This window comes from Paenibacillus sp. FSL R7-0297 (assembly GCF_038009025.1).
GTDB lineage: Bacteria > Bacillota > Bacilli > Paenibacillales > Paenibacillaceae > Paenibacillus_AQ.
The window spans coordinates 7,030,331-7,088,001 of sequence record NZ_JBBPAQ010000001.1 but is presented as its reverse complement, the minus strand read 5'-3'; the positions used below and the strand labels follow the sequence as shown (position 1 = coordinate 7,088,001).

Here is a 57,671-nt window from a genome sequence, read left to right as displayed (position 1 = left end):
CGTGCAACTATACAATGAAGGCTGCCTCTTCGGTTAAGAAGAAGCAGCCTTTTTAAGTGCTAAGATTTACAGTTTTTTATTGATATGCACCAGTCGAAAGGTCTCGCAGATGACCCGCATACCAGGGTCGAATGGCTTACCTTCATCCTCAAGCTCTCTGGTGAAGAATACTTCATGGTTATAGCGCCACGATTCGAGGCTGCGGTCATCCTCCCCTTCAGAATACGCGAACTCAGCCGTTACATCCGCAAACGGAACAATCTCAACCTTCGTAGTCTCGATGATTCCGCGCGGCTGCCCCGTACTGTCCAGCAGCACGGATAGCCCGCCCGCAAAGGGCAGAGGCGTACCGTGTGCATCATTTAACTCATAATTTTGTGCCGTTCCAGTCTTGATTCCAGCCAGGACCAGCTCCAGCAGTTCATCGGCCAGCCGGGGGTTGTCGCCAAAAGCCCAGGCGCTGTCGAAATTCTCCGCTGCCTCAGGATGGTCTTGCAGATAAGACTCCCAGTATTGTGCTATTGCCGGGGTTAATGTCACCTTGTTCACCTCTGTTATGGGATTAGTAATCAGTCTAAAGAATAATCGTAAATGATCTAAGAGTTATCCGCTTCGCTTAACCAGCTGCTGTACAAGTCATCCAGCTTCTGCTGTGCGGCATCCCGCGCCGTCATAAGCTCAGCCAGCTTCCCGGAATCGCTGGCAAACCGCGGGTTCAGCATCTCGCCGTCGATAACACTGAGCTGAGCCTCCGCAGCAGCAATGTCCTGCTCCCAGGAGACGGCCGGACGGGGCTTGCGGGAAGGAGCGGCGGATGCGGCACCACCGGCTGGATGGGGCTTAATGACGGCAGCAGCCGCACTCCCTGCTGCAGCTGCAGCTTGCCGTTCGGCAGCCGCGGCTTTCTCAGCCTGCTTCTCCTTGTAATATTCATAATTCCCGGAGAAGGATGAGAAACGCCCGCCATCAATATTCCATAGCTTTCCGAAGCAGCGGTTAATGAAATAACGGTCATGCGATACAGCCAGCACGGTCCCGGGGAACTCCTCCAGCGCCTCTTCCAGCGCTTCGCGGGAATCGATATCGAGATGGTTGGTCGGCTCATCAAGAATGAGCAGATTCGGACGGCGGTGCATCAGCACCGCGAAGCGCAGCCGTGTCCATTCTCCGCCGGAGAGATTGGTGATGTTCTTGAACACATCACTGCCGTAGAAGAGAAACCGGGCCAGCTGCCCGCGGGCCTCGCCTTCTTCAAGCCCTGCTTCCTCGCGGAAATAACGGAGTACGGACTGGCCGTTCTCCTCCGGTACAGCTTCCTGGGCCAGGTAGCCGACAACGGCTCTGGAAGCCAGCGTACAGCTGCCGCTGTCCGGGGCTTCCTGCCCGAGAAAAATCCGCAGCAGCGTACTTTTGCCTGCGCCGTTGCCGCCGATCAGTGCCGTAGTCTCTCCATATCTGAGAATGTCACTGGCTGCCGAGAAGAGCTTACGCTCTCCAAAGGCTTTGCTAATCTGGTCAAGGATTACGACCTGATTGCCGGTCCGGTCATCCTGCTCCAGCTGCAGATCCATGGACTTGCGCTCCAGAACCGGACGTTTGATTCTGACCATCCGGTCCAGCGCCTTCTGCATGGAAGCTGCGCGGCGGGGGAACGAAACGTTCTGCGGATTCAGCTTTCCCCATTCAATCAGCCGCTTGATGCTCTCCTGCATTTGCTTAATCTTCTTCTGCTGCTCCTGATAGTCAGCGAACTGCTGCAGGAGTCTGGCCTCCTTCTCGACCTGATAGCCGCTGTAATTCGTATGGAAGGTGAAGGCTTCCCCGTCTTCGATCTCAATAACCTTCTTAACGACGGCATCGAGGAAATAGCGGTCATGGGAAATGGCCAGCACAGTGCCGTCATAGCTCTGCAGGAACTGCTCCAGCCATTCGATAGCATCCATATCGAGGTGGTTGGTCGGCTCATCGAGCAGCAGAATATCGGGACGGCGCAGCAGCAGCTCAGCGAGGCCGACCTTGGTTTTCTCCCCGCCGGAGAGGGAAGAGAACCGGCGGTCATACTGGCCGGTTCCAATGCCAAGGCCAGTGGCAACACGGCTGATGGAGGATTCAATTTCATATCCGCCAGCGGCTTCGAATTTCTCCTGCAGGTTGCCGTATTCCTTAAGCAGCCGGTTCCAGGCCTGTTCATCGTCACTTGCACCGGAAGCGGACATTGTCTGCTCCAGCTCCCGCAGGCGGCGCTGCCACTGCAAGGGCTCCGCGAAGCTGCGCTGCAGAACCGCATATACGGTTTCATCGTCACTCACCTCCTGAATCTGCGCGAGCAGTCCGATGACGCTGCTCCGGCGGATGGAGATCTGTCCCTGATCGGGTCGTTCTTCCCCGCTCAGCAGATGGAAGAGGGTGGTCTTGCCGCAGCCGTTGCGGCCGATCAGGCCGATTTTTTCGCCTTGGCGGATATCGAAGGTGATGTTCTCCAGGACGAGCTGGGCACCGTGGTATTTTTGGACATTTTGGCATGAGATGATCATAGTTATTCTCCTTTTATAGGAACGCCCTGACTACAAAACAACATAAAAAGGCCGCAGGGAAATTTCCCCGCGGCCTGAGTATTCTCCGGTTTATGAGATCCGTTGAAGTGTAGGCGAGAAAGGCATTTCACAATGTTGTAGTGTTATTAAGTTCTTGTAAATGGACAGACCTCTCCCGTCCAGGGCATTTACATGAACGATGCCAGCCATAATATTAATCAGCCGGCTACTAACACTGTTGGTCCGATTGTGATCCATTCTCCTACACCTCCTTCTTCTAAATTTATAGTCATTTTAACCAATAAGCCGGGAATAAGCAAGAGGGAAATCCCCTTGCTCTGGTATAAATCCATAAATCTGCAAGTAGTATGGACTATGGCAGAGGAGGATTTGCTGCCAATCTATTACAGGAAAAGGGGATGACTATGGCGATTTTTAACGGATTGCTGGGCAATGCTTCCCAGGTCCCGCTGGAAGATGTGAAGCGGGAATATGCGCAGATTCTGGCTCCGCAGGAAACGATCGAACGCGCCTATAAGCTGATCCGGGATATGTTTATTTTTACAGACAAACGCCTGATCCTCGTAGATAAGCAGGGGATGACCGGCAAGAAAACGGAATATCACTCAATTCCCTACAAAAGCATCACCCATTACTCGGTGGAAACGGCCGGGCATTTCGATCTCGATGCGGAGCTGTGCCTCTATGTGTCCGGTGCGGCGGTGCCGCTGAAGAAAACCTTCAACAAGTCCGTCAATATCTATGAGGTGCAGGCGGTGCTGTCGCAATATATTCTGAAGTGAGCGTGGTCCCGGAGAAGGTTATTAGCCAGGGGGAACGTGATCGTCAGCTAGAACGTGTACTGCAGCACCAGCCCGCCATAGGCAAAAGCAGCGAGAATAACCAGCGCGGGGTGGAGTTTTAAGTGCTTCAGCGCCCAGAAGGCTATTGCGGCAATGATTAGGGTCTGCCAGATGCCGATGGAATCTGCCGGGCCTTTGGCCATTTTGAAGGTAAGCACAACCATCATAATTGCGATAACCGGCTGGACAAGCAGCGTCATGCCTTTGACGACAGGCGACTGCTTGTATTTCTGCATCACGTTCAGCAGGATGATCAGCGCGGCAGCGGAAGGGACAATCGTTGCCAGCAGTGCGGCGGCCAGTCCGGGCCAGCCGTAGACATCGTAGCCGACATAAACGGCGATTTTGGTGGCAATCGGTCCGGGCAGCGCATTGCCGAGTGCCAGCATATTGGAGAATTCCTCATCGGTCAGCCAGCCGTAATGCGGCACGATCTCTTCGTACATTAGCGGAATGGAGGAGGGGCCGCCGCCATAGCCTAGCAGATTAGCCATGAAAAACCCGTAGATCAGCTTGAGCCATTCCATTAGGCGGTCCCCCCTTTGTTCTGTTTCGCGAGTATCCGGTAATGGACCGTTCCATAACCGAGGTATAGCACGATGACTATGGCCGGATGCAGATGCAGCACTTCAAGCAGCACCAGGGCGAGCAGCAGGAAGCCAGCCCCGATCATTACACCAAGGCCCTTAAAAGCCTTACGGGCAAATTCATAAGCCATCATTCCCAGCATAACGGCAATCACAGGGGAAACCGCAGCGATCATTCCGGCTACAACCTTGGAACCGCTTAAGTAATTTACGGCGGATAACAACGCGATCATCGCAATTCCGCTGGGGAAAATATGTGCCAGCACGGAGAGGATGGCTCCCCGAATGCCTTTTAGCTTATAGCCGAGGTAAGCGGCCATTTTGGTAGCGATCGGACCCGGCAGCGCATTGGCAATAGCAAGCGTCTCACCGAACTCCTCATCGCTTAGCCAGCCATAGCGGGTTACGGCATCATGCCGGATCAGCGGGATGACGGACGGTCCGCCTCCATAGCCGAGGATGCCTGTTCTGGACATAGCCATAGCAATCTGGATGTATTCGTTACCGGTGGTTTTCATTAGAGGATAGGCCCCATTTCGTAAGTGGATTCCGCAGCGCGGAATGGTGCTTGGCCGCTTGATCAGCTTATTCTATACAATTCATATGCCCGGTTCTATATTACAGGCTCTTATAGACGTAAAGTTTGTGCATAGCTCACAAAAATAACAGTGTAAAACTACGGTTTCCCGGAACCGATTGACAAAGGTTTCGGGCGTACTGTTAAATGACACTAACTTGAACGACATCGGAATGGGAGATGGTCAGCTTGACGACAGGACCTGTAATCGGCACGAAAACGATGGTGGTCAGTCCCCATTATCTGGCATCCGCCGCCGGAGCACGGATGCTGGACAAAGGCGGCAACGCCTATGATGCGGCGGTTGCAGTCAGCGCCGCGCTGGCTGTAGTCTATCCGCATATGACCGGGCTCGGCGGCGACGCCTTCTGGCTGGCCTACAGCGCCGGTGAAGGGCGCATCCGGGCCTACAACGGCAGCGGACGATCCGGCTACGCCGTCCGCAGGGACTGTTACGCGGGGGAGAGGGCCATCCCGCAGCGGGGTGTGCGCAGCGCCATTACGGTACCGGGAATGGCGGACAGCTGGGAGGCCGTCCAGCGTGAGTATGGACGGCTGACTCTGGCTGAGGTGCTGGAGCCGGCAATCGGCTACTGCGCCGATGGATTTCCGCTGTCGCCGGACCAGCACGGGGGCAGCGTTCTGGCCGGAGCCGCGCTGTCTCCTGAGGCAGCGGCGATCTATCTTCCCGGCGGCCGGATTCCGGCGGCGGGCGGGAGGTTTGTGCAGCGGCAGCTGGCCGGGACGCTGCGGGCCTTGGCCGCCGGAGGCCGGGATGCTTTTTATAAGGGAAAGATCGCGGAGGAGATAAGTGAGTATATGCAGGCGTCGGGCGGATATCTCACCCGGGATGATTTCGCCGATCACCGGGGGAACTGGGAAGAGCCGCTGTCCACGGACTACCACGGGCACAAGGTCTATCAGGTTCCGCCCAACTCGCAGGGCTTCACAGCACTTATGGCACTCAATATACTGGAACGTTATAACTTTGCCGACATCGGGCATGGCTCGTATGAGTATTATCATCTGCTGGCGGAGGCGCTGAAGCTGAGCTTCCGCGACCGTGACCGGGTGCTGACCGACCCGGCCTTCAGCAGAATTCCGCTGGATCAGCTGCTGGATAAGCAGTATGCAGCGCAGCTGGCGGCATCCATCTCCCCGCGGCAGGCGTTGGCTATCGGCAGTGAGCCGGTCGGTCGGGATACGGCCTATGCTGCGGTCGTGGACGGGGAAGGCAACGCGGTTTCGTTCATCCAGAGCCTGTATTTCGAATTCGGCTCCGGGGTTGTGGCCGGAGATACGGGGATTCTGCTGCAGAACAGAGGCTCATTCTTCTCGCTTGATCCAGGTCATATTAATACGCTGGAGCCGCATAAGCGCACGTTCCATACACTGATGCCGGCAATGGCCTGCCGGGACGGCAAGCCCGCCTATCTCTATGGCACGCAGGGCGGCGAAGGTCAGCCGCAGACGCAGACGCTGCTGCTGACCCGGATGCTTCATTACGGCATGAACCCGCAGACGGCAGTGAATGCACCCCGCTTCGTCTGGGGCAGAACCTGGGGAGAGCCTACCCAGGAGCTGAAGATAGAGAACCGGGTAGCCGGACATGTACAGGCCGAATTGGCGGAGGCGGGTCATCTGGTCCGCGAGGTCGGGAGCTACGATGGGATCATGGGCCATGCCCACGCCATCTCAATTGACGGCAACGGCTACCGCAGCGGCGGTACGGACCCGCGTTGTGACGGAGCGGCCATCGGGTGGTAAGCATATGGGAAGCTGGCCAACACCGCTTCAAGGAAACAGAGGAAGCCCGGTCCGTCCGGGAAGAAAGGTGGGAACAGCATGGCTCTACATAATCATTACGGTGCGTTCAGAGATCCAGAGCTTGCGGTTCCCGGCAGCGGACACGGGACTCTGCATGGCTTAAGCTTCACCGTTAAAGATGTATTCGCGGTAGCCGGACACCGTTCATCCGCCGGCAACCCGGACTGGCTGCGCAGCCATGAGCCTGCGGCTGCCCACGCACCGGCAGTGAGCAGGCTGCTGCAAGCCGGAGCTGCGCTGCGCGGGGCAGCTCATACGGATGAGCTGATGTACAGCCTGGGCGGCGAGAACTATCACTACGGCACACCGGTGAATCCGCACGGGGAGGACCGGATTCCCGGCGGATCTTCCAGCGGCTCTGCGGTGGCGGTAGCTTCCGGCAGTGTGGACTTCGCCTTGGGCACGGACACCGGAGGATCAATCCGTGTCCCTTCGGCATATTGCGGGGTATACGGCTTTCGCCCTACCCATGGAGCAGTGGATATGGAAGGCGTGATTCCGCTGGCACCGGGTTTTGATACGGTGGGATGGATGGCGGGTAGCGCGGAGCTGCTGGTGAAAGCTGGTGAGGTGCTCTTGGGACAGCCCGTGAGGGTGACGGATCAGCCTGGTGAGATCCAAAAGGACAAGCAAACGGGTGCTCAAACCGGCAAGCAAACCAATGTGCACAGGCTGTCCCGGATGTTCATCCCGCCGGAATGCTGGTCATTAGCCGGTCAGGAGTACGGCCGCTATCTGAAGCTGGGGCTGAATAGGCTTCAGACAGGTTCCACATTGCAGACTGCCGAAATGGAGATTGCCCCGGAAGGCTTGAAGACATGGATGGATGTTTTCCGTGAACTGCAGGGTGCCGAGATCTGGGCAACGCATGGAGCGTGGATTGAGCAGGAGCGGCCGGTCTTCGGACCGGATATTGCCGCCCGGTTCACTTGGGCGGCGGGGCTGGCCGGAGCGGACCACAGCGGGGTCCGCTCCTTGCAGAGGGAGTTCACGGAGCGGCTGCGGGGGCTGCTCGGGAATGACGGCTGCCTCGTCATTCCGACCGTGCCCGGCCCGGCGCCGCTGCGTGGCGGAGATCCCGCGCAGTTGGAGCTGAACCGGAGCGGTGCCATGATGCTCAGCTGCATTGCCGGACTGGCCGGGCTGCCGCAGGTAACGCTGCCGGTGGCGGGACCCGGTGATCTGCCGCTTGGACTGTCCATTATTGGTGGGTATGGGCAGGACCTCCAACTCCTAGCATGGGTGCAGGAAGTATGGAAGCAGTGATACGCTGAGTACTGGGAAGAGAGTAAGAGAGTAAGAGAGTAAGAGAGTAAGAGAGTAAGAGAGTAAGAGAGTAAGAGAGTAAATGAGGAATAAGAAAAATGTGCTGACCATGTGTACGATACTTAAGCAAACGGGCAGCTGCAGAGTGAATCGGACTCAGAAGACCCTATTTTGCCCGAAAACCTGTTATTCTGCCGGTTGCGGACTCAGGAGCCGTTATCTTGTTCATTGAAGCCTGAAATGAGGGGAAATGAGCTTATTAACGGAATCTGAGTCCGCATAACCTGTTGAAAGGCTATAATTCGCCTCAATAAGGGCCCTCCAGTCCGGAACGCTTTACGGCTATCGGTTCATCCCTCTCCGGGGGGGCCAAACCGGTGCTTATTGCCGCCGGATCTGAAGGACGCCAGCTACTGCGCAGAGCAGCTGATTATCCCTCTTAACATCGCACTGCGCACAGCAGCTGATCATCCCTCTTAACATCGCACTTGCACACAGCAAGCCCTAGCTCTCCCGACGAGGAGAATCGGGGTTTTTTCTATTTTTTGCGTCAGATTAGAACCTGTGCTTGAGGATTTATTGAATTGACAATAAGGAAAGATTTAATTATCCTCCAGCAACCAATCGTTAAAATTCTGTGACATACGTAATATTACCTGACATTCTCAGTTTATATTTTCACTTTTCTCTTTCCATGAAGGGTCATTTTATCTATAATGTTACATAAAGTAACATAAAGAAGAACTAAAGAAGATGAACCTATAGAAGGAGGGATGGCATGCATCTTACGGTTGAAGAAGCGTTGTCCATTTATCCTTTATCTGAAGCAAAACTCATTGCAGGCTCCAAAGGGAAACACAGGATTGTCAAATCCATCAACGTGATGGATGCCCCGGATATCTCAGATTGGATCAAAGAAGGGGAAATGCTGCTGACTACCGCCTATCTGATCAAAGACAGTCTCGAGGATGCCTCGGCATTGCTGCAGACGCTGAACCGCCGCGGATCAGCGGGTCTTGGCATCAAGCTGGGCCGCTTCTGGGATGCGGTGCCGGAGAAGCTGATTGCCGAAGCGGAAACGCTGAATTTCCCGCTGATTGAGCTGCCGTTCCAGTTCACCTTCTCTGATCAGATGAACGGCTTGTTCCGCGCCGAACTCTCGCGCAGCACAAGTGTGCTGCAGGGCATTATGGAGAAGCAGCGCAAGCTCATGCGCTTCGCCCTGCGTTCCGGGCGCAGCCGTCCGCTGCTCGAATCGGTCTCTGAGGTTATCGGCTATCCGCTGGCGGTGATCAGCGTCCGGGGCGCTACGGTCTTCAATAACTCCGGTTATTCCGACAGCCAGCTGCTGGAGGGCTGGCCTTGGCAGAACCGGAATCAGCGCTTCCGCATGGGCGAATGCTCGGGATACCGGATTCCTCTGATGCAAGGCGAGAAATGCTCGGGTTATCTTCTGTACTGCAGGATTGATCCATTGCTGCTGCCGGTCGAGGAAAGCTTGTTTATCCAGGGTGCTGAACTTATTTCATATCATATCCATACCGGGTTTGAGGATTATTTCGAACATCCCGAGCACCGGGAATTCAGCGGGCTGCTGCGGCGTTGTCTGAACGGCGGGCTGTCGTGTGCCGAGCTGTCCCAGGCGGCGCTTAAGCTGGATGTATTGCTGCTGCAAGCCCCGTTCCAGTTTCTGCTTACCGATGTGGCTGCTGCCGGAGAAGCAAGGCAGGCGGAGCTGCTGCGGCTGAAGGAGGAGTATCTGGAGCATCCGGTGCTGCATGGGCTGCAGGCGGTTCATTTGATAATGGAAGAGGGATTGCTCTCCCTCTATCCGGCAGGACCGCTAGCTCCGGAGCAGTTCCGGGAGCTGATTAATGAATGTTTTCACAATCTGAAGTTTGATAAAGGTTATTATCCGCGGGCTGCCGTCAGCGGGGTGAAGGTGAAGCCGGAAGGGCTGAAGGAAGCTTTTGCCGAGATTAAGGAATGTATGGGGATGGTCCAGCAATGGGGGGCACATGGAAATGTGGTGCATTACCGGCAGCTTGAGCTCCATCTGTTGCTGAACCAGATCCCGGCGGAGACGATGGAGAGATACTGCAGCGGCAGTCTGCGCGGTCTGCTCAGCCGTGAACCGGAATACGTCAAGGAAATGCTCCATACGCTGGAGGTCTATCTGGATAATGACGGCCATGTGAATGAAACTGCGAAGAAGCTGTTTATTCACCGCAATACCGCCACTTACCGCATTGAGAAGCTTAGTGAGCTGCTCGATGTCGATTTCAAAAAAATCAATGATCTCATGAGGCTGAAGCTGGTATTCCTGTTCCGCAGAATGCTGGAACGTGAATAGCTGTAGTATGCCTCTGCAAATTAACGGAAGGAGTGGAGTGCACATGAGAGTAGCCGGAATCTATCTGGCGGCAAGCCGGAGCAAGGAAGCAGCAACCGGAAGTGGTTCTCTGAAGCAGCCGGGTGGAATAATGGCGGGAGCAGCCACGCTAAGTGAGCTGGAGCGGTGCGGTCTTGATCCGCTGATTGTGGTGGTCCGGGCAGATGATCCTCTGAAATGGATGCCTCCCGCCAGTTCCCGGAGCAGCAGGCGCACGGAGACCTGCCTGACGGCTCATTTAGGGCTGTCCTTCTCTCTCCGGTGCGGATTGAATGCCATATCATCTCTACAGCCTGATGCCGTTGTCATCGCTCTGGCGGATCAGCCGTTTATTCCTGCGGCGCTGGTGAACCGGCTGACGGATGCCTTTGAGCGGAATCCCGGTCTCGACTATGTGGCAAGCATAACTGAAGGCATGGTGAATCCCCCTGTGTTGTTCGCGAAATCTGTGTTTCCGGAGCTTCAGGCACTGGACAGTGATAGGGGGTTATCGGCTGTTTTTCATTCTCCAGGCTATAAGGGAATGATGCTGCAGAGTGATTCCGGCCGGGATTTCATGGATGCGGAGCTGCCGGTCAGCTTTGGGGAGATTCGCAGGGAATGGAGTGCGCCAAGGGACATCTGACAGAGAAATTGCTATTTTCCAAAATTATGTTAGGGAATATCACATATTTTAAGCATAATTCAAGGTACTCTAGTGCACAAAACACAAAAACGATAGCAATTCTTATAAAATGACACAAAGCTATGTTATATAAATTTACGTAACTGCCGTGTCTCAGTATAGTAGAGATACATTAATGGCTAGAGCCATTAGAAGAGATATCCTGGAGGAGGAGAATTATGAAAAGAAGGGGTCAGGGATTTAAATTCAGCCTGGTAACCATGTTCCTGTTAGCGGTGGTTCTGACGGGGTGCGGCAACAACAATACGGCATCGAACACGAACGCGGCGGCCACTGAGGCGCCTGCGGCAACGAATGCAGCAGCCACTGAGGCAGCAGCAACAACAGAGCCGGCAGCAGAGAAGCCGACGGTTGCTTTTGTCTACATCGGGCCTCCGGGTGACGGCGGGTATACGTATCAGCATGATCAAGGCCGTCTGTACATGGAGAAGGAACTGGGCATTAAAGCGGATTTCGTGGAAAATGTACCGGAAAGCGCCGATGCGGAACGCATCATTACAGAACTCGCCCAGAATCATGACATTGTCTTCACCACAAGCTTCGGATATATGGATTTCACCTTGAACGTAGCCGGTAAATTCCCTAATGTGAAGTTCCTTCATGCCTCCGGTTACAAAACAGCCGATAACATGGGGACTTATTTCGGCAAAAACTATCAGGCAAGTTATCTGTCCGGTATCGCGGCAGGCAAAATGACGACGAAGAATCATCTTGGTTATGTTGGAGCCTTCCCGATCAGCGAAGTTATTTATAACCTAAATGCTTTTACCCTGGGAGCACAAAGTGTAAACCCTGATGTCAAAGTGGATGTAGTATGGACCAACACCTGGTATGACCCTGCTACTGAACGTCAGGCGGCAATCAGCCTGCTGGATAAAGGTGCAGATGTTCTGCTGGCTTACCAGGATTCACCGGCTACGCTGCAGGCTGCTGCAGAACGCGGAGCTTTTGCCGGAGGAAATGACTCTGACATGAGCAAATATGCGCCGGACAACTATTTGACCAACCCTGTATGGAACTGGGGCCCTTATTACGTAAAAGCCGTTCAATCCGTTATGGATGGAACCTGGAAGAGCGAGCAATACTCCGGCGATATGGCTGATGGTATGGTTGAGCTTGCGCCGTTCGGCAACAAGGTTCCGGATGATGTGAAGCAACTGGTGGAAGAAGCCAAAGCCAAAATCATCAGCGGAGAGCTGGATGTATTCACCGGCCCGATCTCGGACAACCAAGGAAATGTAGTGGTTCAAGACGGCCAAAAGCTGACGCTTGAAGAAGTGCTTTCCATGAACTGGCTGGTTAAGGGTGTTGAAGGTACCATCCCGCAATAATGGCAGCTTTGAACTGAATACAGCACGGCCTTATGGGTGGGGCGGGTTCCGTATGTCGGAATCTTCCCCACCCGTACTACAACTATAAAGGAAAGGAGCTTCCCACAATGCAGGACCATTCAGTTGAAATGCGCGGGATAGTGAAAAAGTTCGGTTCTGTAACGGCCAGCGATCAAGTCGATTTTTCGGCAAATGCGGGTGAGATTCACGCGCTGCTTGGTGAGAACGGAGCAGGGAAAAGCACAGTCATGAGTATGCTGTCAGGTGTGTACAGGGCGGATGCGGGGGAGATCCTCATTCACGGCAAACCAGCCAAAATCCGTTCTCCGAAAGATGCGGCACTCCTCGGGGTAGGCATGGTATTTCAGAACTTCAGACTGGTGCAAAGTCTCACGGCAGCGGAGAACATCGTGCTTGGCGAAAAGTCGTCTTTCTGGCGTGGCAGCAAGTGGATCAAGCATAAACATGAAGAGATTGAGGCGCTCGGAGAACGGTTTGGACTTAAATTTCCGGTTGACCGGCCGATCTGGCAGTTGTCTGTCGGTGAACAGCAGCGTGTTGAAATTGTCAAAACCCTATACCGCGGTGCAGACATTATTATTCTCGATGAGCCGACCTCGGTGCTGACACCGGGAGAGGCGGAGCAGCTGTTTGAAACCCTCAAGGTGATGAAGCAGACGGGGAAGACGGTAATCATGACGACTCATAAAATGAAGGAAGTCATGGCTTCCTCAGACCGGATCTCGGTGATGCGCAAAGGGAAAATGATTGCCACTCTGGAGACGGCAAAGACGGATGAGCTGGAGCTGGCCCGGCTGATGGTGGGCAGAGAAGTGACGATCACCCGTCAGGAGCGCGAGGCTACTGCAGGTGAACCCCTGCTGGTTGTTAAGGAGCTGGATGTTGCTGCCGATCATGGACGCAAGGCACTCGATGCCTTGTCGCTCACCGTACGTGAAGGCGAGATCGTAGGGGTGGCCGGTGTCGCCGGCAACGGGCAGAAGGAGCTGGCCGAGGTGCTGACCGGGCTTAGAACGTGGAAGACCGGCGAGATTATTTTTGACGGCAGTCCTGTAAAAACAGCCTCGGTAAGAGGCGCCATCGACTCGGGAATCTCGCATGTGCCGGAGAACCGGATGAAGAGCGGTCTGGCCGGACGTCTCGGTTCGGTCGATAATCTGCTGTTCAAGTCTTACCGCAGTGAGGAGCATTCCAGATTCGGCTTCCTGAAGGCTGCGAAGAACCGTTCCTGGTCACAGGAGCTGGTCCGCCGCTTCAATGTGAAGACACCGGAGCTGGATACCCCGGTGCAGCAGATGTCGGGCGGCAATCAGCAGAAGCTGCTGTTCGCCCGCGAGGTCAGCCACCAGCCGAAGCTGATGGTTGCCGTTCATCCGACCCAGGGGCTGGATGTCGGCGCGACGGCTGGTGTCCACGAGCTGCTGATGGAGCTGCGGAGCTCCGGCAGCGGTGTACTGCTGATCTCTGAGGATCTCGATGAGCTGCTGCAATTGTCTGACCGCATTCTGGTCATATACAACGGTTCAATCATAGGGGAAAGCGATCATGAGCATGCGGACCGGGAACAAATCGGACTGATGATGGCCGGAATCCGGAACATGGAGGGGAGCGCCGTATGAGTCCGAATACTGGAAGCAATTCTACAGTGCTGGAGCCCTCACCGGGGAAAAGCGGGAAATGGTACTCCCTCAGACTTGAATACGATTCAAGCCGTACCCGTTCACCGTGGTGGACGCCTGTTCTGTCTGTTATTCTGGCGCTGCTGCTCTGTGCGGTGTTCATTGCCGCCAATGGCATGAGCCCGATTGTTGTATACGAAAAAATGTTCCGCGGAGCCTTCGGGACCTCCTACGGCTTCACAGAAACCATGGTAAAAGCCATTCCGCTATTGCTATGCGGACTTGGTATCGCGGTGGCTTACCGGATTTCCGTCTGGAACATCGGTGCGGAGGGCCAGCTGACTGTAGGGGCTATGGCGGCTACAGCGGTGACGATTTATTTCCCTGATCTGTCTTCGTTCTGGTCGATCACACTGATGCTGGTCTTCGGTACGGCGGCCGGGGCATTGTGGGGTCTGATGACCGCAGTTCCGCGGACGCATTTCGGTGTCAATGAGCTGATTACCTCGCTGATGCTGAACTACGTGGCTCTGCTGGCTCTGGACTATGTGGTCTTCGGACCGTGGAAGGACCCGAAGGGCTTCAACTTCCCGGGTTCACCTATGTTCACCGCTGCTCAGTCACTGCCTGTCCTGGGAAGCACACGGCTGCATATCGGGCTGATCTTCGGGCTGGTGGCCGTCCTTATCTATTATCTGATGATCAAATTCACCCGCTGGGGCTATGAGCTGCGCCTGATCGGTGCCAATCCTACAGCTGCCCGCTACGCGGGGATTCATATCAAGAAGCATATCATTATCGTCATGCTGATTAGCGGCGGCCTTGCCGGTATTGCCGGCATGGCTGAGGTCTCGGGGGTTACACATAAGCTGATGCAGGGGATATCACCCGGTTATGGCTATACGGCAATCATCGTGGCTTGGCTTGCCAAGCTGAACCCGCTGGGTCTTATTGTCACCTCCATTCTGTTCGGCGGACTGATCGTCGGCGGCTATAGTGTACAGACCATCGGACTGCCTTCGTCCATATCGGAAATGCTGCAGGGTGCGATCCTGTTCTTCCTGATTGCCGGCGACATGATTCACCGTTTCCGCATCCGCCGGAGCGCATAACAGCATTCGCTTAGAGAAGGGAGTTTACTCATGGATTTCACTACACAGTTATTAATAGCCGCCATATCCGCCGGAACACCGCTGCTGCTGGCTACACTGGGAGGCATTCTGACCGAACGGGCCGGCATCATTCAGCTCGGTGCGGAAGGGCTGATGCTGATGGGGGCGGTGACGACCTGTATCGTCTACATCCGCAGCGGGAACCTGATCCTTGCCCTGCTCGCGGCTGTAGCCATTACTGCGCTTCTGGGTATGGTGCATTCCTTCCTTACAGTTACCCTCCGGGCGAACCAGACCATGTCAGGGCTTGCCATGACGCTGTTCGGCAGCGGACTCAGCGCCTATCTAGGTAAGTCCATCAGCGGCATTCCGCTTCCAGGCACCTCACCCAAGCTGGATTTGGGGGCGCTGAAGTCGGTTCCGGTGATCGGGGATATTTTTGGCCGGATGGATTATCTGACCTGGTTCAGCCTGCTGCTCGTACTCGTGCTGCATTTGCTGATTCATCATACCTCCTGGGGCCTGCATCTGCGGGCAGTCGGAGACAATCCGGCTACTGCGGACGTCATGGGCATCCGTGTACAGCTGATCCGCTATAGCTACGTTACAGCCGGAGCTGCACTGATTGGTCTTGCCGGGGCAGATATGGTGCTGGCCTATGCACCGACCTGGAATGAAGGCCTTACGGCCGGCCGGGGCTGGATCGCCGTCGGTCTGGTGATTTTTGCCAGATGGAATCCGCTGCGTGCGCTCTTCTGCGCATACTTCTTCGGGGCACTCGATTCCCTGGGCTTCCGCATACAGCTGCTGGGCAGTGTGGTGCCGTCGTATTTCCTCAAAATGATTCCTTATGTCGTTACGATTCTCGTCCTGATGTATCTCGGATACCGCAACCGCAACAAGCCTTCCGGCACGCCGGAATCGCTGGGAACCCCTTATGTTCGTGAACAGCGGTTCTGAGTTGCTGAATGCTGCATAGAAGGTACAATATAAGATAGTAAGTATATGCGAACAGGAAGGAATATCACACGGATTTCAGAGTAATACCGGTATGGTCCATTTCATGCAGTTCGGACATCTTAAATCACTAAGAGATCGGCACTTCAGGTGCTGATGGCTAAGTAGATGGCTTGAATGCGGAAATGGGCTTTTTTTACCCTAAATAATGTTTGAATTTAAACTATGCAAATTAGATGGATGGAGGATGAGCCATTGAATACACCTGCGGATATTGTGACACTGGAACAGATCAACAGCATGGAACAACCGGAATTTGTAGAGAGCCTTGGTGGTATATTCGAACATTCGCCCTGGGTTGCGGAAGGCGCCTACAGTGAGCGTCCGTTTGAATCGGTGCAGCAGTTGCATGACACTATGGTGGAAACGGCACGGAAGGCGGATCGTAGCCAGGTACTTGCGCTGCTCCGAGCCCACCCTGATCTGGCAACAAGGCTGCAGGTCACTCCGCTATCGGCGGCAGAGCAGCAGGGGGCCGGGCTGGACCGGCTGACACCGGAGGAATTCAAGCAGCTTACGAAGCTGAATGCCGCCTATACTGATAAATTCCAGTTCCCGTTCATTCTGGCTGTGCGCGGCAAAAATAAAGATGACATCATTAAGGCCATCCGTGAGCGGGTGGACCGAAGCTTGCAGGAAGAATGGGATCAGGCGCTGCAGGAAATCGGCAAGATTACCCGTTTCCGGCTGGAGGATCTGCTGGCGGAGGAATAGGGTACAATGCAAGTGGCCTCATCCGATCCGCACATTACAGCATACTTGCTTCTAACAAATCAGCAGGAGGTATCGTTCATGACCGGAACCAGCGGCTTAATCCTTAGTATGGTGCGAAGAATGAACAAAAAAATAGGCAAAAAGTGCGGCAATCTGTGCGGGGGAAATAACCCAGAAATGCTTCTGCCGGAACCGGAAGTCCGCTGCATCAATAGATGCAGCAGGACTGGAGGGTACCTGTCATGAGCGGGCGGTTAACGACTCATGTGCTGGACCTGTCGCAAGGGAAGCCTGCAGCGGGCATGTCGCTACAGCTTTGGAGTTTCGGTGAGGGAATGCCCTCACTGTTATGCGAGGCTGTCACGAACAGTGACGGCAGGCTGGACGCTCCCCTGCTGGCAGGGGAAGCATTGCTGGCCGGAAGCTACGAGCTGCTCTTCATGGCTGGTGATTACTTCAGGGGTGCTCAGGCGGGTGCTGGCAGTGAACCGGCAAGCGGGACCGGCAGCATGTTTCTTGAGCATATCCCGATCCGCTTCAGCATTACGGACCCGGCAGAGCATTATCATGTGCCGCTGCTGGTTGCACCGGGAGGATACAGCACATACCGAGGCAGTTAAACGTACCTATACAAATACAAATACGAATACCATTACGAATACCACTAGACCGGAGGTGACCGTTACATGGAGGAATCCTATGAGCTTATTATCAGGAATGGGGATGTTGTACTCCCTGGAGAAGTCCGTAAGCTGGATATCGGTGTGAAGGACGGCAGAATCGCTGCCCTGGGCGAAGCGCTGCACGGCTCACCTGCCACTACAATAATTGATGCAGCAGGACAATATGTGCTCCCCGGCATGATTGATATGCATGTTCATTTCAATGAGCCGGCGTTCGGCCATTGGGAAGGCTTCCGCAGCGGATCGGCTTCCCTTGCTGCTGGAGGCTGTACCTGTTATGCGGATATGCCGCTGAATGGTAATCCGCCGACTGTAAATATAGAAGCACTCCGCTTGAAGACAGAAGCTGCAGCCGGGAATTCGGCGGTGGATTATGTGCTGTGGGGCGGACTCGTGCCCGGCAATCTGGAGGACCTGGAGGAGCTGGCGGCGGCAGGTGTTACCGGCTTCAAGGCGTTTATCTCGAATCCCGGCGGTGAAGGCGAAGGCCGGTTCCGCGAGGTGGATGACGACACCCTGTATCAGGGGATGGTCCGCATCGCCGCAATCGGCGGCATTCTCGCCCTGCATGCGGAGAGTGAAGAGATGACCTCGGCGCTCGGAGCAGCTGCACTCCGCGAGGGGCGGAGCACTGCGCGTGATTTCGCCGCTTCCCGCCCGCCCGAAGCAGAGCTTGAGGCTGTTGCACGGGCACTGCTATATAGTGAACGGACCGGCTGCCGGCTGCATTTCGTGCATATCAGCACCTCCGCAGCCTTGGAGCTGATTCACGAGGCGAAGAAGCGGGGGCTGGATGTTACAGCGGAGACCTGCCCTCATTATCTGATTCTGAACGAGGACAGCATGGAGGAGCTGGGGCCGCTGGCGAAATGTGCTCCGCCGCTGCGCAGCAGCGGGGAGCGGGAACGTCTGTGGGATGCGGTGGCTGCGGGCCTGGTGGATCTGATTGCTTCGGATCATTCCCCATGTCCGGCGGAATTGAAGCTGGCGCCCGGCTTGTCTTTTTTTGAAGCCTGGGGAGGAATATCAGGGGCGCAGAGCAGTCTGGAGCTGATGTTCCATGAGGGGGTGCGGGTGCGCGGCCTGCGGGTCACTCAGATTTCAGCGCTGTTGTCGGAGCTGCCTGCCCGGCGTTTCGGACTGGAGCAGCGCAAAGGCTCCATCGCTCCGGGGCTGGATGCCGATCTGGTGCTGCTTGATCCGAATGCGAATTATACCCTTCAGGCGGAGGATTTATATTACCGCCACAAGCATAGCCCTTATGCCGGTATGACCTTATCCTGCAAGGTAACGGCAACCCTCTCCCGCGGCAATGTGGTTTATACAGCCGGAGAAGGCATTGTTGCAGCGGATGGCGGTGAATGGCTGCGGATCTCCAGCCGCCGGCCGGCCCGATGAAGCTGCCGGTCCGGCATGTCCCGGCCGGAGAGATGCTGAAGCTGCTGGATGAACTCGCAGCCTTCAGTGCTCCCGGCCCGGGGGTTACCCGGCTGCTGTACACGCCGGAGTGGTACCGGGTTCAGCATTTTTTGCAAGAGAGAATGTCTGGACTCGGTCTTGAGGTCAGAACGGATGAGGTCGGAAATGTATACGGCAAGCTGGCCGGATCAGAGGTGGAAGATAAAGTCATCTTAACCGGCTCACATATCGATACGGTGGTGAGCGGCGGACGTTATGACGGTGCTTACGGAGTAGCTGCTGCTGTAACTGCACTGCATTATCTGCAGAGGACCTTCGGCCAGCCGCTGCGGTCGCTGGAGGTTGTGTCCTTTTGTGAAGAGGAGGGCAGCCGCTTTCCGTTAACGTTCTGGGGTTCGGGCAATGTTACAGGGCTGTATGACGGAAGTGAACGTGAGAGCTGTGCTGATGCCGAAGGGGTAACGCTCGCGGCAGCGATGGCTGCCTGCGGTCTGGGCGGCAGCCTTGAAGCCTCGGGAACCGGCTCGTATAATACTTCTGAGAGCGGAGACGCTGTCTTCGGACACAGTCCGGTCCGCAGTGATATTGCCGCCTACGTGGAGCTGCATATTGAACAGGGTATTATTCTGGAACGGTCATCCCGGGAGATCGGTGTGGTGCAGGCGATAGCCGGTCAGCAGAGATACAAGGTCAAGGTGTGCGGAACGGCCAATCATGCCGGAACAACGCCGATGGGGCTGAGGCAGGATGCGCTGGCAGGCAGCGCAGAAATGCTGCTGGCGCTGGAGCGTGCCGCTCTGGCGGAAGGAGATCCGCTGGTGGCTACATCGGGCAGGCTGGAAGTCTATCCGGGGACGCCGAATGTCATTCCGGGCGAAGTGCAGTTCACACTGGATATCCGGCATAGCGAAGCCTTGAGGCTGGAGCGCTTTTGCTCAGGAATTCTTGATGAATTCGCAGACATTGCCGGTAGGCGAGGCCTGATTCTGGAAGTGCTGCCTCAGTTGGCCACCACTCCTGCACCAATGGATGCCGGGTTGTGCACGCTGCTGGAACAAATCTGCCTGGAGCAGGGGCGATCGTACCGGAGCATGGTCAGCGGGGCAGGGCATGATGCCCAGCTGTTCGCGCCGCGCTGCCCGTCGGCAATGATATTCGTGCCCAGCCGGGGAGGGGTTAGCCATTCTCCTGATGAATATACGTCACCGGAAGAGCTGGCTGCGGGACTCGAAGTACTGACGGCAATCTTATATAAATTGGCTTATACAGAGAACTGAAGCTCAGGGGTTCATGAGAGGGTGCAATTCCGGAGATTCAGGAGATCCAGAGAGACAAGAGGGGGAGAGAGTGATGAAGCGCTACGAAGATTTATCGCCGTCCTTGCGGTGTATTATGACTCCGGGACCGGTAGAGGTTGATCCGCGTGTGCTGCGGGCCATGTCGTATCCGGTATTGGGTCAATTCGATCCCGAGTTTACAGATATTATGAACGAGACGATGGAGATGCTGCGGGAGCTGTTTGCCACAGGCAATAAGTGGGCCTATCCGGTGGACGGCACATCACGCTCCGGGATTGAAGCGGTAATGGTCAGTCTGATCGCTCCGGGAGACCGGGTGCTGATTCCGGTCTTCGGGCGGTTTGGCCATCTGCTGCATGAGATTGCCGAGCGCTGCGGTGCGGAGGTATTCATCATTGAGCAGACCTGGGGCAGCGTGTTTCCGCCGGAGGATGTGATCGCGGCCATACGCAGCTTTAAGCCGGATGTGGTGGCGATTGTCCACGGTGAGACCTCTACGGGACGTGTGCAGCCGCTGGCCGAGATCGGGCGGGCTTGCCGTGAGCAGGATGCCCTGCTGATTGTGGACGCGGTGGCGACCATTGGCGGGGTGCCTGTGGAGACGGATGCCTGGATGCTCGATGCCGTGGTCGGCGGAACGCAGAAGTGTCTGTCTGTCCCTTCGGGCATGTCCCCGGTCACCTATAACGAGCGTGCCGAAGCTAAACTGCTGAAGCGCAAACAGGTAGAGCGGGGCCTTAGAACCGGTGTCGATGAGGCAAGCGAGCTGCCGGTTGTCCGCAGTAACTACTTTGACCTCGGCATGCTGCAGGATTACTGGAGCCCCCAGCGGCTGAATCACCATACGGAGATGACCTCCATGCTGTACGCATTGCGTGAGGGACTGCGGCTGGTGCTGGAAGAAGGGCTGGAGGCCCGGCATGTCCGTCATAAGCATCATGAGCGAGCCCTGGTAGCCGGCCTGACCGCAATGGGGTTGGAGCTGTACGGTGATCCGGAGAGCAAGCTGACGGTAGTCACCTGTGTGCTGATTCCGGAGGGAGTGGACGGGGAGTCGGTGCGTTCCATGTTGCTGAACCATTTCGGGATAGAGATTGCCAGCTCGTTCGGTCCGTTAAAAGGAATGATCTGGCGCATCGGCACCATGGGCTTCAGCTGCCGGGAGAATAATGTGCTGCGTCTGCTTGGAGCAATGGAGGCGGCGCTTGTACGCCACGGATTCGCCGTTTCAGCCGGCCAGGGTGTCCAGGCGGCACTTGACGTATACGAGTCAAAAGTAAGATAATCATAAAAATGCGCTAAGTGGTGAAAGGTAAGCAGCACAAGTTACGCTCCGGAGCAGCCGGACGGCTTGTGTTTTGGGCTAAATACGCTGTATAAGCATCGTTAAGCTCCGCTTAGATAAGCAGTCATGTCTATTCTCCTGGCGATAGTTCAAACAACGGCTTGCGACCCGTGAGGGGCGTCAGGGCCGTTTTTGCTAAATAGAATATAGGAAACCAATAACAGGAAGGGAGTGTGTATTATGACTTATACAAGAAAACCACTTGCGGACTGCGTGCCTGGACTTGTGGCTACTGCCCGCGGCGACCAGCCGGCGACACTGGTGATTACTGGCGGCAAACTGGTCAATGTATGCTCCGGAGAGATTCTGGAGGGGATGTCTGTAGCAGTACAGGGCGGACGTATTGCCTACGTTGGCAAGGATGTCTCGCATACGATCGGTGAGGGGACACAGATCATTGATGCTGCAGGCAAATACATTGCCCCGGGTCTGCTTGACGGGCACTGTCACATCGAGAGTACACAGCTGACGGCGACTGAGTTTGCCCGTGCAGTGCTGCCTATGGGCACGACCGGCGGATTCTTTGATGCTCATGAGATCGCCAATGTATTCGGGCTGAAGGGCATTAAGCTGATGCTGGATGAGATGCGTGAAACTCCGCTGGCGGCTTATATGCAGGTTGCCTCCTGCGTACCTTCAGCAGGAGCGGAATTCGAAACAACCGGCGCATCGATCGGACCGGAGGAAGTAGCCGAGGCCTTTACCTGGGGCGAGGATGTCATTGCGCTGGGCGAAGTGATGAATTTCCCTGGCGTGGTGTACGGCGATGAGAAGATGCTTGGGGAAATTCAGGCGACTCTGCGCGCGGGACGTTATGTAGACGGTCATTTCACCTGGCCGGCGGATGACTGGAGACTTCCGGTTTATGCCGCCGCAGGTGTAACCGGCGATCATGAGTGTGTGACGGCGGAGGATGTAATCGAACGCGTACGTCTTGGGATGTATGCCAAAATGCGCCGCGGCTCCGCCTGGCATGATGTGGCGAAGACCATCACCGCGCACACCGAGCATGGGCTCGACCCGCGCCGGATGATGCTGGTGACCGACGACCGCAGCTCGGAGTCGCTGCGGGATGAAGGTCATATGGATTTTGTGGTGCGGCACGCCATCTCCCAGGGTCTTAAGCCGGTCACGGCTTTTCAAATGGCAACGATCAATACCGCCGAACGGTTCGGGGTAGCCCGTGATATCGGCTCAATTACGCCGGGCTCCTGTGCAGATATCATTCTGCTGGACGGAAATCTGGCTGATGTACACGTCGTGATGACGATTGCGGCTGGAGTTATCGTAGCAGAGAACGGGATCATGACGGCTGAGCTGAGTCCGTACACTTATCCGGATGAAGTGTTGGCCTCTGTACATCTGCCGCAGCCTCCGGTTCCGGAGGACTTCGTAATCCACGCGCCAATTGCTGAAGGTATTCTGGCCACACGGATCATCAAGGTGATCGAGAATCATGTGGAGACCGGGGAACTGATCATCAATCTGCCGGTCGCTGAATCCAAGCTGTTGGTCCAGGGGGGCTTGTGCAAAATCGCCGTCCTGGAGCGGCATAAGGGAACCGGCAACAAATCGGTTGGCGTGGTTGAGGGGATCGGCTTCCATGAGCCTGCTGCGATTGCCATGACTGTAGCCCATGACAGCCATAATGTGCTGGTCATCGGCAATGATGATAACCTCATGGCTAAAGCTGCGGGTGCAGTAGCTGAAGCTCAGGGCGGTGTTGCGGTTATTACCGCTTCCGGAACAACTCTGTTCCCGCTGGCAATTGCCGGACTGATGTCGGCAGAGCCGTTCGAGATTGCTGCAGCCCAGTCTGCGGCCATCAGTAAAGCGCTGTATGATGCAGGCTGCACATTGAATTATGCTTTTATGACCTTGTCGCTGCTTGCACTGGCGGTCATTCCGACGCTGCGGATTTCAGATAAAGGGCTGGTGCGGATTTCGCCGGAAGAGGGGATTCAGCTGGTTCCATTGTTTGTGAGCTAAATCTACGTTCAGAAGCCGGCAAAAGTCTTGCAGGATCATACAGACATCACCGAAACGGGATGCTGCCCGCTCATTATAGAGCCTGGGCAGCATCCCTTATTTGCATGTGATTTCTCTTGTCAGAATAGCCTTTACTGCTAAATTAATGACTTTAATCCGGTGCGGGGCATATAATTAACCATTTCAACACAATTAGAAACATATTTTTTTAAAATTTTAATGAAAAACATTAACAAATTGTGAGAAAAAGTCGATAATACTTTTAAATTAGTTAAAATTATTGTCGAATCGTGTATGTGCAGAAAAATACTGAAAGGCCAAATATAAGGAACGGGGTGTATGAGATGATGAGATTAGAAACACAGGACATCGTGAATATCACCAAGAAGCAAATTACCGGTATTTTTAAAATGGAGCCGGTGGAACTGAGATTTGTCAACGACTTTCAGGGTGAGCAGTATCTCTTGACCAATGATAAGCTGCATCTCAGCAACCAGCATTATTGGGCCAAAGTAATGGATTGTGTCTTCGACAGTCATGTCAGACCTGTATTGATGTGTGAGGTGCTATACTTCCTGCGGAATGAGTTTCTGGAGAGTGATATCAAGCTGATGTTTTCTTATGACTTTGCGGATGGGGCAGATGGGGCAGCGGTCGCTACTGCTGAAATCAGCTTCAATGATTCGCCGGAGCTGCAGCCGGGAGAGATTGCCGAATTGATTGATTTTGCGTTGACTTTGCAGGATAAACAGTGGTTCGAGGAACTGACTGCCAAATATAAACAGCTGACCGCTTGAATCTTATGCGGAAGGTAAGCTGCCTGAATACAATTCAAATAATAAAGCCGTCCGGGCCGCAGGGGAAGTCAGCCTGCCGATCAGGCGGCTTTTCGGTTGTATAGGAAATGATGATATTCGTCTGTCGGGGATAAAACCCGCATGATGCTTTGGATACGTTTCTTTGGGAGTTGGAGCAAATCCGCCTAAAGGACGAATTTGTCCTTGTATCAGGAATCCCGCTGAATCCGCCGAAAGCGGGCGGTAGGGGGGAAAAGGGATAAATGCCTCTGCTTCTACCGGAGGCTGCCAAAAGGAAGAAATGAGGGGCAATAGTGCCCCTGATTACACCGGGATGATGTCCAAGAGTTAGTCTGAATGGAGCAATGTGAAGTGGCCTATAATCTGCATAAGCTGCTCAGGCCGCATAAGCCCCGTCTTGATTCACCCGTTAGGGTAATTTTTTCTTTAAATATAGAAGGAATGTTTACGCCATACTTTATCCTTATATTTCCCGCTGAAACGGGAGTCGTCCCTTAAAGGACTGCATAGCCGCTTCCACTTAGGTACTGAACGTCTCCGGAGTGGACGATTCCACAGCTTCCACAGCTGGGAGCCAGCCCAACGCTGTGCCATTCACCATCCGGGCGAGGAAGTCTATCCATTCCGGATGGTCATTCAAGCAGGGGGCGACAGTTAAATTCTCAGCTGTTCCACCGCCTGAAGCGAACAGCTCCCGGCCTTCAACAGCCAGCTCATGCAGCGTTTCCAGGCAGTCGGTTACAAGCCCCGGCGAGAAAATCATAGGCCTCCGAATTCCGCGTCCGCTGAGCTCTTTGAGCGTATGGGCAGTAGAAGGGCCGACCCATTTCTCGGGTCCGAAGCGGGATTGGAAGGAAATCTGCCAGCGTTCCGGTGCCCAATTCATAGCCTCGGCAAGCAGACGGCCGGTCTGATGGCATTGCTGCGGATACGGGTCTCCAGTCTCCGCGTAACGGCGGGGTATTCCATGGAAGGACAGAATATAGTAATCTGGTTCTTCGTCCAGCTCGCCAAGCTTCCGGAGCAGCAGCGACTTCATCGCTGAGATATAGTCCGGTGCATCATAATAGGCTTCTATGAAACGCAGCGCCGGCACGAAACGCTTGGAGACCTGCCCTGAGCGGCTATCCCTTCCCAGTGCGGCGAAGCTTGCAGCTTCATAGACCGACGCAGTTGTGGTCGAGGAATACTGCGGGAACAGCGGCAGTACAAGGATCCGTGTAATACCTGCAGCTTCCAGCTTGCGGAAGGCTTGCGGCATGCTTGGCTCGCTATAGGCAAGTCCTAATTCAACCTGGTAGCGGCCGCCAAGCAGGGACTGCAGCGCAGTCTGCTGAGCCCTGGAGTGGACGAGCAGCGGGGAACCTTCCTTCATCCAGATCTCCTGATACAGCTTCGCAGACCGGCGCGGCCGGGTGCGCAGAATAATCCCGCGCAGCAGAGGCTGCCAGAGCAGCGGATGATAATCAATGATTCTGCGGTCAGACAGAAAGCGCTTAAGATATGGACGAACCGCCTTGGCGCTGGGGGCGTCAGGTGTTCCAATCTGAGCAAGAATAACTCCTATAGAAGGCTGATTCATGAGCAGTAGTGGCTCCTTTTCACGAACATGACATCGTTTTAAAATATCACATTAAGGGGCTGAGTTACAATATAATCTGTCACATTAATATCATAAGACGGTGTAAATGGGAGAATTTGAGAGAGATAACCATTGTACTTTTTACGTTAATTTCGAAATAGTGATGTTTCTTATAGGGTGTGTGATTTTATATACAGAGAAAAGTGTTTCAAATTTGATACCATCAAGCCAGAAATTACCGCTAGCAACCTGAAATCCTCTTATGTGAATTAATTCACCTTTTTATGTGAATTGTTTCACCTTTTGAAAGATTGTATAAATGGATGCATCTTTTTCACACACGGGATGGGTCGCGCAGGAACGGGAAAGGGGGGATGACCTCTTATGAAGAGTCCGGGTACTCTTCGTAAGAAGGGATGGTGTGAACGGGAAGAACAGTTTAAAAGGGCTACATACTACTGGGGATATAATAAAGGAGAATACGCATTTGAAAAAACTAATTGCTTTGACTGTAAGCGCAGCCTTACTGCTTGCGCCACTCGCCTACACGATTAATGCACCAGCCTTGAACCTGAAGGTGGATGCGGTGTCGGCAGCTTCGGAGGAAGCTCCGGCAGCTACTGCCAAACCAGCTCCGAAACCGACAGCTAAACCAGCTCCTAAACCTACCGCTAAGCCAGCAGCAACACCTAAGGCAACCGCTAAGCCAGCAGCAACACCTAAGGCAACCGCTAAGCCAGCAGCAACACCTAAGGCAACTGCTAAACCGGCAGCAACACCTAAAGCAACTGCTAAACCGGCAGCAACCGCTGCACCTGCAGCATCCGCCAAAGCATCTGCTAAACCAGCAGCAACAGTTAAGCCAGCTGCTACAGCTAAGCCTGTTGCAACAGCAGTACCAGTTACTGTTAAAGCAGCCGTGTATCAAGACGGAGTCTATGTAGCCTATGGCGATGCTTACTCCAAAGGTACTGAAGGCGCTAAAGTTACAATCAAAGACGGCAAAATTGCCGACATCGAGCTGCTGAGAACCAGCCCGAAAATTATCGACCGGAACGCCCGTGATAACTACAGCGGCGTATGGGTGGCATACGGTCTGATGAAAGACAGACTGATTGGCAAAACGAGAGACGGCGCAGCAGCTGTTGACGCTGTATCCGGCGCAACCCGCTCCAGCAACGGCTGGAAATTGTCGGTGGACAGAGCGTTCGAAAGATCGCTGCAGGATAAGCCGGCTGATGCTACTTATTTCGCCGGCGTTCACATGGGTGTAGATCCTGAAGCCAAATATGCAGTGTTTGCTACTTACGATGCAAACAAACTGACAGCAGTTAAATTGTACCCGCTGACTGCAACTGGTGATTTCGCAGATGAGAAGACTTATACTGCTGAACAAACGGCAGCGATTGCAGCAATTACACCAGTACTGCTGGCCAATGGTTCTGCTGCCAAGTCTGTAGCCGGCTTCGAAGCTGAATCCAAAGCTGCGATCAACGCTTTCTGGGATGCTGAGCAAAATGCCAGCATCAACAACACTTCCGCTTATGTGGACGGGTTCTACTCTTCCTACGGTACAGCAAGAAGCGTAGGCGTTGAGAGAGCCGATGTTGTAATCCGCAACGGTAAGCTGGTTGATGTGAAATTGTTCAGACTTGGCACTAACCTGATTGACAGAGGCGCAACTGCTTATGCTGAAGTAGTGAAAGCAAATGCTCCTATGACTGCTAAATTGCTTGCGAACGGTTCTTATATCGCTAATTATGATGAGAAGGTAGACGGAATTTCGGGCGCCACTGAGAGCAGCCACGGCTGGAACCAGGCTGTAGAAAGAGCTTTCGAGAAGGCTCTGAAGGTATCTGCAGAAGGTAAATACTTCGACGGCAAATTTGCCGGAGTGGATAACCAGTCTAAAGTTCTTCTGCTGGCAGATGTTGCTGGCGATCAAGTAACTGCTATCAAACTGAGCCTGTTCGGTACAGACGGCAAGATTATTGCTGATGACAAGCGTACAGATGCGCAGAAATCCCTTGTTGATCAACTGACTGCCGGATTGCTTGCAAACGGCGTGGACACTGCTGATATCGCTGGCCAAGAAGCTGTATCTGCTGCAGCAAAGGCAGCACTGACTGATGCCCTGACCAATGCTTCCAAAGTACAAGGCACTTATAAAGACGGCACGTTCACCGCTTACGGCGACGCTTATGACAAGGGTACAAACAAAGCTGACGTTACCCTGCGTAACGGCAAGATCGTAAATGTTGCTCTTTCCCGTGTAGGAATGAACATGGTAGACCTGGGTAAAGCCGCTTATGCTGAAGTTCAAAAAGCAATTCCGGTGCTGACAGCTAACTTCCTGGCTGCAGGCACAAGAGAAGGCGCAGCACAAGTAGATGCTGTATCTGGCGCTACCAGCAGCAGCAATGCACTTAAAGCTGCTGTTGACAGAGCTTACGGTAAAGCTGAAGTTGTTGAAACCGAGAAGGCTGCATACTTCGATGGGATCTTCATCGGTGCCAGTGCAGACAAATCCGTAAATGTAATGGTTACTACTAAGTTCAATGTTCCAGTAACTATGGTTGTTTACTACCTTGATGATAAAGGTAAAGTAAGATACAACCTGACGGATGACGAATTGCTCGTGAAATACGAAATCGAGAATACTTCGAACGGCAAAGGACTGCACAAGTACGGATACCGTGCTGCAGCATTCGGAACGAATGATGCCCAGAAAGCAATCTCTGCCAAAGCTATTGAAGCGATCAAAGCAGCACTTGAAGCAGCTGGAAAATAATTAAATCTAACCTCAAAGGGGCGTCCTTGACCATGCAAATGGTTGGGGACATCCCTTTTTTATTTTTGCACGAACAGGCTGCAAGGGGGAATGGACATAATTAAGAATGGATATCGTATAGTAATTTAAAGGGATTTCGGATGTGAATGTCTAAACTTTAATATACACCGCAGGTTCAAAGCCTGTAAGTAATAGGAGGCTCCTCATGACATTAATTAAACAGCTATCCCCACAGGATGAATTCACCGGCTTCTATCTGCTTAGGGAACTAGTGCTAAAACAGACAAACGGTACTCCTCCAAAGGATTATTTTGATATCGTACTTGGTGATTCCAGCGGCCAGCTGTCGGCTAAATATTGGGATGTAAGTGTAACGGATAAAGAAACATTTTTCCCGATGGCCCTGGTGAAGGTCCGCGGGATTGCCCATACTTACCGGGAGAAGCTGCAGGTCAAAATAACCAAAATCAGACTCGCGGATGAGTCCGATGGCGTGTCGCTTACCGAGTTCATCCGTTCAGCCCCTGTGCGTCCTGTGGATCTGATCCACACAATTAAGAATGCAATGGCCAGTATAACCGACCCGGAGGTCGCATCGATCGTTTCCTTCTGTGTGGGGAAAGTGGAAGAGAAGCTGATGCACTATCCTGCAGCCAAAACGCATCATCATGCTTATTTTGCCGGACTGGCTTATCATATGGTGCGGATGCTGGAGATCGGGGATTTCCTGTGCAAGCAGCGCCCGTTCCTGAATCCTGATCTTATGAGAGCGGGAATTATCCTCCACGATATTGCCAAACCAGAAGAAATGATCTCGCAATTCGGTATTGTGTCGGATTATAGTGTGCAGGGCAAGCTGATCGGGCATATTTCGATGGCGTCGAGCTGGATTACGGAAGCGGCTATCCGCACCGGCATTGATCTGGAATCGGAGAAGGTATTGGCACTGCAGCATCTGGTATTGTCGCATCATAATCTGGGGGAATGGGGAAGTCCGGTCCAGCCCCAGACAGCGGAAGCGGTCGCCTTGCATCATATCGATGCCATGGATGCCAAGCTGCAGATGGTGGAGGATGCGCTGGATACTACTCCCGAGACGGAGGAATGGACACCGTTCATCAGGGGACTGGAGAATAAGGCGGTTTACCGGATGAAAATCTGAGGCTATGCTGTAACGCGTAAGAGATAACAACACCCCCAAGCCATGATTGCGGCTTGGGGGTGTTTGTGTATGCCATAAGGGGCATGAATTCTATGATTTGCGGGCAGACGGAGGGATCCTGCCGGCTGTTCGTACTATTTCTGCAGTTTCTATTGTTGCGGCTGATTCAGCTGTAGACTCAGCCGCAGCTTCAGGAGGTTCCACCTCAAGACCATAATGATTACACAGGGCACGGAGTCCGCCCGGGAATCCCTCTCCAATGGCAACAAATCTCCATTTGTCCTTGTACCGGTAGAATTCGCCTATGACTACTGCCGTCTCAAGGCTTAAGCCCAGGCCAAAGGGAAAAGAGGCCAGCCTGGTTCCCGACTGGGAATCAATTAGTGAGGCGGAGGTGTAATTGATCTGGCCCGGGTTCTGGCCGGAAGCCTCCCCATAGAGTGTGAAGGTCAAGGCGACCCGCGTAATGGACGCAGGCAGCTTCGCCAGTTGAAGATGCAGATGTCCCGCGTTTGGAGCAGGCTTCGAGTAGAATACAGAACCGCTGGGGTCTTCCATGTTTCCATAGAAGACAAAATCCTGATCCTGTTCGCAGCGTCCTGTCTCCCGGAGCAGGAAAGCAGAGTTGTCCGGCTCCATGGCGGAAAGCGTAGGATCCCACTCCACAGACAAGAGAATTCTCGAAGCACTGAGCTTGCTGCCGATATCCACGCGCTGGCCTCTCACCAGCTCGGGTACAGGTTGAATTTCAGGGGCAGGCGGTGTTGCAGCCGGGAGACCTGCAGAAGAAGCATGACGCTGTGTGGATACGAGGGGAGCTTCGCGATCCGGTACAGCCGGGCTTACGGGAATTGCCGTCTTTGCAGCAGTCTTTGGGGCCGCCGGTTTCTTGGCGGCTTTCTTGGGGGATGCCTTGAAGGCAGTATATCCGCCCGCATACATCGTGCCTGCCTGGTAGCCCTGGCTGCCGGCTAAGAGGAGGGGATCGAACTGCTGCCACTGCTCCATCAATTTCAATAGAATGAGTGCCGAAGCTCTGGCATCATCCAGCGCATCATGGTGTTTCAGCCTAATGCCGAAATGCTCCGAGACTACATTCAGTTTATGGGAGGGCAGCTCCTGAAGCATTTTTTTGCCCAGCAGGTAGGTACACATATATTTGAAATCCGGATAGCTGAATAACGAATCATCCAGGCAATAACGCAGAACGCTCATATCGAAGGAAGCATTATGCGCAATCACAAGCTCGCCTTGCAGCAGCGGTTCAATCGTGGGCCACAGCTCTGCGAAGGTCGGTTTGCCTTTAACCATCGAGGGCGTAATTCCGTGTATTGCGATATTCATTCCGTCGAACCTCTGCCGCGGGTCAATCAGCCAATCATATTCTGCGGTGACCACACCATTTCTAACCTGAACAAGCCCCAATGCGCAAGCGCTGGAGCGGCTGGAATTGGCTGTTTCAAAGTCTATTGCTGTAAAATCCATAGGTAAAGCCCCTTATCTATCATGTATATGGTTCATATTAAAGGAGCGCAGAGAGAATTACAATCCAGTAGAATGTACAAAATGCAGCGGATATGGTATGCCTTATCTATGAACTGCTGGAATATGCTGCTATAACGGGGAGATGAGAAACTTGCAGCTCTTAAAAGGCCAAAAAGTAGATATCACCAAGGGAAAGGGCGTACGTGATCTAACCATCCGGTTACGCTGGAATACGGAGCTTGCCGGAATCAGTGTGGATGCAGCAGCTTTTTTGTTGTCCGGACAGAACCAGTGTGAACGGGACGAGGATTTCATATTCTATGGTAATCCGGTATCAAAGGATGGAACGGTAAGTCATACAACAGAGGGGGAGAACGAGGAGAGCCTCTTGATTTCATTATCCGGAATTCCGGAGCAATATGCCCGGATTGCGGTGACGTTGACGATCTACGAGGGGGAGCAGCAGAATCTGCGGATGAAGGAACTGTCCGGACTGCAGCTGTCACTAATGGACCGGAAGAACGGTGAGGAATTATACCGCTTCGATTATGGAACGGATCTGTCCGACGAGACAGCAGTGGTGGCCGGGGAGTTGTACCGTCATCAGGGAGAGTGGAAATTCAGCGCGATCGGCAGCGGTTTTAACGGAGGATTGGCTGCGCTCTGCAAGAGCTATGGACTTGAGGTTGAACCGGAGGCAGGCAACGAAGCGGCAGCGACAGCCGAACTATTGGAGAAGACGGAGAAGCTCGAGGCGGTATTGGAGGCGGCGGAGACCGTCCTTCCGCAGACTGCACCGGCCGCCGATGTCAACGTCCTGTCATCCATAGATTTGCGCAAGAAAATAGTCGGGTTCACCCTGGTCAAAAAACAGCTGACCAATGTAAAAGCCAGAGTGGGAATTGTACTGGACATCACCGGTTCCATGAGAAATCTCTATTCCAGCGGTGTCGTGCAGGAAGTGGTGGAACGTATTCTGGCCGTAGCCTGTCAATTGGATGACAACGGTTCACTGGATGTGTGGGTGTATGATACGGAATTCAGCAGGCTGCCGCCGGTAACGGAACGAGATCTCGGGAGCTATGTCTTCAATCATATTATGAATAACGATTCAATCCATAAGTTCGGACGCAATAATGAGCCGCCGGTGATGGAGGATGTGATTCAGAAATACACACGCGAGGAGAAGGATGCAACTCCGGTTTTCATTATCTTTATTAATGACGGGGGCGTAGTGAAGCCAACCCAAAAAGTAATTATGGCGTCTTCAGCGCTGCCGATCTTCTGGCAGTTTGTGGGGATCGGTGATTCCGATTTCGAGGTACTGAAGAAGCTCGACACGATGGGCGGAAGGCTGGTGGATAACGCAAACTTCATCCATCTGGACCGCATAGAAGAAGTGAACGACGAGCAGCTCTATGATCAGCTGTTGAATGAATTCCCGCAGTGGCTGAAGGCGGCGAAGGCGAAGCGGATTCTCTAGCAGCGAACACCAGTATGGCGTACGCCTGTATCGTGTTCACGCTGGATAGCGTTTATTCATAGCTGTATTCACCCGTATGGCGCTCACACTGGATAGCGTTTATCTATAGCCGTATTTACCACTATAGCGCTCACCAATGATGACCTTCACACTTTATAGGCATTATTGTTGTACTTTTTACAACTTTGACTCGCAGATAGTTGGGCGTTTGGGAAGATTGTTGTATGAAATATAGGCGTGTTGATTTCCCAAAAAAAGGGACGAAAAAGGCCGCCATTTCGGGTAATGGTAAGTACGACCAAACCAAACCGAAATGAGGCGACCTCATGAATAAATATACCCCATTTTTAGCCGTTTTCAAACAAGTGTTAACACCGGAAGAAGTCCAAATGGTGACCGGACAAACCAAGGACTACGTGGATAGAGGAACCAAAATGACCGTCGGGTTGCTGCTCGATTACTTTGTCCAAGCCTGCTACCACAAATGGGACGGATTCCGGCAGAGTGCCCGATTAGGCCCAAGCTTTGACTTGCCAGAAATTCATTACTCCACCCTTTCCGGCAAGGCCGGTGAAGTCCCTTACGAAATCTTCAAACGTATCTTTCAAATGCTCGTCACGAAATGTAACCGCCAAACCCGGCGGCATTTGAATCTTCCTAAAGATCTTTTGCTGATTGACTCGACTACGGTCACGGCGGCGAACTCTAGAATGCCTTGGGCCTCGTACAAAAAATTCAGAGGGGGTATTAAGCTGCATGTTGCTCTTTCGCATGGCCAGCGTTCACCCCTGAACGTGAAGGAATCGATCGCGAAGCGCAATGACGCTCCGTTTGGAGAAGTCTTGGCCGATACGGACTACATTTTGGTACAGGATCGGGCGTATGGAAAAATCAGCAGATTGGATCAATATGTGCTCCAGGGCCAGTCGTTTGTGATTCGGCTCAAAGACAATCTCCATTTGGTGAAGCCAAGAGAACTCCAGCGACCCGCAGAGGGAGAAACGAAAATTGTTCGTGATATTACTTGTTATATCGGTCAAGGGAAGTGCCAATCTGCTCAGCGCCACCGGGTCGTAGAATTTGAAAATGACCGGGGTGAAGTCGTACGGGTCGTGACCGATTTGAGAAAAGAGTCCGCTCATGTGATCGCTGAAATCTACAAGGCACGCTGGGAAATTGAAGTCTTTTTCCGCTGGATTAAACAGCATCTGAACGTGCCATGTCTATTTGGAACCACTGAAAATGCGGTATACAGCCAATTGTTTGTGGCCCTTGCTGTCTATGTGCTTCTGAAACGCGTTTATGATGAAATCCACCCCAACGTGCCTGCCTTTGCTCAACTGACCCTTTGGGAATTTATGCAGCATTGGCGTATATTTAGTCTTCCGCTGGAGTGGCAGGTTCAACTTAGTCTGCTCAGGAACAAAGGGGTTTTGGGGATTATATCCATCCCATAATATGGGGAATCAACAGGCCTGTATGAAATACAACAATCTTTCCCGCTAAGCGGCTTAGAGGAGGAGGAATGCTGTATTTTATACAACAATTTTGGATTAGGGCTGAGATTATGAGGAAAATGTTGTATTTTGTGCAGGATTTTTTAAATATCCCGGATTTCCACCATGATTGGCAGATCTCCACCATAATTAGCATATCTCCATCACAATCACAGGACCTCCACTACTATCAGCGGCTAAAATAAACCAAACCCCCCGGCCTGGACGGAGCTATAGGCTCCTGCCCAAAATAAAAGTCTGCCTATCAGCGCAGCTAAGTACTCCTGCTCGGGTTTTATCCTGCAGGCGGGTTTCTTTCAGCACAACCACCGCATACTTTATCCTTATATTCCCGCTGGAGCGGTTACCGTCCCCTAAAGGACGGCGGGACGTTTCCGCTCAGCTGTGGAGGTGGAGGTTCGTTGCGTCTGCAGGCCCGCGGAGACGGGCAGCTCCAGGCGGTATCCTTTGACCAGCGTGTCCCCGTTCTTAATATCCGTTTCATAAGCACGCTGGAAGCCGAGCTTCTCGTACAGCTTGATCGCGGATACCATCATATCTGAAGTATGAAGATTCAGGCTGGCTGCTCCAAGCAGCATGGATTGTCTGGCGGCCTCGCTGATCAGCAGTCTGGCAACCCCGCGTCCACGGACAGCCGGAGAAACAGCGAGCAGACGGATGATTGGCGTGTGGATACCCAGCTCCGGCCTGCCGTAAGCGGCCTCTGAAGAGGTGAACAGCAGCACACTGCCTATGATCTGCCCATCCAGCTCCGCTACAATCCGCGAGACTGGAGCGATGCCATGGACGGAATCGAGAATGGAGTCGCGGTACTGCGCCCAAAAAGGTTCGGGCAGCACGGCTGAATATTCGCTGTAAGCCTCAAGCAGAACTCCTGCGATAGCCTCGCGGTCAGCATCTGCGGCTTCACGGATTACAATTTCTGCGGAATGATTCATCGGGTACCTCCTGTTCAGAAATGGGATGTGACGCTTATTATAATCCACAATTCCGACGAACATAAGAGGAATTTAATAAAACCGATTAACAGATAGAAAAGTTCTATCTGGTTTTGTGATCTATGTAATGGTTTTTGCTGTATATTACACGATGAGTCGGTTGACAAAAAAAGGGCCGGTGACTAAGATATAAACAAAATCTATACATACGTACGGCATTAATTCCATGTTAATCGATTGGAATAGTTAATTTAAATAAAGTTGTGGAGGAGGACTACACATGAATATCGAGAACATTGAAGCCTTTGTCTACATCAACCACTACGGAAGCTTCAACAAAGCGGCAGATGTACTCTACATCTCCCAGCCGACAGTAACGGCTCGCATCCAGTCGCTTGAACGGGAGCTGGACTGCAGAGTATTCGACCGGCTGGGCAAGCAGATTAACCTTACGGATAAAGGACGCCAGTTCCTTCCTTACGCGCAGCAGATTTTGCAGGTCTACCAGAACGGCAAACATCAGATCCAGTCCAAGGGCCAAATTCCGGATGAACTGAGAATCGGCAGCACGGTGTCGGTCTCCAATTATCTGATGCCGCAGCTCCTGCTGCATCTGAAGCGGAAATATCCGCAGGTCCACTTTAAACTGACGACCTCATCCACCGATTCATTAATTGAGAAGCTGAAGGCGAAGGAGATTGATCTCGCTTTTATCCGCAAAGTGGTCAATCCGGCCATTCAGTCGTTCCCTTTCTGTGAAGATCCGATCTCGCTGTATGTATATGCCGGTCATCCGCTGGCCCGCCAGGGCCGTGCCTCTATCCAGGAGATCCGTGAGGAGACTCTCGTATTCTTCGAGTGCGGTTCGCTGGACTGGATGCGCCTGCACCGGGTATTCGAGAGCATGGAGCAGCCGCCGGACATTGTGTATCAGGTGGATAATCTGGAGACGGCCAAGAAGCTGGTGCTGAGGCAAGCGGGGATTTGCTTCCTTCCGGCCCTCAGTGTGCAGGAGGAAGTGGAGGCAGGAACGCTGATCAGGGTGGATGTCGCCGAGACGGAAGGGATTTCCCTGAGGACCAGCCTGATCTCGCTGAACGGGGAGAATGCGGAATTCATTGAGTCGCTGCTGGAACTGGCGGTGGGCCGCAGCAAGCCGGATCGACTTCTTGTATAACAGTATTAAAAAACTCTATTAGCGCATGGCTGCATGCAGTGATAAAGTTAATTGCATATAATCACCACTAAACAGATATGAATTATATAAATTGAGAAACGGGGGCACGAAATGAGCGAGGTATACCGGCAGGCCGGAGAGAAGGATGCCCAGCAGCTGCTGGATGTGACCTATCGTGCCTATCAGCTGATCCGCGAGCTTGGACTGCACTGGCCGGCGGCAAACGCCGATTTGGCTCTAATTCAGGATAACATCGCCACCAATGAATGTTATGTGCTGGAGATCGACGGCAACGTGGAGGCGACGATCACCCTCTCGAAGAGCGGAGAGGTCAAGGCGGTAACCGAGCTGCCTTTTGTGAAATGGTTCGCAGTGAATCCCGAGCGCAGCGGCAAAGGTTACGGCGGGAAGCTGCTCGACTGGGTGGAGGAGCATATTATTCACGGCAAGCTGGGGGCTTCCGCTGTAACCCTGGCTACGGCGCAGAAGCATCCCTGGCTGGTTCCCATGTACGAACGCCGGGGGTATGAACGGATTCTGGAGCTGGATGCACAGAATGGTGACGGCATTATGTATCTGATGAGAAAGACACTTACCGCTCAACCATACTACAACCTAAAGGGGATAGAGAGATGAAAAAGACCATTTCGCTCACAACTGCATTGGCATTGACGCTGGTGATCGCCGGCTGCGGCAGCAATAACAGCGCGAACAGCAGCAGCAGCGGGAATGTGGCGGAAGCAGCACCGCAGACCAGTGCGGAGGCAACGACTGCAGCCGCAGAACCGGCAGAGGTGACCAAGATCGTGGTCGGCACAGGCACCGCTTTTCCGAATGTCTGCTTCATTGACGAGAACGGCAAGCTGACCGGGTTCGATGTAGAGCTGCTGAAGGAAATTGACAGCCGTCTGCCGGAGTATGATTTCGAATTCCAGACGATGGACTTCAGCAATCTGCTGCTGAGCCTGGAGACCAAGAAGATTGATCTGGTAGCCCATGTTATGGAGAAGAACCCGGAGCGGGAGCAAAAGTATTCTTTCAACAAAGAAGCTTATGCCCACTGGAGAAACCGCATTATTGTAGCCAAAGGCAATGATTCGATCCAGACGCTGGACGATCTGCAAGGTAAAAAGGTGCTGACAGGCGCAACCAGCGCACAAGCGCAAATTCTCGAGAATTACAACAAGGAGCACGGCGCGGATTCGATCAAAATTGTCTATCAGAACGGTGCGGCCAACGATACGGTGAGCCAGATTGATTCGGGCCGTGTGGATGCTACGCTCGCTGCGGATTTCGTACTGCCGATTATTGATCCGCAGAGCAAGCTGCAGGCGGTAGGTGCTGAGCTGTCCTCCGCTGACATTCTGTATGTGTTCCGCAAGGATGATGCCCCGTCGCAGAAGCTGTCGGATGCCATTGACGGAGTGGTCGCAGAGCTGAAGGCAGACGGCACGCTGGGCAAAATAAGTACGCAGTGGCTGGGGGCTGACGTCACCACATCCGCGGTTCAATGATGAGGCTGCCGTTATAGCGGAGAAGGAGGGGCAGGATGGGAGCACCGTTTGATCTTAGTTTTGTATTCTCTTTTCTGCCTAAGCTGCTGACTACGCTGAGCACAACACTGCTGATCGTAGCCTGTTCGCTGCTGGCAGGTGTGATTGTCGGATTTATCATTGCCCTTCCCCGCCTCTACAAGGTGCCGGTCCTGAAGACCTGCGCAGAGGTGTACATCTCATTCTTCCGGGGGACGCCGATTCTGATCCAATTGTTCCTGTTCTATTACGGTCTGCCCGAGGTGCTGAAGCTGGTAAATCTCGATATGACGCGGACGCCGGTGCTGGTATTCGTAATTCTGACCTACGGCCTGCATACGGGAGCTTTCATGTCGGAGATGATCCGCGCTTCGGTAACGGCTGTCGATAAAGGCCAGGTGGAAGCGGCTTACGCCACGGGGATGACCTCTTATCAGGCTTTTACCCGGATCGTATTGCCCCAGGCACTGGGGATTGCCATTCCGGTGTTCTCGAACCTGGTCATTGCGCTGCTGAAGGATACTTCGCTTGCGTTCACGCTGGGCGTGATGGAGATGACGGGTAAGGCGCAGACTTTGGGCAGCGTGACCCAGCATTTTATTGAAACCTATATTGCACTTGCACTTATCTATCTCGTGATTAGCTTTACGATTGAGAAGCTGCTGCTGGTGGCGGAACGCCGGTTACTCCGTCATGAAGACCAGGGCAGTCCGGTGAAGCGGAAATTCAGTCTGCAGAAAAAAGCGTCCTACCGCCATATCATTGCGGACATGGGACCGGGTAAAGGAGGCGGCGCGTAATGAAGCTGGACCCATCGTTTATCTGGACGGCGTTCCTGCAGATTCTGGGTGCCATTCCTACAACGCTGTATATCACGGTAGTCTCAGTATTGGCCGGTTTCGCGATTGGAATTGTGGTGGCACTGGTCCGGATTTATAAAGTACCTGTCCTGTATCCGCTGGCGGTGGGGTATGTCACCTTCATCCGCGGCACCCCGATGCTGACTCATCTGCTGCTGATCTATTTCGGGCTGCCGATGATTATCGACGGGCTTGCTGTACAGTTCGGATGGAGCTTCCGCTCGGTGTCGATTCCGATGATCGGCTTCGCCTACATTTCCTTCTCCATTACAGCAGGAGCCTATATGTCCGAGGTGGTCCGTTCCGGCCTGCTGGCGGTGGACCGCGGTCAGATCGAAGCTGCACATTCCATAGGGATGAGTACTCCCCAGGCGCTCCGGCGGATCGTATTCCCCCAGGCGCTGGCGGCGAGCCTGCCCAATCTGTCGAATTCCGTGATCGGAATGCTGCACGGGTCTACGCTTGCTTTTACCGTATCGGTCGTGGATATCAATGCCCAGGCGCAAATCGTAGCTTCGACAAACTGGAAATTCTTCGAGGCGTATCTGGCGGCGGCGCTGATCTTCTGGGGGCTGACCTTCCTCATTGAGCGGGCCACCGCCCTGATCGAAAAACGGATAAATCTGTATAACCGGGGTGGAGTCGCATGATTAAGCTGGAACGTATATCGAAGTCTTTCGGGCGCCATCAGGTACTGAACAATATTGATCTGAAGGTGTCCAAAGGGGAGGTTGTCGTCATTCTCGGCCCCAGCGGTTCCGGCAAAACAACCCTGCTGCGCTGTGTGAATTATCTGGAGAAGCCAAGCGGCGGCGAAATCTCGATCGGTGAGTTCAAGCTGGACTGCCGGCATGCCCGCAAAAAGGATATTCACCAGCTGCGGCAAAAAACGGCCATGGTCTTCCAGCAATACAATCTGTTCCGCCACAAAACGGCGCTGGAGAATGTGATGGAAGGGCTGCTGATCGTCAAGAAGCTTCCGAAGGAGGAAGCACGGAAGAGAAGCATCGCACTGCTGGAAAAGGTCGGCTTAGCAAGCAAGCTGGATGCCTATCCAAGCCAGCTGTCCGGCGGCCAGCAGCAGCGGGTCGGCATTGCCCGGGCGCTGGCGCTGGAGCCGGAAGTGATTCTGTTCGATGAGCCGACCTCTGCACTCGACCCGGAGCTGGTTGGCGAAGTGCTTGCGGTGATCCGCAAGATTGCCAAAGAAGGGATAACGATGATTGTGGTGACGCATGAGATGGGTTTTGCCCGCGATGTGGCGAACCATGTGGTGTTCATGGACGGCGGCGTGATTGTAGAAGAAGGCACACCCACCGAGGTGTTCAACCATCCGCGTGAAGAAAGAACGAAGCAGTTCCTGAAGCGGATTACGCCGGAGCTGAACTATTCCATCTAGGAGGCATAACTATGGCGATTACAATCAGCGTTTTGGATCAAAGCCCGATTTATCCGGGAGAGACGCCGGAGGAGGCCTTTCAGCATACCATCAAGCTGGCGCAGCTGTCGGAGCGTCTCGGCTTCCGCCGGTTCTGGGTATCCGAGCATCATGATTCCGAGCAGGTGGCCGGTTCTTCACCGGAGGTGCTGATCTCGCATCTGCTGGCCAAGACTGAGAGTATCCGCATCGGGTCCGGCGGGATTATGTTGCAGCACTACAGCCCTTATAAGGTGGCTGAGAACTTCAACGTGCTGGCTTCGCTGGCGCCGGGCCGTGTAGATCTGGGCGTCGGGCGTGCTCCCGGCGGGCTGCCGCGCAGTACGCAGGCGCTGCAGCAGGGAGGCGGCGAGGCTCCTTCACTGACCGATAAAATCATAGAGCTGGAGAAATATGTACATAACCGGCTGGAGGAGGATCATCCGCTCACCGGGCTGAAGGCTGGCCCGCTGCCCGGAACTCCGCCGCAGCTGTATTTACTGGGGGCCAGTGTCGCCAGTGCCGAAATCGCTGCGGAATTGGGGCTGCCGTATGTGTTCTCTTTGTTCATCGGCGGCGATCAGGCCGTTGCCCTGGAAGCGGTGCGTGCTTACCGCAGCGGCTTCAATACCAGCAGCGGGAAGGAGCCGCAAGTGATTATCGCGCTGGCTGTAATCGTGGCCGATACGGAAGAGGAGGCCAAAGAGCTAGGCGGAGCGCATAAGCTGATCCGCATTCAACTCGCCAGCGGGAAGAAGCTGACGGTGGCCACCCGCGAGCAGGCGGAGGAGTTCACCCGCCAGACCACGGAGCCTTACACCCTGGAAGAACGGGAGCCGGAGGTTACCAAAGGAACGAAGGAAAGTGTCCGCGGGCAGCTGCTGGCGTTGGCTGAGGCATCCGGGGTGGAGGAGTTTATTATCACGACCAATGTGCAGCCCTTTGACAAACGGCTGCGTTCCTTCGAGCTGCTGGCTGAAGCGCTCGCCGGGGTTCCGGCGGAGGCCTCATCATGACAAGTACAACTGCGGAATCCGCTGCACAGGCAGTTAACAGGTTATCGTTCAATGAGCGGCTGGCCCAGATCCGCCGTCATCTGCATCGGCATCCTGAACTCTCTAATGAAGAATATGAAACTACGAAATATATTACCTCACTGCTCAAGCAGGTAGGCGTGAAGATAGCAGATTACGGGCTGAAGACCGGAGTGATTGCTGAAATCGGCGGCTTGCAGGGCGGTCCGGTGATTGCCTTGCGGGCCGACATCGATGCACTGCCGATTCAGGAAGAAACCGTATTGCCTTATGCCTCGCAGGTTCCCGGCAGAATGCATGCCTGCGGCCATGACTTCCATACGGCGGCGCTGCTGGGGGCGGTTTATCAGCTGAAGGATCAGGAGAGCAGCCTGAAGGGAACGGTCCGCTTCTTGTTCCAGCCTGCCGAGGAGAAGGCAAAAGGCGCGCAGCAGATCATCGCTGCCGGAGGGCTGAATAATGTCCGCGCGGTCATCGGGATGCATAATAAGCCGGATCTGCCGGTAGGGACCATCGGTATTAAGGAAGGTCCGCTGATGGCAGCTGCTGACGGCTTCATAGCGGAGATCCGCGGGTTCGGAACCCATGCGGCAGTGCCGGAAGCCGGTATAGACCCCATCGTAGCAGCTTCCCATATCGTTACGGCGCTGCAGTCCATCGTCAGCCGGAATGTGAGCAGCCTGAACAGTGCCGTCATCAGCGTTACGCAGATTCACAGCGGGAACTCGTGGAATATCATCCCGGAAACGGCGGTGCTGGAAGGGACGATACGTTCGTTCGACGAAGCGGTGCGCGGCAGGGTGCTGAAGCGCTTCGAAGAGGTGGTGACTGGTGTTGCGGCCGCACTGAGTGCCGAAGCCAGCGTGCGCTGGATCGGCGGACCGCCGCCGGTTATCAATGACGCGCTGCTGGCCCGGCTTGGAGAAGAAACGGCCGCGGACCTTGGCTATACCTCTGTTAAGCCGGTACCATCACCGGCCGGAGAGGACTTCGCCTTCTACCAGCGGGAGGTTCCCGGTTTATTTGTCTTTACCGGCACGGCCGGAAGCCGGGAATGGCATCACCCTAAGTTCGATCTGGACGAAGCGGCTCTGCCTGTGGGTGCCGGGTTCTTCAGCAGTCTGGCGGTACGGGTGCTGGAGCATTTCGCGGCTGAAGGGGGTGCGGATCATAGCTGACCATCCCGTATATGACGTGATCATTGTTGGCGCAGGGTCGATGGGAATGAGCGCGGGTTATCATCTGGCCCGGCGCGGCGTGAGGACGCTGCTGATCGATGCCTTTGATCCGCCGCATACCGAAGGCAGCCATCACGGGGAGACCCGGCTGATCCGGCATGCCTATAGCGGAGATCCGGCCTATATTGACCTGGCGCTCCGTGCCCAGGTGCTATGGGAAGAGGCCGAAGCGGAGAGCGGGACGGAGTTGCTTGTCCCTTCAGGCGTGCTCAATCTGGCAGACAGCGGCGTCTATTCCTTCGCCGGTCGCCTGGCGGAAGCGCGTAAGCGGAAGGTCCGGGCCGAGCAGCTGGATGCGGAGGAGATCCGCCGCCGCTGGCCGGCGCTGAAGCTTCCGGAATCCTTCGAGGCGATGTATGAGCCGGATGCGGGTTACCTCTACAGTGAACGGTGCATAACAGCCTACCGGCAGCTGGCACTGGCTCATGGTGCAGAGCTGCTGACGAACACACCTGTGCTGAATGTAACGGCCCGCGAAGGAAGTGTCACCGTTCATACGAAGAACGGCGATTATCAGGGGGCGGCTGCTGTGCTCAGCGCTGGAGCCTGGTTCAGTTCATTATCACCCTTCGTCAGCCTGCCGATTAAGGCCGTCCGTAAGGTAGTGGGCTGGTTTGGGAGTACGCCGGACTTCGAGGCCGGGAAGTTCCCAGGCTTCACGCTGGGCGCTGAGGAAGGAGGCTTCTACGGCTTCCCCAGCATCGGCGGTGCTGGACTGAAGATCGGCCGCCATGATACAGGCGAGGAATGGAGGCCCGGCGAACCGCTGGCACCGTTCGGCAGTCTGGAGAGCGATGAAGACGATCTTCGCCGTGTATTGGAGGCTTATATGCCTGGCGCAGCCGGGAAGCTGCTTAAAGGGTCCGTCTGTAAATATGAGCATACGCCGGATGAGGATTTCATTATTGACCGCCACCCGGCCTACAGCAATGTGCTGCTGGCCGGAGGCTTCTCGGGACATGGCTTCAAATTCTCCAGCGTGGTCGGGGAGATCCTCGCAGATTTGGCTGTACAGGGAAATACTAGGCAGAATATTGCGCCATTTGTGCTGTCACGCTTCCCTACCAGGCCTGACCAGCCGCAACCGAAACTTATATTGGAGGAGATCGAATGAGTAGTGTGGAGCTAACAGAGTACTTGAATACGCACGGGCAATTGATGCAGGCACTGGAAGGCTTATCCGATGAGCATCTGAAGTGGAAGGCGGAGCCGGCCAGCTGGAGCGTAACCGAGGTACTGTCACATCTGGCTGATCACAGCATTGTGGTCTCCTTCCGTATCCGTGATATTCTGGCGGATACGAAGGTGCAGCTTCCGGCATTCAATCAGGATGCCTGGGTCAGCGGGCAGCACAGCAATCTGGGTAAGGCGACAGACAGCCTGGAGCTGTTCCGCAGCCTGCTGCATTACAATAGTCTCCTGCTGGGAAGACTGACTGCCGCAGAATGGGAGAAAAGCGGGATTAATGTCAAGGGAGACACCGTCCGGATTGCCGATATCGTCCGCAGCTTCACCGCCCATGTGCAGAACCATCTGGCCCAGATCGAACGGGTCAAGCGGGGAGCAGAAGCCAGTCTCTCTGCCCAGCAAGCCACTTTGTAATGAATACACAACCTTGAGGAGGAATGAACATGACTAAAGCGAGACAATTGAAGCTGGGAGCACTGCTGCACGGGGTTGGAGGAAGCACCTCCATGTGGCGTCATCCCGATGCGAAGCCTGATGCCAGTGTGAACTTTGAGCTATACAAGGAATGGGTGCGCAAAGCGGAGGAAGGCAAGCTGGATCTGATCTTCATTGCAGATGGTCTGTTCATCAATGAGAAGTCTATCCCTCATTTCCTCAACCGTTTCGAGCCGCTGACGATTCTTAGTGCACTGGCGGCGGTCAGCAGCCGTATTGGTCTGGTAGGTACCCTGTCCACCTCCTACAGTGAACCGTTTACTGTGGCCCGGCAATTCGGCTCGCTGGATGTCATCAGCGGCGGACGGGCCGGCTGGAATGTGGTGACCTCACCGCTTGAAGGCTCAGCTCTTAACTACAGCAAGAAGGAGCATCCCGATCATGGCAAGCGGTACCGCATTGCCGCCGAATATCTGGAGGTAGCGCGCGGGCTGTGGGATTCATGGGAGGATGATGCATTTGTCCGCAATAAGGAGACGGGCGTCTTCTTCGATCCGGGGAAAGTGCACACGCTTGATCACCAGGGTGAATTCTTCTCTGTGAAGGGACCGCTGAATATCGCCCGCTCGAAGCAGGGACAGCCGGTTATTTTCCAGGCAGGGTCCTCAGAGGTCGGCAAAGATTATGCCTCGAGTGTAGCAGATGCCGTCTTCACGGGTCATGACACGCTGAAGTCTGCCCAGGAATTCTATAAGGATGTGAAAACCCGCGTAGCTTCGTTTGGGCGCAATCCCGAAGAAGTGCTGATCTTCCCTGGAATAGCACCGATTCTGGGAGCTACCCCTGAGGAGGCGGAACGCAAATACCAGGAGGTTGCCGGTCTGGTGACGATCGAGAATGCGCTGAACTATCTGGGCAGGTTCTTCGAGCATCATGATTTCTCGCAGTATCCGCTGGATGAGCCATTCCCGGATGTCGGTGATCTGGGCCGGAACAGCTTCCAGAGCGGCACGGACAAAATCAAAAAGGATGCTAAAGAACAGGGCTTAACTCTGCGGCAGGTAGCCTTGCAGTCTGCTACGCCTCGCAGCAGCTTCATCGGCACGCCGGAGCAGGTGGCTGATCAGATTCAGACCTGGTTCGAGGCCGGAGCAGCCGATGGCTTCATGCTGGCAGCCGCCGTACCGAACGGGCTGGAGGAATTTGTGGATCTGGTCGTTCCGATTCTGCAGGAACGCGGACTGTTCCGCACCGAATACGAAAGCGATACGCTGCGGGGCAATCTCGGACTGCCAGTGCCGGAGAACCGTTACTCTAAGGCTTCTGAACCGGCAGGGCAGGTGTGACGCAAATGCAGTCCGGTGCAGACCGTCTGAAACCGGATCTTGAAGCCATGATGAAGTATGCCGGCGGGCTGGAGGCGGAGCTGATCGCGATCCGCCGTGATCTGCACAGCCATCCGGAGCTGCTCTACGATGTGGCCCGCACTTCCGGCAAGGTTGCTGCGCACCTGGAGTCATGGGGGATTGAAGTGCGGCGGAATGTGGGCCGGCATTTCGGGAGGGGAGTCACCGGGACGCTGCGGGGAACGGCAGGGAGCGGACCGGTAATTCTGCTGCGGGCGGATATGGACGCGCTGCCGGTTGCTGAGCTGAATGAGGTGGACTATAAGTCCAGGAATCCTGGTGTTATGCACGCCTGCGGGCATGACGCCCATACGGCGATGCTGCTCGGGGCCGCGCAGACACTGGCGGCATTCCGGCATCAGCTGAGCGGGACGGTGATCTTCGTCTTTCAGCCGTCGGAGGAAGGCGCAAGCCGGAGTCCGCTGGACGGGCACCTGCTCTCCGGCGGTAGGGATATGATCGAAGACGGCATTCTGGAAGGTGTGGACCAGTGTTATGCGCTGCATGTGATGCCGGAGCTTGCCGTTGGTAGGCTGGGCATTCATCCCCGGTATGCCATGGCGGCCTCAAGCCATTTCACCGTGAAATTCCGGGGCACCGCCGGACATCACAGCGAACCGCATGAAGCGGTCGATGCTATACAGATGGCGGCACGGTTTGTGACCGAAGCCAATGGGCTGATGGCCAATCGGATCAATCCGTCGGAAGCAGCGGTGCTGGCCTTCGGCACACTGCGTGCTGGAACAGCAATCAATGTCATTGCTGAGCACAGTGAGCTGACCGGCACCTTCAGAGCCTTCACGAAATCAACCGTCAGCCGGATTACGGAAGGACTGAAGCGCCACGCTGCAGCGATAGCCTCGGCATATGGAGGCAGCAGCAGCCTGGAGCTGCGCGAAGGCATTGCCGTGGTGAACGACGGCTTGGCCGTTCAGCGGATGCTCGGCGCAGCGCGCAAGGTGCTGGGAGATGAGAAGGCGTATCTGCTGGAGCAGCCGAGCCTGGCCGGGGAAGATTTCGGCTGGTATCTCGATCAGGTGCCCGGGGCGTTTGCCTTTATCGGCTGCGGCAATGCGGAACAGGGGATAACCTATGCGCTTCACCAGCCCCGGTTCAACATTGATGAGGCTGTGCTGGTACAAGGCGCCAGAGTATTGGTGAGGCTTGCTGCTGAGTAGTATTAAATCAGGTATATTACACATTTGGATAAATTGTATATCAGCAAAAGAAAGGATGCCAGCCCTTATGAAAAGGGAGGCATCCTTGTTGTTGCTGACCTCACGCTGTCAGCTTATTTGCGGTTACGCAGGCGCTCAAGCTCAGCCTCTACCGCGCTATTCATCGGAGATTCAGGAGCTGCTGCTGCTGCCAGTCCGGATTGCTCAGCAAGGGCTTCCTGCATGGCAATCTTGTCCTCCATCCGTTCGAAGCCGCGGGATGCGCTGCCGGCGTTCAATACCTGGCCACGGCATCCGGCCGGGGAACCAGAGGCGCTTGCTTGAGCCGCCTGCTTCATCTCTGCCGCTTTGCGGGCACGTTCCGCCAGCTCTGCTCTTTTGGCTTTGAGGCGTTTATGTTCTTCCTTCACATTCGCCAGTTGAACCTCAAGTGAGGCGAGTGTGGCCTGAGTCTCCTGCAGTCCGGCTGTGCATTCCTGTCCGCTCTCCGTATAGCGCAGTTTAGCCATTACCGCAGCGCGGGCTGCCGGCTCATTGCCTTCACTCATGGCTTGAACAGCTTCCGCTTCGCTGCGCTCCGCAAGCACCTGATATTCATAGATGCGGCGCTCCAGCACACTGGCAGCGGCTTTGAATTCACGCTGTTTGCTCTCGGCATCGGTGATTTTATCCTCCAGATCCCGCAGATACTGGCCGGTAAGCAGCATCGGATCTTCCAGTTTGTTCAATCCCTCGTGGATAGCTGCTTTGGTTAACGTTGTGATTCTTTGAAATATACTCATGATTATGATCTCCTTTTTAGTTGGGGTGGGTGTAGCAGAAATGAAGGATTAGTAGTCGAAACCGTCAGTGAAGCCGCCATAGGATTCTTTGGGCACGATGACACTGCCGATGACATAGAGGACTAGGACGGTACCGAAGCTAAATACGGCAGCGGCGGCTACGAGCAATCTAACAAGGGTAGTGTCAACATTGAGCCAGCGTGCCAATCCTCCGCATAAGCCTGTAAGTTTGCTGTCAGTTACGGAACGGTATAATTTTTTCATATGAATATCTTCCTCTCTTATATGGTGATCGCCGGTTGGCGGCGTGTTCACTGCGTTGTCTATGTATGTATTGTACGAATTAATCCCGCGCAGCAAAACAGCCTGCAGACTGTTCTTTGTTCCCGACCTTAGTCGGGGATGCTGACCGCAATAGGACGGGGAGAGGTCGGGAAAATACGGATGAATCCAGGAAAACACGGATTTTACACAAAGAGGTCTTGTTGTTCATTCGGGGTTAATACTGGAGGATTAAACTGTACTCTAGCGGAGCCTATCATAAACATACGGGAGGACTGGCCTCATGGGGATTCACAAGTATTTTCGCTCTCTGAACGAACTGGAACGCATTATCCGCTGTCCGGGCAAATTCAAATTCGAGGAGCACAGCGTAGCGGCCCATTCCTGGAAGGTCGTACAATACGCCAAAACACTGGCTGATATTGAAGAGAAACACGGTGCGGTGATCGACTGGAAGAAGCTGTACGAGATTACGAGCAGCCATGATTACGGAGAGATTTTTATCGGGGACATCAAAACGCCGGTGAAGCACTCCTCACTCCAGCTAAGGTCGCTGATTCAGCAGGTTGAGGAGGGCATGATCGACAACTTCATCAAGGAGCATATCCCGGATGAGTTCAAAAGCACCTTCTACCATCAGCTGCGCGAGGGCAAGGACGAGTCGATTGAAGGCTTGATTCTGGAGGTTGCCGACAAAATGGATCAGGTATATGAAGCTTTTGCCGAGCTGCAAAGAGGGAACACGGAGAAGGAATTTGTGGTGATGTACCGCAATGCCCTGATCAAGATCAAGAACATTGAGCTGAGATGTGTGGATTACTTCCTGGCAGAAATTCTGCCGGATATGGTGAATGAAGAAACACTGTCCTCCATTGATATTAAAAGAATTACGGAAGAGGCGCTGGCTCTGTAGATGAGCTGTGGCTCTTTTTTCATATATACATATAGAAATACGTCAGGCCTGAAGGTGCTTGCTTGCGTAAGCCCGGGCATACAGCACGGCCGATCCGTTAAAAGCGATATGCAGCGGAATCGTCAGCAGGAGGGAGCCAGTCACCTGTGCGAATAACCCAAAGAAGATCCCTCCGGTAAAAGCAAAGAGCATAAACCTGACGCTCTCGCGGTTCAGCCTGTAATACTGCAAATGGGACACCGCGAACAGCAGCGAGGTTAGGAGAATAGCCCAGCTTATATCGATGATGGAATTGGAATGCAGCTGACCGAGTGCCGGATGGCGCGCAAGTACGGGTAGGATAAGTCCTCTGAAGGCAATCTCTTCAAAGACAGGGAAGGCAAGGACGAAGTTGATTGTATTATAGGTTCCCGCAGGAGAATAGCCGGAGGTTCTTGAGATGATCAGGTTCACAAGCAGAATGACAAGGAATAACGGAAGCACCTTCATCACTTGCTGTGGAGCGTTGAACGTATAGCTGTTGTTCCAGAGAACACTTACCCCAATCATGGCGGCTCCCCAATAATAAATGGTAAATCGTGCTTGCTGCTTAGAGACAACTCCCAGTATTCCCTCGAATATCTTGTATGAAAAAGACAGCAGCATAGCAATAGCGAATGATTCCAGTAACAGCATAAGTGATTACCCTCCGGTGAAAGTGAAAGTGTGTTCAAAACTTCTTCTGATTCTTGCAGCTTTGCAGTTAGAAATCTATTACATATATTACAATAATGAAGGAGATGAATGTTACGGCGGGAAGTTCGGATGAAATGCTACGATAAAGGAAAAATAAGAATGGTGCGTTATATTAGACAGCAATTTTGTGCTATTTGTGAATCAATTTTACGGTGGAATCAGAGAAGGATAGCCGATACAATGATTCTGTATCCACAATAAAATACAATTCATTCACAAATGGAGGTTACATTAACTTATGAATCATAGGGAATTTGCCCCTACTCCGCCAATGGGCTGGAACAGCTGGGATTGCTATGGTGCTTCAGTGACAGAGGCGGAAGTGCGGGGAAATGCCGATTATATGGCCCGCAACCTGAAGGAGCATGGCTGGGAATATATTGTGGTTGATATTCAGTGGTATGAGCCTGGGGCAGTGTCGGACCAATACCGTCCTTTTGTCCGTCTGGAGACAGATGGCTATTCCCGGCTGATCCCAGCGGTGAACCGTTTCCCTTCGGCAGAAGGCGGCCTTGGATTTAAGCCGCTTGCAGATTATGTGCATAGTCTAGGCCTCAAGTTCGGAATTCATATTATGCGTGGTATTCCCCGGCAGGCGGTTCACGACAATACACCTATTAAGGGAACAGCGGTGACAGCACGCGATATCGCGCATACCTGTTCCTTCTGCGGCTGGAACACGGATATGTATGGTGTGGATGCTTCTAAGGAAGGTGCGCAGGAATATTACAATTCTTTATTCGAGCTGTACGCTTCATGGGATGTCGATTACATCAAGGTGGATGACATCGCAGATTCCTGGCTGCATGGCGGCCCGCATCTGGCTGAGATCGAGCTGATCCGCAAAGCCATTGACCATACTGGCCGCAGTATTGTGCTGAGCCTGTCGCCGGGACCTGCACCTGTGAAGCATGCGGAATTCTTGGAGAACCACGCGAATGTATGGAGAATGACGGATGATTTCTGGGACCGCTGGCCGCTCCTGCTGGATATGTTCGACCGCTGTTCCACTTGGGAAGGCCGGCCTAAACCCGGCTGCTGGCCGGATTGTGATATGCTGCCGCTTGGGCGTATTGGAATACGCGGTGTACAGCATGACCGCTGGACAAACTTCACGAAGGACGAGCAAGTAACGATGATGACATTATGGACCCTTTTCCGTTCGCCGCTGATGTTCGGAGGCGAGATGCGTGACAACGATGAATGGACACTGTCACTACTGACTAACCAGGATGTACTGAATATGCACCGCCACAGCTGTAATGCCCGCCAGATCAGCCGTACCGGTGATAGGGTAGTGTGGTTAGCCGAAGGACCTGAAGGAGAGCGGTTCGTAGCCTTATTCAACACAGGGGAGTCACTGGCGGAGGTATCCATATCTATTGCCGATTTGGGAATAGTGGGCAGGGTTAACGCCAAGGAACTATGGACCGGGAAGCAGACAGGTCCGCTCGAAGATACGCTGAGTTCAGCTATTCCGCCGCATGGAGCAGCGTTGTTCAGAGTTTCGGCGAGGTGAGATATACCTCGATAATATAGCGACAGTGACATATAAAAGTAGAAGCAGTACATTAGCATTATAGCTGACGTCCTGCTTCTATATCTGTCCTGCCGCAGCAACTTTACACTTGAAAACGGTACCCCGCTCCCCATACAGTCTGAATATACTTCGGATTGCCGGGGTCCTGTTCGATCTTGTCGCGCAGCCTGTTGATATGAACAGCTACTGTGGCATTATCCCCCATGGCATCGAAGCCCCATATGCGCTCATACAAGGAATCTCTGCTGAACACGATGTCAGCATGGATAGCCAGGAAATGCAGAAGGTCGAATTCCTTTTTCTTCAACTCCAGCTCCCGGCCATGAAGATAGGCTCTGTGAGATAAGGTGTGGATCACGAATGGACCGATTTCGATGCTGCTGCTCTGGGCTGTCAACCCGTTCCCGCCCTTGAGGCGCGAATATTGAGCTAAATTGGATTTGACCCGGGCCACCAGCTCACTTGGTGAAAAGGGCTTGACGATATAATCATCCGCGCCTAGCCCAAGCCCGCGGATTTTATCGATATCCTCCTGCTTGGCAGTAACCATAAGGATAGGAATATCCAATTGGCCTCTGAGCTTGCGGCAAACCGAGAAGCCATCTTCCCCAGGCAGCATCAGATCGAGCAGAATAAGCTGGAATTGTCCTGAGAGTGCCAGCTCGATCCCGGTGATCCCGTCTTCCGCGACCTCCACGGAGAATTGATTAATTTCCAGGTAGTCACGCTCAATGGATGCGATCGCACTGTCATCTTCAATGATTAATATTTTTGTCATAGTTAGCCCCTTTATCCAGCACTGGCAATTGGATGATGATGCACAAGCCTCCTTCAAGAGAGGGTTTAGCGTGAATACTGCCGCCCATCCGGCTGACTGCTTTTGCGGTTATTGCAAGCCCTAATCCACTGCCCTTGGTAGGGTTGTTGCGCGAAGGATCGCTGCGGTAGAACACATCAAACAGCTTATCAAGCGCATTCTCCGGCACGCCGGGTCCATTATCCTCCAGGTAGATAAACATGTCACTTCCCTTAACTTCGGTACGAATAGTTACTTGAACACGCTCTTTCATTTTATATTTCCAGCTATTCTCCAGGATATTGAAGAAGATACTGCTCAGCTGCGCCGGATCGGCAAAGATATGCACATCTTGAGCCAGAGCAGCAATGATTACATCCAGCCCTTTCTCTCTATATTCTTCGGCAGTAGCTTTAATTAAGGAGAGAAGCTCTTGATTGACTTCCAGGACCTCCGGTTCATAAGGATAATCCCCCAGATCCATTTTGGAGAAAAGAAAGATTTTACCCACCATCCGGTCAATATCCTCAGCTTTAGTCTTGATCATGTGAATATATTTCTTCTGGGATTCAGGGGTTGTGGCCACACCATCCAGCAGACCCTCTGAATACGCCCGGACCGAGGTCAGCGGAGAACGGAGATCATGCGAGATACCGGCAAGCAGCTCCCTGCGGCTCTCATCCTGCTTCTGAATCAGCCGCTGAGACTCCTTAAGGCGTAGGGCCATGTCATTAAAATCTTCACAAACGGGAGCGAATTCATCCTTATTCTCGTAGTGAATTCTAACATCGAGATTGCCGTCCCTGATCTGATGAACTCCCTCTGCCAAAGTATCCAGGGGCTGCTTGATCCGTTTGAATACAAACCGGGTTAGAAATTGATTCGTCAAAATAATAGTGGCGATGATCCCCAGGGTGATCACAATAATGAAGGTAACCATAGCTGGAGTGACCTTCCCGTTATCGTAGTTGGTTGCCGTGCTGAAAATGCAAACGGTATATGCTCTGCCGCCAACCCGCAGTTGTTCTGCATAGACCTCCTGGTCCTTGACGGAAGCAAAACCCTCTCCATCCATGGCCCAAATCGCCTGCAGCAGCTTGTCTGTCTGCCCGCCCTCAAGGAGGCCAAAGCTGAACAGACTTTTCGTTGAGGAATAAATAACGAGACTCAACCCGTCTCTCTGCAATATATCTTCGATCTTACGTGTGGTTTGTTCCTGATTCCCGTCTCTGCTGTCCTCAAGCAGCTTCGTGGACAGCTGAATCAAATCATCGTATCCGGTATAGAACGGGCCTTGCTTATCCTGCTTCGATACTTGAAAAAGAAGTGCCACACCAACAAAAGCAATGATCAGGGAAATACATACCGGTATTACAATCATAAGGATATTTGAGATGAACAAGCGCCGCTTAATGGTCATACCCGGTTCCTTCCTGTCGACATTTTCTCGTATATTTAATGCAATCATAACATCCTTGCAGCAGGGCTGCTAATCTGTACGCAAGGCGTAGATGGGCCGGAGTCTTGCCGCTTTGTTGGCGGGCATGATGCCGAAGAACACACCGATAAAAAGTGAGAATATAAACGAAATCGTCACCATGTTCCAGGCATAACCTACCTGCAAGGCTGTCAATTGGCCGACAAGCCAGGTTAGCCCTAATCCCACTCCAATGCCGATGATTCCGCCCAAGGTGCTAAGCACAACCGACTCAATGATGAATTGCAGCAGAACATCTATCTTTTTGGCGCCAATCGCTTTGCGTATGCCGATTTCGCGGGTGCGTTCGTTCACCGAAATAATCATAATGTTCATAATTCCGATTCCGCCGACGAAGAGGGAAATCCCGGCAATCCCGGCGAGGGCCATGGACAGGGTGCCGGAGGTCTTCTTCAAGGTGTCCAGCATCTGCTTGGAATCGAAGATGCTGTAGGCATCCTTGGCGTGCAGAAACTTTTTGTCCAGAATCTGTGAGACGGCTGCTTTAACAGGCGCTACGTCATTTTCACTCAAGGCGGTTATGGCAAAAGTCTGAATGCCCTTGCTCTGCAATAGCCGCTCGGAAGAAGCCAAGGGGATCAGGATTTTCTTATCATTTGATCCGCTGAGTGAGGAGCCTTTCGCCTGCAGCAAGCCTACAATTTTGAAGGTTGTGCCGTTCAGCTGGAGTTCATGGCCAACCGGGTTTTCAGCACCAAACAGCTTTTTAGCGGTTTCTGTACCGATTAGAGCAGTCTTCTGCCGGTACTCGTTGTCGATATCAAGCAGGAACCGGCCGGACTGAACATGAAAGTTCTGCACCTTCTCGTAACTCGGGGTGATGCCTTCGAGCGAGACGGTGGTATGGACCGAAAGGTACTTGGCGGTTACATTGCTGCTGATCGTAGGCGAAACCTGGTCTACACCAGGCAATTTTCCGAAAGCTGCGACTTCCTCATTCGTGAGGGAGGTGACTGTTCCGCGTCCGGCGATCATTACCGTTAACTGGTTGGTGCCCAAATCACTGAACTGACTGGTGATCTGGCCCGTGACACCCTGTCCAACCGAGACAAGCAGGATGACCGAGGATACCCCGATGATAATACCCAGCATGGTGAGGAAGGAACGAACCTTGTTGCCGACGATGCTCATCAGCGCCATTCGTATACTCTGAAAAAGAATCATTGGTCATTTCTCCGATCTTCCACCAGACATCCATCTTGAATCCGGATCACCCGCTTCGCTTGTTCAGCAATCTCCAGATCATGAGTAATTACAATAATGGTATGCCCCTGTTCATTCAGCATTTTGATCATTTGCATGACCTCTTGTCCTGTCTTGGAATCCAGTGCCCCGGTAGGCTCATCGGCAAGCAGAATGGGGGGATTGCCGGCCAGTGCTCTGGCGATGGCGACTCTCTGCTGCTGGCCTCCCGACAGCTCACTGGGACGATGATGCATCCGGTCCTGAAGGCCCACCTTCTCAAGAGCTGCAGCGGCCAGCTGTCTTCGCTCACGGTGAGACAAGCCCCGGTAGACAAGCGGCAGTTCGACATTTTCGATAGCGGATAATTTCGGAAGCAGGTTGAAGTTCTGGAAGATGAAGCCTATTTTCTCGTTACGGATTTGCGCCAGACGGTTATCGGATAATCGCCTGACGTCTTGACCGTCCAGCAGATAGCTTCCTTCATTGGGAATATCCAGGCAGCCTATCATGTTCATCAGAGTTGATTTTCCTGATCCAGAAGGGCCTATGATGGCAACGAACTCGCCGTGATGGATAACAAAAGAGAGGCCTTTGAGTACCGTCATCTGTTCCTTGGCCATCATATATCCGTGGACCATATGCTCAATCCGGATCAGGGGTTCTGCAGTCATTGGACACCGCCTTCAGCGCTGCCGCTGTTGTCGAAGCCGCCTTCATCTCCGCCACCCATGTCGAACAGGCCCGGGGCCGCAGGAGCGGCAGTGCTGGCAGCCACGATTGTTGGAACAATCACCTGTTCTCCTACGCTCAGACCACTGGCAATTTCAATCCGGCTTTCATCGTGTATACCTACAATAACAGCCTTTGTCTGTATTGGAGGCGGAGTGGCGGAGCTGCCCTTGGCGGAAGGGGTCTGCTCCGGCTTCTGCTCTTGCACCTGAACGTAATATTTGCCATCCTTTTGCGTCACGGACTCGATGGGAAGGAGGAGAATGTTGTTCTTCTCCTCAATCGTAATCAGCCCTTGTGCCGACATGCCCGTTCTGGCTCCGTTAGAGTCAGCGAGCAGAAGAGTCACTTCAAAGACGGAGACGCCGCCCGTCACCGTTCCCTCGTCAGCAATTCGCGTGACTTTGCCCGGATAGGCTGTAGTGGGCAAGGCATCCATTCTAAGGGTCGCCGGCATGCCCAGCTTAATCTTGGGAATATCCAGTTCATCAATCTTGATAGTAACGCTCAGATTCTTGTAGTCGGTAATGGAGAATACTTCGGCTCCGTCCGTGACCATCCCGCCTGAGGAGGCGCTGATCTTAGTGACTGTTCCGTCCATAGGTGCCTTAATGGAAGCGGGAGGGATGTGATCCTTCTTCAGTGCTTCAAGCTCGGTCAGTGTCGCCGTAATCGTATCCTTAGTTCTTTCAATAGCAAGCTTCGCCGCATCGACTTCGGATAGGATAGCACCGTCCATGATGAGCTTCTTATACTGATCCTGTTTTTCCTGCAGATCATTTTGCGACTGTCTGAGCGTATTTTCCTGTATTCTCACGTTGCTGGCTACATTGGCTCCCTCATAGGTCAGCAGAACCTGGCCCTTTTTTACCTGTTCATTTTCCTGAACCGATACCCGGGCTACATTCCCCGAGTCCTTAGCATAGACAATTTTTGTATTCGTGGCTTTCACAGTGCCGGAGCCTTTCACGGTGACGGAGAGATCGCCCTTTGTCACCGCAGTTGTTTGAACAGCGGGATGATTTCCTTGCGTGCTCTTGTCCGGCCACAAGCTAAAGGCTATGATTCCTGCGGTCACAATTATTGCGGCTGATAGCCAGACTGTTTTTTTGATGTTCATAGCGATCCTCCGCTATCTGGATTTGTCGTGTTTTTCGGGGCAGTGGTTGCCTCCGGGGCTTTCGCCGCAGGCGTGTAGGTCAAGTTGTAGCTTTGGCTGCCCAAGAGAATTTTCTCTCCCTGGAACTCATCATATATAGTCACAAGGAATTTTCCGCTCCGGAGTGTCTTATAAGCGCTGCTTGTCAAGGTTGCCGAATAGGTCAGGAATCTTCCTGTCACCAGATCGGTCCCAGGTACAAGTGTCTTTTCCTGCGTCTGACCGAGAGGATCTGTCAGCTGCACGACCAGCTTATGCGCGTAAGCGCCCATATCATACAGATTATCCTTGGCAAGGGAGTAGATCAGATTAACATTCAGCGTATCCTGCCCCTCAGCTACAGCTCCCGTGGCATTGGTTACTGTGAACGTGTATGGGAACAATTGCAATCCGTTACCAAGGGTGGTCAGTGCAGCGGGAGTCTGAATATGGAGTCCGAGTGCTTGAGGGTTAATATAGGCTGTCGGAGTCCCGCTTGGTGCTGTCAGCTTACCTTCGCTAACCCCTTCTCCGACGGAGAGCATCAGCTGGGAGGCATCGAGGGATGCGGGCAGCTTGCTCCACACGGTCACCACATTCTTGCCCTTGGGTGCAGTCGCAAGCACGGATTGGCTGACTTCCGCTTCATAATAGGTATTGTCTGGCGTCTTGTAGTACGCCACGAGTCTGGACAATTCCGCTTTCCGGGCTTCAAGACTGTTTACCTCAAGCTCCGTATACACAATATTCTGGCTCGTCCCGTTATATAGGATCGTCCGGCGTTCTTTGACCTCCGCCCGTTTGCCTGCGGTTTCGATGTTGAACGCTGTTGTACCGTCGGCTGCCGGAGGGATGCCGGGGGCTACCTGCCGTGTGTTCAGGGAGAGGAAGGCTTCCGCAGTATCGTCCGCACCGCTGTTCAGTCCGATCTTGATTTGATCGAGTGACTGCTCATACGGGAGCTTGCCGATCACATAATACACTGCGCTGGCTCCTGCGGCGAGCTGCTGGCTGGAGCCTGCGGCCACTACCTGCACCGAAGGGTCCAAGGCGGTTTGTCCTGCTTTGATTCCCCCTGTAAAAGCAGGGAGTATCACTGCCGCATCTCTGGCATTGCGGATCCTGATTTTGGCCACAAGCAAATCCTCGGTAGTCCACGGCAGGCGCTGAACCGATTCCAGAACGACGCCGAAGGTTCCGAAGCTGTTATCAATGGTGTACTCGGAGTCTACGGAGTTATTCATTTCCAGAGCATATGGGATTTGGTACAAGGCTGCAGGAAAGAGCACCTTGCCCTCGGCGGCCGGCTCCACCAATTGGAGCTTAAGCGTCCCCTGGTTCACATTAAGCGGTACTTCAGCAGAGAACGGCAGGATTTTCTCTTCAAGTGGCTTCAGCGTAAGGCTTGCAAGCGCCTTGTTATTGATGGGGAAGGAGTAGCCTTCCTTGGCTATTACGGATAATTCATAAGCCGGCAGGGTGACTGCTTTGTTACCGGCATTTTTGATCCGCAGCTGTATCGTCCACAAGGCTTTTTCACCTGTAGAGGAGAC

Annotated in this window: 50 protein-coding genes and 1 pseudogene (1 of these 51 cut by a window edge); 35 read left to right on the top strand and 16 right to left on the bottom strand. The window is 53.6% G+C overall.

Going from position 1 to position 57,671, the window contains the following annotated elements; genetic code table 11:
• Nucleotides 1–66 precede the first annotated feature (66 nt).
• Complete coding sequence (locus MKZ24_RS30645) at nt 67–540, bottom strand: ASCH domain-containing protein (protein WP_052416058.1); 474 nt, start codon at nt 538–540, stop codon at nt 67–69.
• 56 nt (nt 541–596) lie between these two features.
• Complete coding sequence (gene abc-f / locus MKZ24_RS30640) at nt 597–2,534, bottom strand: ribosomal protection-like ABC-F family protein (RefSeq protein WP_340789578.1); 1,938 nt, start codon at nt 2,532–2,534, stop codon at nt 597–599.
• Between the two features lie 425 nt (nt 2,535–2,959).
• Here abc-f and MKZ24_RS30635 point away from each other — a divergent pair, with 425 nt between their 5' ends.
• Nucleotides 2,960–3,337 carry a PH domain-containing protein gene (locus MKZ24_RS30635; protein WP_042241779.1) on the top strand — a complete coding sequence of 126 codons (378 nt, stop codon included), beginning with the start codon at nt 2,960–2,962 and terminating at the stop codon, nt 3,335–3,337.
• A 47-nt stretch (nt 3,338–3,384) separates the two neighbouring features.
• On the opposite strand, the gene MKZ24_RS30630 is transcribed toward MKZ24_RS30635, so the two are convergent.
• Both MKZ24_RS30630 and MKZ24_RS30625 read right to left on the bottom strand, forming a co-directional pair.
• Nucleotides 3,385–3,924: a chromate transporter gene (locus tag MKZ24_RS30630; RefSeq protein WP_340789576.1), complete on the bottom strand. Its 540-nt coding sequence runs from the start codon at nt 3,922–3,924 to the stop codon at nt 3,385–3,387.
• Entirely contained in the window at nt 3,924–4,502 is a 579-nt protein-coding gene (locus MKZ24_RS30625; protein WP_340789575.1) for a chromate transporter, read from the bottom strand. Before MKZ24_RS30625 ends, MKZ24_RS30630 begins: the two co-directional genes overlap by 1 nt.
• A 281-nt stretch (nt 4,503–4,783) precedes the next feature.
• Here MKZ24_RS30625 and ggt point away from each other — a divergent pair, with 281 nt between their 5' ends.
• The 15 genes from ggt to MKZ24_RS30550 all read left to right on the top strand — a co-directional run bounded on the left by ggt (nt 4,784) and on the right by MKZ24_RS30550 (nt 24,076).
• Nucleotides 4,784–6,328 (top strand): gamma-glutamyltransferase, encoded by a 1,545-nt coding sequence (ggt, locus tag MKZ24_RS30620; protein ID WP_340790250.1) that lies wholly within the window; start codon nt 4,784–4,786, stop codon nt 6,326–6,328.
• A 78-nt stretch (nt 6,329–6,406) separates the two neighbouring features.
• Nucleotides 6,407–7,654, top strand: a complete 1,248-nt coding sequence (locus tag MKZ24_RS30615; protein ID WP_340789574.1) for an amidase family protein — start codon at nt 6,407–6,409, stop codon at nt 7,652–7,654.
• 778 nt (nt 7,655–8,432) lie between these two features.
• Nucleotides 8,433–10,007, top strand: coding sequence for a PucR family transcriptional regulator (locus MKZ24_RS30610; protein ID WP_340789572.1), 1,575 nt, complete (start codon nt 8,433–8,435; stop codon nt 10,005–10,007).
• Nucleotides 10,008–10,050: 43 nt separating this feature from the next.
• Nucleotides 10,051–10,671 (top strand): NTP transferase domain-containing protein, encoded by a 621-nt coding sequence (locus MKZ24_RS30605; protein ID WP_340789570.1) that lies wholly within the window; start codon nt 10,051–10,053, stop codon nt 10,669–10,671.
• A 218-nt stretch (nt 10,672–10,889) separates the two neighbouring features.
• Nucleotides 10,890–12,062: a BMP family ABC transporter substrate-binding protein gene (locus tag MKZ24_RS30600; RefSeq protein WP_340789567.1), complete on the top strand. Its 1,173-nt coding sequence runs from the start codon at nt 10,890–10,892 to the stop codon at nt 12,060–12,062.
• A gap of 107 nt (nt 12,063–12,169) precedes the next feature.
• Nucleotides 12,170–13,702, top strand: coding sequence for an ABC transporter ATP-binding protein (locus MKZ24_RS30595; RefSeq protein ID WP_340789566.1), 1,533 nt, complete (start codon nt 12,170–12,172; stop codon nt 13,700–13,702).
• A complete protein-coding gene (locus MKZ24_RS30590) occupies nt 13,699–14,814 on the top strand; it encodes an ABC transporter permease (protein ID WP_156122992.1) in 1,116 nt (371 codons plus the stop codon). Before MKZ24_RS30595 ends, MKZ24_RS30590 begins: the two co-directional genes overlap by 4 nt.
• Nucleotides 14,815–14,844: 30 nt before the next feature.
• A complete protein-coding gene (locus tag MKZ24_RS30585) occupies nt 14,845–15,774 on the top strand; it encodes an ABC transporter permease (RefSeq protein ID WP_039301426.1) in 930 nt (309 codons plus the stop codon).
• A gap of 252 nt (nt 15,775–16,026) precedes the next feature.
• Complete coding sequence (gene uraD, locus MKZ24_RS30580) at nt 16,027–16,545, top strand: 2-oxo-4-hydroxy-4-carboxy-5-ureidoimidazoline decarboxylase (RefSeq protein WP_340789562.1); 519 nt, start codon at nt 16,027–16,029, stop codon at nt 16,543–16,545.
• Between the two features lie 242 nt (nt 16,546–16,787).
• The gene (uraH, locus tag MKZ24_RS30575; RefSeq protein WP_042233444.1) at nt 16,788–17,165 is read left to right on the top strand and encodes a hydroxyisourate hydrolase; all 378 of its coding nucleotides are present in this window, start codon (nt 16,788–16,790) and stop codon (nt 17,163–17,165) included.
• Nucleotides 17,166–17,231: 66 nt separating this feature from the next.
• The gene (locus MKZ24_RS30570) at nt 17,232–18,626 is read left to right on the top strand and encodes an allantoinase (RefSeq protein WP_042233446.1); all 1,395 of its coding nucleotides are present in this window, start codon (nt 17,232–17,234) and stop codon (nt 18,624–18,626) included.
• Complete coding sequence (locus MKZ24_RS30565) at nt 18,590–19,924, top strand: Zn-dependent hydrolase (protein ID WP_231637797.1); 1,335 nt, start codon at nt 18,590–18,592, stop codon at nt 19,922–19,924. Before MKZ24_RS30570 ends, MKZ24_RS30565 begins: the two co-directional genes overlap by 37 nt.
• Nucleotides 19,925–19,997: 73 nt before the next feature.
• The gene (locus MKZ24_RS30560; RefSeq protein ID WP_042233447.1) at nt 19,998–21,230 is read left to right on the top strand and encodes a pyridoxal-phosphate-dependent aminotransferase family protein; all 1,233 of its coding nucleotides are present in this window, start codon (nt 19,998–20,000) and stop codon (nt 21,228–21,230) included.
• 240 nt (nt 21,231–21,470) lie between these two features.
• Nucleotides 21,471–23,279 carry an adenine deaminase gene (locus MKZ24_RS30555; RefSeq protein ID WP_042233449.1) on the top strand — a complete coding sequence of 603 codons (1,809 nt, stop codon included), beginning with the start codon at nt 21,471–21,473 and terminating at the stop codon, nt 23,277–23,279.
• A 344-nt stretch (nt 23,280–23,623) separates the two neighbouring features.
• Nucleotides 23,624–24,076, top strand: a complete 453-nt coding sequence (locus MKZ24_RS30550; RefSeq protein WP_039301415.1) for an IDEAL domain-containing protein — start codon at nt 23,624–23,626, stop codon at nt 24,074–24,076.
• A 541-nt stretch (nt 24,077–24,617) separates the two neighbouring features.
• Here the strand turns inward: MKZ24_RS30550 and hemH are convergent.
• Complete coding sequence (gene hemH / locus MKZ24_RS30545; protein WP_340789557.1) at nt 24,618–25,679, bottom strand: ferrochelatase; 1,062 nt, start codon at nt 25,677–25,679, stop codon at nt 24,618–24,620.
• A 487-nt stretch (nt 25,680–26,166) separates the two neighbouring features.
• On the opposite strand from hemH, the gene MKZ24_RS30540 reads away from it, so the two are divergent.
• Nucleotides 26,167–28,470, top strand: a complete 2,304-nt coding sequence (locus MKZ24_RS30540) for an FMN-binding protein (protein ID WP_340789555.1) — start codon at nt 26,167–26,169, stop codon at nt 28,468–28,470.
• 205 nt (nt 28,471–28,675) lie between these two features.
• Entirely contained in the window at nt 28,676–29,632 is a 957-nt protein-coding gene (locus MKZ24_RS30535; protein ID WP_340789554.1) for a 3'-5' exoribonuclease YhaM family protein, read from the top strand.
• 90 nt (nt 29,633–29,722) lie between these two features.
• Here the strand turns inward: MKZ24_RS30535 and MKZ24_RS30530 are convergent, their stop codons facing one another.
• The gene (locus MKZ24_RS30530) at nt 29,723–31,117 is read right to left on the bottom strand and encodes a TerD family protein (RefSeq protein WP_340789551.1); all 1,395 of its coding nucleotides are present in this window, start codon (nt 31,115–31,117) and stop codon (nt 29,723–29,725) included.
• Nucleotides 31,118–31,259: 142 nt separating this feature from the next.
• On the opposite strand from MKZ24_RS30530, the pseudogene MKZ24_RS30525 reads away from it, so the two are divergent.
• The 3 genes and pseudogenes from MKZ24_RS30525 to MKZ24_RS30515 form a co-directional block, all read left to right on the top strand.
• Nucleotides 31,260–31,733, top strand: a pseudogene (locus MKZ24_RS30525) (TerD family protein); the annotation flags it as partial.
• Between the two features lie 201 nt (nt 31,734–31,934).
• Nucleotides 31,935–32,600, top strand: coding sequence for a vWA domain-containing protein (locus tag MKZ24_RS30520; protein ID WP_340790249.1), 666 nt, complete (start codon nt 31,935–31,937; stop codon nt 32,598–32,600).
• Nucleotides 32,601–32,926: 326 nt separating this feature from the next.
• On the top strand, nt 32,927–34,057 hold the full coding sequence (locus MKZ24_RS30515; protein ID WP_340782655.1) for an IS4 family transposase: 1,131 nt from the start codon (nt 32,927–32,929) through the stop codon (nt 34,055–34,057).
• Nucleotides 34,058–34,470: 413 nt separating this feature from the next.
• On the opposite strand, the gene MKZ24_RS30510 is transcribed toward MKZ24_RS30515, so the two are convergent.
• Complete coding sequence (locus tag MKZ24_RS30510) at nt 34,471–35,055, bottom strand: GNAT family N-acetyltransferase (protein ID WP_340789549.1); 585 nt, start codon at nt 35,053–35,055, stop codon at nt 34,471–34,473.
• 280 nt (nt 35,056–35,335) lie between these two features.
• On the opposite strand from MKZ24_RS30510, the gene MKZ24_RS30505 reads away from it, so the two are divergent.
• The 12 genes from MKZ24_RS30505 to MKZ24_RS30450 all read left to right on the top strand — a co-directional run bounded on the left by MKZ24_RS30505 (nt 35,336) and on the right by MKZ24_RS30450 (nt 46,520).
• Nucleotides 35,336–36,232 (top strand): LysR family transcriptional regulator, encoded by an 897-nt coding sequence (locus tag MKZ24_RS30505; protein ID WP_042233461.1) that lies wholly within the window; start codon nt 35,336–35,338, stop codon nt 36,230–36,232.
• 111 nt (nt 36,233–36,343) lie between these two features.
• Nucleotides 36,344–36,868 carry a GNAT family N-acetyltransferase gene (locus tag MKZ24_RS30500; RefSeq protein WP_042233463.1) on the top strand — a complete coding sequence of 175 codons (525 nt, stop codon included), beginning with the start codon at nt 36,344–36,346 and terminating at the stop codon, nt 36,866–36,868.
• Nucleotides 36,865–37,746: a transporter substrate-binding domain-containing protein gene (locus MKZ24_RS30495; protein ID WP_042233464.1), complete on the top strand. Its 882-nt coding sequence runs from the start codon at nt 36,865–36,867 to the stop codon at nt 37,744–37,746. The genes MKZ24_RS30500 and MKZ24_RS30495 overlap by 4 nt, the downstream gene beginning before the upstream one ends.
• Before the next feature lie 35 nt (nt 37,747–37,781).
• Nucleotides 37,782–38,564, top strand: coding sequence for an amino acid ABC transporter permease (locus tag MKZ24_RS30490; RefSeq protein WP_042233466.1), 783 nt, complete (start codon nt 37,782–37,784; stop codon nt 38,562–38,564).
• The gene (locus tag MKZ24_RS30485) at nt 38,564–39,274 is read left to right on the top strand and encodes an amino acid ABC transporter permease (protein WP_039301120.1); all 711 of its coding nucleotides are present in this window, start codon (nt 38,564–38,566) and stop codon (nt 39,272–39,274) included. Before MKZ24_RS30490 ends, MKZ24_RS30485 begins: the two co-directional genes overlap by 1 nt.
• Complete coding sequence (locus MKZ24_RS30480) at nt 39,271–40,023, top strand: amino acid ABC transporter ATP-binding protein (RefSeq protein WP_042233468.1); 753 nt, start codon at nt 39,271–39,273, stop codon at nt 40,021–40,023. The genes MKZ24_RS30485 and MKZ24_RS30480 overlap by 4 nt, the downstream gene beginning before the upstream one ends.
• Before the next feature lie 11 nt (nt 40,024–40,034).
• Nucleotides 40,035–41,057, top strand: a complete 1,023-nt coding sequence (locus MKZ24_RS30475) for an LLM class flavin-dependent oxidoreductase (RefSeq protein ID WP_042233470.1) — start codon at nt 40,035–40,037, stop codon at nt 41,055–41,057.
• A complete protein-coding gene (locus MKZ24_RS30470) occupies nt 41,054–42,253 on the top strand; it encodes an amidohydrolase (protein ID WP_042233472.1) in 1,200 nt (399 codons plus the stop codon). Before MKZ24_RS30475 ends, MKZ24_RS30470 begins: the two co-directional genes overlap by 4 nt.
• Nucleotides 42,246–43,427: an N-methyl-L-tryptophan oxidase gene (solA, locus tag MKZ24_RS30465; protein WP_340790248.1), complete on the top strand. Its 1,182-nt coding sequence runs from the start codon at nt 42,246–42,248 to the stop codon at nt 43,425–43,427. The genes MKZ24_RS30470 and solA overlap by 8 nt, the downstream gene beginning before the upstream one ends.
• A complete protein-coding gene (locus MKZ24_RS30460) occupies nt 43,424–43,915 on the top strand; it encodes a DinB family protein (protein WP_042233474.1) in 492 nt (163 codons plus the stop codon). Before solA ends, MKZ24_RS30460 begins: the two co-directional genes overlap by 4 nt.
• A gap of 29 nt (nt 43,916–43,944) precedes the next feature.
• A complete protein-coding gene (locus MKZ24_RS30455) occupies nt 43,945–45,282 on the top strand; it encodes an LLM class flavin-dependent oxidoreductase (protein ID WP_042233476.1) in 1,338 nt (445 codons plus the stop codon).
• A gap of 5 nt (nt 45,283–45,287) precedes the next feature.
• Nucleotides 45,288–46,520: a M20 metallopeptidase family protein gene (locus tag MKZ24_RS30450; RefSeq protein WP_340790246.1), complete on the top strand. Its 1,233-nt coding sequence runs from the start codon at nt 45,288–45,290 to the stop codon at nt 46,518–46,520.
• Between the two features lie 113 nt (nt 46,521–46,633).
• On the opposite strand, the gene MKZ24_RS30445 is transcribed toward MKZ24_RS30450, so the two are convergent.
• Nucleotides 46,634–47,302 carry a PspA/IM30 family protein gene (locus tag MKZ24_RS30445; RefSeq protein ID WP_340789543.1) on the bottom strand — a complete coding sequence of 223 codons (669 nt, stop codon included), beginning with the start codon at nt 47,300–47,302 and terminating at the stop codon, nt 46,634–46,636.
• A gap of 48 nt (nt 47,303–47,350) precedes the next feature.
• Nucleotides 47,351–47,566 (bottom strand): PspC domain-containing protein, encoded by a 216-nt coding sequence (locus MKZ24_RS30440; protein ID WP_042211185.1) that lies wholly within the window; start codon nt 47,564–47,566, stop codon nt 47,351–47,353.
• 301 nt (nt 47,567–47,867) lie between these two features.
• Here MKZ24_RS30440 and MKZ24_RS30435 point away from each other — a divergent pair, with 301 nt between their 5' ends.
• The gene (locus MKZ24_RS30435) at nt 47,868–48,497 is read left to right on the top strand and encodes a YfbR-like 5'-deoxynucleotidase (RefSeq protein WP_042233482.1); all 630 of its coding nucleotides are present in this window, start codon (nt 47,868–47,870) and stop codon (nt 48,495–48,497) included.
• A 42-nt stretch (nt 48,498–48,539) separates the two neighbouring features.
• Here the strand turns inward: MKZ24_RS30435 and MKZ24_RS30430 are convergent, their stop codons facing one another.
• Nucleotides 48,540–49,172 (bottom strand): CPBP family intramembrane glutamic endopeptidase, encoded by a 633-nt coding sequence (locus MKZ24_RS30430; protein ID WP_042233483.1) that lies wholly within the window; start codon nt 49,170–49,172, stop codon nt 48,540–48,542.
• Between the two features lie 298 nt (nt 49,173–49,470).
• Between MKZ24_RS30430 and MKZ24_RS30425 the strand changes: the two genes are divergently transcribed.
• Entirely contained in the window at nt 49,471–50,751 is a 1,281-nt protein-coding gene (locus tag MKZ24_RS30425; RefSeq protein WP_340789538.1) for a glycoside hydrolase family 27 protein, read from the top strand.
• A gap of 103 nt (nt 50,752–50,854) precedes the next feature.
• Here MKZ24_RS30425 and MKZ24_RS30420 read toward each other — a convergent pair whose 3' ends face one another.
• The 6 genes from MKZ24_RS30420 to MKZ24_RS30395 form a co-directional block, all read right to left on the bottom strand.
• Entirely contained in the window at nt 50,855–51,550 is a 696-nt protein-coding gene (locus tag MKZ24_RS30420) for a response regulator transcription factor (RefSeq protein ID WP_042233488.1), read from the bottom strand.
• Nucleotides 51,528–52,988 (bottom strand): sensor histidine kinase, encoded by a 1,461-nt coding sequence (locus MKZ24_RS30415; protein ID WP_042233490.1) that lies wholly within the window; start codon nt 52,986–52,988, stop codon nt 51,528–51,530. Before MKZ24_RS30415 ends, MKZ24_RS30420 begins: the two co-directional genes overlap by 23 nt.
• 69 nt (nt 52,989–53,057) lie before the next feature.
• Nucleotides 53,058–54,230 (bottom strand): ABC transporter permease, encoded by a 1,173-nt coding sequence (locus MKZ24_RS30410; RefSeq protein ID WP_340789535.1) that lies wholly within the window; start codon nt 54,228–54,230, stop codon nt 53,058–53,060.
• A complete protein-coding gene (locus MKZ24_RS30405; protein ID WP_042233495.1) occupies nt 54,227–54,922 on the bottom strand; it encodes an ABC transporter ATP-binding protein in 696 nt (231 codons plus the stop codon). Before MKZ24_RS30405 ends, MKZ24_RS30410 begins: the two co-directional genes overlap by 4 nt.
• Nucleotides 54,919–56,100, bottom strand: a complete 1,182-nt coding sequence (locus MKZ24_RS30400; RefSeq protein WP_052416073.1) for an efflux RND transporter periplasmic adaptor subunit — start codon at nt 56,098–56,100, stop codon at nt 54,919–54,921. The genes MKZ24_RS30405 and MKZ24_RS30400 overlap by 4 nt, the downstream gene beginning before the upstream one ends.
• Nucleotides 56,097–57,671, bottom strand: partial view of a hypothetical protein gene (locus tag MKZ24_RS30395; RefSeq protein ID WP_340789533.1) — the 3' portion only. It continues 987 nt past the right edge of the window; the window shows 1,575 of its 2,562 coding nt (coding positions 988–2,562); the start codon falls outside the window, past its right edge; the stop codon is at nt 56,097–56,099. Before MKZ24_RS30395 ends, MKZ24_RS30400 begins: the two co-directional genes overlap by 4 nt.

What these genes read in the sequence shown, in the direction of transcription:
- abc-f (WP_340789578.1), bottom strand. Translation starts at nt 2,534, where the DNA reads ATGATCATCTCATGCCAAAATGTCCAAAAATACCACGGTGCCCAGCTC.
- MKZ24_RS30635 (WP_042241779.1), top strand. Translation starts at nt 2,960, where the DNA reads ATGGCGATTTTTAACGGATTGCTGGGCAATGCTTCCCAGGTCCCGCTG.
- MKZ24_RS30630 (WP_340789576.1), bottom strand. Translation starts at nt 3,924, where the DNA reads ATGGAATGGCTCAAGCTGATCTACGGGTTTTTCATGGCTAATCTGCTA.
- MKZ24_RS30625 (WP_340789575.1), bottom strand. Translation starts at nt 4,502, where the DNA reads ATGAAAACCACCGGTAACGAATACATCCAGATTGCTATGGCTATGTCC.
- ggt (WP_340790250.1), top strand. Translation starts at nt 4,784, where the DNA reads ATGGTGGTCAGTCCCCATTATCTGGCATCCGCCGCCGGAGCACGGATG.
- MKZ24_RS30615 (WP_340789574.1), top strand. Translation starts at nt 6,407, where the DNA reads ATGGCTCTACATAATCATTACGGTGCGTTCAGAGATCCAGAGCTTGCG.
- MKZ24_RS30610 (WP_340789572.1), top strand. Translation starts at nt 8,433, where the DNA reads ATGCATCTTACGGTTGAAGAAGCGTTGTCCATTTATCCTTTATCTGAA.
- MKZ24_RS30605 (WP_340789570.1), top strand. Translation starts at nt 10,051, where the DNA reads ATGAGAGTAGCCGGAATCTATCTGGCGGCAAGCCGGAGCAAGGAAGCA.
- MKZ24_RS30600 (WP_340789567.1), top strand. Translation starts at nt 10,890, where the DNA reads ATGAAAAGAAGGGGTCAGGGATTTAAATTCAGCCTGGTAACCATGTTC.
- MKZ24_RS30595 (WP_340789566.1), top strand. Translation starts at nt 12,170, where the DNA reads ATGCAGGACCATTCAGTTGAAATGCGCGGGATAGTGAAAAAGTTCGGT.
- MKZ24_RS30590 (WP_156122992.1), top strand. Translation starts at nt 13,699, where the DNA reads ATGAGTCCGAATACTGGAAGCAATTCTACAGTGCTGGAGCCCTCACCG.
- MKZ24_RS30585 (WP_039301426.1), top strand. Translation starts at nt 14,845, where the DNA reads ATGGATTTCACTACACAGTTATTAATAGCCGCCATATCCGCCGGAACA.
- uraH (WP_042233444.1), top strand. Translation starts at nt 16,788, where the DNA reads ATGAGCGGGCGGTTAACGACTCATGTGCTGGACCTGTCGCAAGGGAAG.
- MKZ24_RS30570 (WP_042233446.1), top strand. Translation starts at nt 17,232, where the DNA reads ATGGAGGAATCCTATGAGCTTATTATCAGGAATGGGGATGTTGTACTC.
- MKZ24_RS30565 (WP_231637797.1), top strand. Translation starts at nt 18,590, where the DNA reads ATGGCTGCGGATCTCCAGCCGCCGGCCGGCCCGATGAAGCTGCCGGTC.
- MKZ24_RS30560 (WP_042233447.1), top strand. Translation starts at nt 19,998, where the DNA reads ATGAAGCGCTACGAAGATTTATCGCCGTCCTTGCGGTGTATTATGACT.
- MKZ24_RS30555 (WP_042233449.1), top strand. Translation starts at nt 21,471, where the DNA reads ATGACTTATACAAGAAAACCACTTGCGGACTGCGTGCCTGGACTTGTG.
- MKZ24_RS30550 (WP_039301415.1), top strand. Translation starts at nt 23,624, where the DNA reads ATGATGAGATTAGAAACACAGGACATCGTGAATATCACCAAGAAGCAA.
- hemH (WP_340789557.1), bottom strand. Translation starts at nt 25,679, where the DNA reads ATGAATCAGCCTTCTATAGGAGTTATTCTTGCTCAGATTGGAACACCT.
- MKZ24_RS30535 (WP_340789554.1), top strand. Translation starts at nt 28,676, where the DNA reads ATGACATTAATTAAACAGCTATCCCCACAGGATGAATTCACCGGCTTC.
- MKZ24_RS30530 (WP_340789551.1), bottom strand. Translation starts at nt 31,117, where the DNA reads ATGGATTTTACAGCAATAGACTTTGAAACAGCCAATTCCAGCCGCTCC.
- MKZ24_RS30515 (WP_340782655.1), top strand. Translation starts at nt 32,927, where the DNA reads ATGAATAAATATACCCCATTTTTAGCCGTTTTCAAACAAGTGTTAACA.
- MKZ24_RS30510 (WP_340789549.1), bottom strand. Translation starts at nt 35,055, where the DNA reads ATGAATCATTCCGCAGAAATTGTAATCCGTGAAGCCGCAGATGCTGAC.
- MKZ24_RS30505 (WP_042233461.1), top strand. Translation starts at nt 35,336, where the DNA reads ATGAATATCGAGAACATTGAAGCCTTTGTCTACATCAACCACTACGGA.
- MKZ24_RS30500 (WP_042233463.1), top strand. Translation starts at nt 36,344, where the DNA reads ATGAGCGAGGTATACCGGCAGGCCGGAGAGAAGGATGCCCAGCAGCTG.
- MKZ24_RS30495 (WP_042233464.1), top strand. Translation starts at nt 36,865, where the DNA reads ATGAAAAAGACCATTTCGCTCACAACTGCATTGGCATTGACGCTGGTG.
- MKZ24_RS30490 (WP_042233466.1), top strand. Translation starts at nt 37,782, where the DNA reads ATGGGAGCACCGTTTGATCTTAGTTTTGTATTCTCTTTTCTGCCTAAG.
- MKZ24_RS30485 (WP_039301120.1), top strand. Translation starts at nt 38,564, where the DNA reads ATGAAGCTGGACCCATCGTTTATCTGGACGGCGTTCCTGCAGATTCTG.
- MKZ24_RS30480 (WP_042233468.1), top strand. Translation starts at nt 39,271, where the DNA reads ATGATTAAGCTGGAACGTATATCGAAGTCTTTCGGGCGCCATCAGGTA.
- MKZ24_RS30475 (WP_042233470.1), top strand. Translation starts at nt 40,035, where the DNA reads ATGGCGATTACAATCAGCGTTTTGGATCAAAGCCCGATTTATCCGGGA.
- MKZ24_RS30470 (WP_042233472.1), top strand. Translation starts at nt 41,054, where the DNA reads ATGACAAGTACAACTGCGGAATCCGCTGCACAGGCAGTTAACAGGTTA.
- MKZ24_RS30460 (WP_042233474.1), top strand. Translation starts at nt 43,424, where the DNA reads ATGAGTAGTGTGGAGCTAACAGAGTACTTGAATACGCACGGGCAATTG.
- MKZ24_RS30455 (WP_042233476.1), top strand. Translation starts at nt 43,945, where the DNA reads ATGACTAAAGCGAGACAATTGAAGCTGGGAGCACTGCTGCACGGGGTT.
- MKZ24_RS30450 (WP_340790246.1), top strand. Translation starts at nt 45,288, where the DNA reads ATGCAGTCCGGTGCAGACCGTCTGAAACCGGATCTTGAAGCCATGATG.
- MKZ24_RS30445 (WP_340789543.1), bottom strand. Translation starts at nt 47,302, where the DNA reads ATGAGTATATTTCAAAGAATCACAACGTTAACCAAAGCAGCTATCCAC.
- MKZ24_RS30440 (WP_042211185.1), bottom strand. Translation starts at nt 47,566, where the DNA reads ATGAAAAAATTATACCGTTCCGTAACTGACAGCAAACTTACAGGCTTA.
- MKZ24_RS30435 (WP_042233482.1), top strand. Translation starts at nt 47,868, where the DNA reads ATGGGGATTCACAAGTATTTTCGCTCTCTGAACGAACTGGAACGCATT.
- MKZ24_RS30430 (WP_042233483.1), bottom strand. Translation starts at nt 49,172, where the DNA reads ATGCTGTTACTGGAATCATTCGCTATTGCTATGCTGCTGTCTTTTTCA.
- MKZ24_RS30425 (WP_340789538.1), top strand. Translation starts at nt 49,471, where the DNA reads ATGAATCATAGGGAATTTGCCCCTACTCCGCCAATGGGCTGGAACAGC.
- MKZ24_RS30420 (WP_042233488.1), bottom strand. Translation starts at nt 51,550, where the DNA reads ATGACAAAAATATTAATCATTGAAGATGACAGTGCGATCGCATCCATT.
- MKZ24_RS30415 (WP_042233490.1), bottom strand. Translation starts at nt 52,988, where the DNA reads ATGACCATTAAGCGGCGCTTGTTCATCTCAAATATCCTTATGATTGTA.
- MKZ24_RS30410 (WP_340789535.1), bottom strand. Translation starts at nt 54,230, where the DNA reads ATGATTCTTTTTCAGAGTATACGAATGGCGCTGATGAGCATCGTCGGC.
- MKZ24_RS30405 (WP_042233495.1), bottom strand. Translation starts at nt 54,922, where the DNA reads ATGACTGCAGAACCCCTGATCCGGATTGAGCATATGGTCCACGGATAT.
- MKZ24_RS30400 (WP_052416073.1), bottom strand. Translation starts at nt 56,100, where the DNA reads ATGAACATCAAAAAAACAGTCTGGCTATCAGCCGCAATAATTGTGACC.